Below are 57,362 nucleotides of genomic sequence, written 5' to 3'. Positions count from 1 at the left end.
TGCAACCACAACAGTTTCACCAACTTTTGGCTGGCTGATGTCCAGCAATCCGACGTGAGCTGTGAAGCCCGGCATTCCGAGCGCACCAAGCGCCAGAGACGGACGGACCATGTCACCAATGACCTGCAGGTCGTTCCCATCGCTCAGAGCGTAGTCCTGCCAGCCAGCGTTGGCTAGCACGAGATCACCAACGCGATATTTGGGATGCCTGGAGTCGACGATGCTGCTGACTGTGCCGCCCGGCATGGTGCCGCCCAATGGAACGGGTGGTGCGTATCCAGGCCCGATTTCGTCCATCAGGTTGCGCATGTACGGGTCCAGCGAAAGAAAATGCGTTCGCAGGAGTACCTGGCCTTCGCCTGGGCGCGGCACGGGCTCGGTCACGAGCTTGAAGTCAGACGCAACAGGCAGGCCGCGCGGATGCGCCGCCAAGGTGATGCGCCGATTGATGCTAGGGTCTGGTTTTGACTTTGTCATGACTGCCTCCGTGCTTCAGCTACGGCGGGCGCCGGGCCACGCCGCCATGCCAGCAGGCCGCCCAGCGCCACAGCCACCATGGCAAATGCAGGGGCACCGAGCGCTCCAGTCCAGTCAACGATGAGGCCGCCTGCGATGGCGCCCGTGGCGATGGCGATCTGGAACGCTGCCACCAGCAGGCCGCCCGCGGCCTCTGCCTGGTCGGGCGCGGCGCGCACGATCCAGGTCTGGAAGCCGACCGGAAATGCGCCGAATGCGAACCCCCATAGCGTCACCGCCACAGCGGTGACCACGGTGGAGCTGCCGCCAATGAGCAGCGCAGCCGCAAGCAAGGCGATCATTGCGCTGCCTGCGACGATCGCGTATCGCTCACTGCGCCCCGCCAGCCAGCCCCCTGCAAAGTTCCCGAAGAAGCCGCCGATGCCGTAGCCCAGCAGCACAGCGGAAATCGCCGCCACTGGCAGCTTCGTCACGTCTTCAAGCACGGGCCGGATGTAGGTGAAGCCCGCAAAATGGCCGGATATCACGAGCAGCACTGCCAGCAGAGCGATGCGTACCGGCCCCCGCGTAAGCAGATCGCGCAGGCCCTTCAGACTGGCCTGGTCGCGTGGCGGCAGGGGCGGCAACGCGACCAGCTGCACAACGAAAGCCAGCAGGCCGACGACACCTGCCGCGACAAAAGCACTGCGCCATCCCCAAAGACTACCCATCCACGCGCCGACGGGCGCCGCGCAGACGGTGGCAATGGACACGCCCGTCAACACGAGCGACATTGCGCGCGGGAAAAGCCGTTCCGGCACCAGGCGCATGGCCAGTGCCGCCGCCATCGACCAAAACCCTCCCAGCGCGATGCCGAGCACCACGCGCGCGACCAGCAGCACCGAGAGCGAGGCGGCTGTCGCCGCCAACAGGTTGGATACGAACAAAAGGGCTGTGAGCGTCAGCAGCACCCGCTTGCGGTCAAAGCGTGCCGTCAGCAAGGGGATGGTCGGCGCGGCCACCGCGCCGACAAGCGCGGTGGCCGTGACGGCCTGGCCCGCAGCGCCTGCCGTGACGTGCAGGTCAGCCGCCATGGCGGTCAGCAGGCTGGCCGGCAGGAATTCCGCCGTGACCAGGCCGAACACGCCCAGGGACAGTGAGGCGACCGCCGCCCAGAGCGCGGCGGCCTCACCGGGCGGATCATTGACAGGAGTTACACCGGCGGCCAGCGGATCGAGACAGGCAGAACAGGAAGTTGATGACATGAAATATGAAGCCTTGTTGAGGACAGGGTTGCCAGCTTAGGCCTAGCATCGACACCTTTCCATGGCGAAAGAGCCGAAATGCTTGACGATTCCTCCAGAACTTTCACGCCCGTCGTTCAGCCTCCTCAAGAAGACGGGGGCCTGCCTGCCGCAGGGCCCGATTCCCTCACCAAAGTCCTGCTGGGCCTGCGCCTGGAAGGCGTTGAGTACGGCCGCTGCCTCATGCATGCGCCGTGGGCGATTTCCTTTGCCGCGCAACCGGCCGCACGTTTTCACTTCGTCGCCAGCGGAGACGCCTGGATGCACACGCCGCAGTCCGGGTGGATGGAACTGAAGGCCGGTGACGCGGTGCTGCTGCCGCGCGGCACGGCCCACACCTTGGCCAGTTCGCCCGAAGTGCCGCCGGTAGACCTCGCGACCTTTGATCGCGAGCGGGTCGCGGACGACATCTACCTGCTGCGGGACGGAGCTTCTGTGGCGCAAGTACCCTCCCACGTCATGTTCTGCGGCAGCATGACCTTCAACCTCGACCCGCTGCACCCCTTGCTGGCCATGATGCCGGAGGTGATCCGCGCCGGCGACCTGGCCCAACGCGATCCGGGCGTGCCCATGCTGCTTGACGCGATGGAACGTGAAGCCTCGCTCAACCGCATCGGCGCCTGCGGCATCCTGGCCCGCATGGCCGACGTGCTCGCCGCGAGCATCATCCGCGCCTGGGTGGAATGCGCTTGCAGCAACTCGACAGGCTGGATCGCAGCGCTGCGCTCGCCCGGTGTGGGCAAGGTGCTTGCAGCCATTCACGCGACGCCGGAGCAGGACTGGAGCGTGCCGGAGATGGCGAACATCATGGGCGCATCGCGATCACGTTTTGCCCAGGCCTTCAAGGAATCGGTGGGCGAAAGCCCGGCCAGGTACGTGGCCCGCATTCGCATGTTCCAGGCCCGCAACTGGATCGCGCAGGACGGCATGCGTGTCACAGTGGCCGCTGACCGGCTGGGTTACGACTCGGAGGCCTCGTTCAGCCGGGCGTTCAAGCGTGTTATCGGCCACCCGCCCAGCAAGGCCCGCAGTTCCATGTGACCAAGGCGTGCTGTGGCGCTGGACTGCTCAGTTGGGCTTTGGTGCGCATTTGCAATACGCCCGGCGCACAGAGCAATGAGCGCCGGCAAGGCCCGGGTGAAGCAGGACATGGCTATCGGCAATTCGTGAATCGCCCAGCTAGTCCAGCACGCGAGGCTGCACGCCGACTACTGCGCAATGCCGGTGGTAGTCCGAGATCCGGTCGGCGGCAGTTATCCGCTGCAGTACGCTGTGGTGCGCTCCGAGGTATTCGACACTGCCCTTGACGACGACGTGCACCAGGAGTTCCTCGTCCCCTACAGCTTCCCACCAGTCCACATTGCCGGCAGGCTCATGAATGTAGTCCCCGACGCCCACCATGCGACCGTCGTTCAAGCGACGCTCGCCAACCAAGGTCAGGGCGTGAACCTCGCCAGTGTGTCGGTGTAAACCCAGCCGTGTGCCCGGCTTGAGCCGCATCAATTCGACCCAGCCTGAACCATCTGGCAGGAACTGGATCGGAAGTGACCATTTCCCTTCCCCTTCCGGGATCCAGGTGCTGAGTCCGGCCCGGCGCATAGCCGCGGCGACGATAGTGTTTGCTAGTTCCATGGCTCTGCCTCTTACTGGTCTGGATGTTGATGGCGGTATTCCTGGGTGCGCCCGCCATAGCCGTACGCGCTGCCGCGCACGTCTTGCACGTACACATAGCTTTCTGGGTGCAGGTCTCCTAGGATGCGCCCGAACGCTTCAAATGATTCGGCGACAAACCGGGCCTTTTCGGCCTTGGTGTTGGTTTCGTCCACCACCTTGATGTCGAAGTAGAAGCTGGTCATCTTCAGTTCGGCCAGCGATTTTCCGGCGACAAACCAGTCGCGCGGGTCGACATAGTCGATCACCACTGCGGTGAGGTCACGTCGCTTTCCGAGCAAGCGGCTGGAAAGGTCCAGCAGCGTGTCGGTGACGAGTTGCGAGAGTTCTGGCGTACGGTTCGCCGAGATCTTGACATTGAGGATAGGCATGGTTGTTTCCTTTTTTGGGTTGGTGTCGCCACTTTAGGGCGAGCCACTACAGCCGGAAACCACCATCCCGCATAATCGGTTTTGCTCGAAACGCAAAGGCAACCCCGATGAAACACTTCCTGCCGGACCCTGCGGACTTGCGGTGGCTGGTTCGCTCACTCGACCTCAATTCGTTCTCTGCGGCCGCCCGAGAGCTGGACGTGGCAGTCTCTGTCGTTACCCGGGGAGTCAACCGGCTCGAAACGGGGTATGGGGTCACTTTGTTGCGCCGGTCCACACATGGGCTGTCGGCAACCGCCGAAGGCTTTGAGCTGGCGCAGGAAGCGCGTGAACTGCTGGCGCGGATGGAGGACATCTCTGCCGCGGTGTCGAAACAGCGAAATCGCGTGGCCGGTGCGCTGCGGCTGGCATCAAGCCAGGAGATTTGCGAGGAACTGGTTGTGCCGCAGCTGGGCCCGCTGCGCGCGCGATACCCGGAGTTGCGCATCGAGATGGTGGCCGATGACCGGGTTGCCGATCTCGTGACGGACGGGATCGATGTGGCCCTGCGCACCACAGTGGGCAATAGCGAGGCTGTGGTCGCCCGTGCCCTTGGCTCCTTTGAACGCCGCCTGTACGCCTCGCCTGAATATTTGCGCCAATATGGAGAACCCGCCAACCCGGAGGAGCTTGGCAGGCATCAGACGGTAACCCATACCGCGCAGGGGCCCGTTGTGACATGGGCGTTCCGCAAGGCCGGACGGTCGGTCGAAGTCACTGTCAGGTCACAGCTCGCAACGAATACCACGGCCTTGGTGCATCACGCCCTGGTGGCCGGGGCGGGCATCGGCATGCTGTCGGTTCCATTGGCTGCGGGGGACGTGGCCAAGGGCCTTTTGAAGGAGGTTTTATCACCTTACGCTTCCGGTGTTACCCACACGATGTTCGCAGTGTCCCTGCCCAACCTGCGCAACGCCGCGCGCGTACGGGCTGTGATCGACTTCCTTCAGGCGGCCGCCCGCCGGCAGTGGGCCATGACTTGCACCTAGCGGAAACCGGCCTTGAACTCCAGCACCTGGAATGCTGCGCTTAAGGTTTGTTTTGATTCCTCATAACCTGCCCAAGAGGGGATGCAGACAAAAATTGGACTATCAGGAGGTAGTTCACGTATCCGTGCCAAGACAGGATTCGAGCGGTCGAGCTCTACATCAAGTCCGGAAAACCCGTGAGCCAATCATCCGTCAGCTGGGTTGCATGAATAAAGTCCTTCAGTTGGTGCTTTGAGCAAGCGCCGGCATGCGCATGCCCTCATCCACAATCGTTAGCGGCAGTTCACCGGCACAGTTGCCACGACCCGCCAGCGGGATACACGCAGAAAGCGGCCTGAACTCAGGCGCTGGCAGCGGCGTTTGCGCTTTTGCCTGCTGGTAGGGTGTGCCGCCGGTCGACCCTGCAGCCTGACCAGGCAGCAGTCCGGCCGTGATCAACAAGGTGCCGGGCGTGTAGTTGATCGTGTAGTTGCCATTGGCTGCCAGCAAACCCTGGTTGATCGCGTAATTGCCAGGCTGCTCGCCCGCCACGCGCTGCAACGCACCGCTCAGTACAGAGGCCGCGCTGTCGCCGGCCGCAAACGGCCCGGTGCGGTAAGTCAGCAAAGGGTCGGGCGTATAGACCTGTTTGGCCTGGTTATCGGCGATCACCGAAAGTGACGCTGGCGTAATGACACCGCTGTTGTTCGCGGCATAGCTGACGCTGTAGTTGTTGCCGCCATTACCGTCGTTCATGACCAGTCCGGCGGCAGTCAGCGTCTTGCCGCTGCCGGCATTTTTGTTGTCGAAGGTCTGCGTGGCTGCGCTGGCAACTGTGTCGTACAGCGCGCCGGTGACCACGGGCGCTGCTGCCGACGCGGTGGTGCCGTCGTAAACACGGTTGTCGGCCTGCGCGGTCACAGTCAGCGCGGCCGGGGTGATGCTGGCCGTGGCCGCCGCCTGACCGGTGATGGTGTAGTTACCCACGTCGGCGCCTGTGTAGCTGCTGCTGAGGGCGACGGCTTTCCCGCTGCCCACATGTTTGTCTGCGAAAGCGCCTGTGGCAGTTACCGCGAGATCGTCGTTGGTGATCAGGCCAGCGTAGCTTGCACCAGCAACGTTGACAGTGGCGGTCGTGCTGCCGTCGTAGACCTTGTCGGCAGCCGTAATGCCGCTGACGGTCAATGCTTTCGGTGTGATGTTCGCCGTCGTCGTAGCCTGGCCGGTGATGGTGTAGTTGCCGACGTCGGCGCCCGTGTAGCTGCTGGCGAGCGTGATGGTCTTGCCGTTGGCCACGTTTTTGTTGCCGAAGGCGCCATTGGCAGTGACCGCGAGATCGTCATTGATGATCAGGCCAGCGTAGCTTGCGCCAGCCACATTGACGGTGGCGGCGTTGTTGCCGTCGTAGACCTTGTCGCTGGCCGTGATGCCGCTGACCGTCAAGGCCTTGGGTGTGATGTTGGCGGTGGTGGTGGCCTGGTCCGTGATGGTGTAATTCCCCACGTCGGCACCGGTGTAGCTGCTGGCCAGCGTCACCGTTTTGCCGTTGCCTACGTTTTTGTTGCCGAAGGTGCCGGTGGCGTTGACTTCGAGTACATCGCCGCTCACCAATCCCGCGTAGCTTGCGCTGCTGATGTTGACGGCAGCGGTCGTGTTGCCGTCATAGATCTTGTCGCTGGCCGTGATACCGCTGACCGTCAGCGCCTTGGGCGTGATGTCGGCCACCAGCCCAGCCGGATTGCTGACGCTGTAGTTGCCGGCATCGGCGCCCCCCAGCAGGCCGGTACCGTTCAAGGTCACCCCTTTGGCATTGCCGACCTTTTTATCGGCGAAACTGCCGGTGACACCACTCAGGTTCAGCGTTACGTCCTCAAGGCCGATCACGCCTGACAGCGCCGCCACACCGGTGTTCAGCGTAGCGGTGGCATTGCCGTCGTACATCTTGTTGTCCGCAGTAAGGCCGCTGACCGCCAAGGTTTTAGGTGTGATGCTGGCGACCACCGCAGTCGGGCTGCTAACGCTGTAGTTGCCCGCATCGGTGCCCGACAACAAGCCCACCCCGCTTACTGTTACTGCTTTGGCATTGCCTACATTTTTATCGGCAAAGTTGCCGGTAGCGCTGCTCAAATTGACGGCAACGTTATCGCTGCCCAGCACGCCAGACAACGTTGCCGCGCCGGTATTCAACGCGGCGATAGTGTTGCCGTCGTAGACCTTGTCGCTGGCCGTCACGCCGCTCACGGTGAGCGCGGCCGGCGTAATAGTCAGCAGGCCGCCCACGATGTCCAGCCCCTGCTGATCGGAAAACGCGGTGTAGGTGCCGACGTTGCGGCCACTGGCGGCAGTGCCGGTGCGCGTGCCCGAGGGCGCCGCCACGCTGCCGGCCTGCGTCGCCGCGTTGTAAACCGTGTTCACATTGGCCACGTTTTGCGCCACCAAAAAGTTGCGCAGCAGCGGGCTGGTCATGCCTTCGTAGATGCGCCAGGTGCTGCCCGTGCCGCCCAGCTTGTCGATGCTCCAGCCGGTAAAGGTGTCGACCTGTTTCATCTGGGCGCTGGTCTTGCCGGTGCCGACAGGGCTGGTAGCTTGGCCGCTGGTGGTCACATCCCAGTAGCTGTTCGAGACGCCGCCGACGGTGACGCCGATCAGTCCGCCCGTGGCGCTGGTGCCGGTGACTGCCCCCGTCGCGTAAGTGCGGTTCACCGAACCGACGATGTGTTCGCCGATGAGGCCCCCGACCCGGGCGGCGCCGGTGACGCTGCCGGTGGCATAGGCATCGGTGAGGCTCGCCGCGCCACCGTAACCGATCAGGCCGCCCACCGCGTCGCCCGTGCCCGTCACGTTGCCCGAAGCATAGACGGCGCGGAATCGTTCCTTTGCGACCCATCCCGGGTTCAAGAAGCCCCCCGCCCCCACCAGCCCGCCAACGCTGCCGGCGCCGCTGACGTCGCCCGTGGCGTACAGGTTCTCCATCCAACCCAGGCCGTCCGTCACGCCGTCGATTCTTGAATGCCCGATCAGCCCGCCGACCATGTTGCCGTTTGCCTCGACCCGGCCGGTCGCAGAACTGTTGACCACCAGCGATTCCGAATATCCGATCAGGCCGCCCGCCTCGCTGTCGCCGGTCCCCGTGGCACGCACGGCACCCTCGGCCCGCGCGTTGCGCACGATCATCAGATTGCTGCTGGTTCCGATCAGGCCGCCGACCTTGCTGACGCCCTCTACCCTACCGCGGGCGACGGCATCCGTGACGTCATACACCGTCCTGCCGATCAGCCCCCCTACGTACAGCCCACCGGTGACGTTCCCGGTGGCTTCCGCATTCGAGACAGGCGCGAGGGCGCTGCCAACCAATCCGCCAGTGGCTTGATAGAGGCCAGTCACGTCGCCGGTCGCTTTCGCGTTGTCGATGGTGCCGAACGCCAAACCGACAAGGCCGCCGACCAGGTAGTAGCCCGTTACGGCTCCGCTGGCCTGGCCATCGGTGAGGCTGCCGCCGTTCAGGTGTCCCACCAGACCGCCGACCTGATGCCCGGCCGCCGCCACGCCGGTGCCGGTGTTCGTCACCGATCCGCTGGCGCGGACATTGGTGAGCGCCGCTCCGGTCGAGCGACCGATCAGCCCGCCGGTGTATTGGCCCTGGCTCGTGACCTTGGCGTTGGACCTTGCATTCTGGATATCGCCGCCGCTGTGGTCACCGATCAAGCCGCCGGTGTAGTTGCCGGGGCCCTCCACGGTCGCGGCGATCGCGGCTTCCGAGCGTGCATCCGTCACGGCGCCGATGTTCTTGCCCACCAAACCGCCGGTGTAGTTGCCCCCTGAAGTCACCTTACCGGTGGCGTAGACAGTGGTCAGGGTACCCGTGCTGCTCCCCGCCAGCCCGCCCGTGTAGTCGCCATTGGACTTCACATCGCCGGTGGCGTAAACGGAAGTCATGTCACCCGTGCTGCTCCCCGCCAGGCCGCCGACGTACTGGGCCTTGCCAACCAGGTTCTCAGCGGTGACGGCGCCGGTTGCGTGGGAGTTGCTGATCGACCCGGAATGGTTGACGCCGACCAGCCCGCCAATACCGCTGTAGCTGTACAGATTGAGGCCATCGGCCAGCACCTCGCCATCCGCGCTGGCCTGGCTGATGTTGCCGAAGTTCCAGCCGACCAGGCCGCCCACGTTGCGGTTGGTGCTGGAACCAAAACCGATGCCGCTGACCTTGCCGGCGGCGCTGACGTTGACCAGGTTCCCGCCGGACGTTGCCGCCGTGGGATTGCCATTGGCACCAATCAGGCCGCCCACGTTTGCCGCTCCCTTGACCTCGCCTAAGGCGCGCGCATTCTCCAAGGAGCCTCCCTGCATTCGGCCAATAAGCCCCCCCACATGGTTGTAGCCCGTCGCCGTGACATCGCCGGAAGCCGAGACATCGCGCATAGCCGTGTTGAGAGCAGTGCCAACGAGGCCACCGACATCGCTGAGGCCGGCGCTTGTCATGTTGACCGTGACTTTGGCGTGCGCGTCCTGCAGTGTCCCACCGGTCATTAGGCCGACCAGCCCGCCGACGTCGTGGCCGGGCCCCGTGAGCGTGCCGGACGCTCGCAGGTTGTGCAACGTGGCGCCGTTGGCGGAACCAGCCAGGGTGCCGTACCACTCGTCCACTCCACCGGTCACGCCGGCCAAATCCAGGTTGCGCACCGTGCCGCCGTTGATGCCGGCGAACAGCCCGCCGTTGTTCACTGTCCTGATCTTCAGGTCGGTGATGCTATGGCCCAGCCCGTCCAGGGTGCCGCTCAGCCCTAGCAGCGGCGAGGCTCCCTGGTTGCCGTTCCAGTTTTCGGTGGCGCTGGCGTCGATGTCGGCCCCCAGCGCGTAGCGCAGGCTACCTTCGAGGTTGATGGACTGCAGGCCGTCGGTAGACCCCTCCGTGCCCAAGGCGTTGATGACAATGTAGCCCTCGCCATTGATCGTTAAAAATCCCGTGCCGGCGCGGTCGAAGTTGACGCGCCCGGCAAAACCCGCGTCCGGATCCACCGCCACCTTGACCTTGCCGGCGGCAACACCCGCATCGGCGCCGTTGGCGGTGCCGGTGTTCATCACCAGCGCCGAGCTGCCGGTGGCGTCCATCACGGCGCGGATGTTGATGTCGCGCGCAGCGGTCAGCGTCAGCGTGTTGGCGGCCCAGCTCACGTTGTCGTTGACGTGGATGTCGCCGTTGCCCGCCGCGTTGCTGCCGCTGCTGGACAGGATGGTGACGTCGCTGTTGGCCAGGTTGGCGGAGAGCGTGGCGCCGCTGATGTCGCCGCCGCTGGCGGCGATGGTGAAGTCCGCGGGGTCTATCAACCAGGTGCCGGTTTTGCCCTGCGCGGCGCGCGTGCTGACGCGTGTGCCTTCAGCCACCTTGACATGCGCGCCCGAGGTGTCGACAAAGCCTCCGTCGCCGCCGGTGGGCGCGGAAGCGTCCAGCGTGCCGCCCACCTGTACCGTGCCGCCGTTGAAGCCGCCCAGCAGCTTGATGACACCGCCGCGGTTTTCCAGCGTGCGCGCCTGGATGACGCCGGTGTTGTTGACCACGGTGCCGGCCAGGGCGTCGGCGGCTTTGGCGGTGAGCAGGGCGGTGCCGCCGTCGGCCTGCATCAGCCCGCCGTTGTGCACCAGTGCGTTGACCGCGCCTTCGTCCACTGCAAGCTTGAGCAGCCCGTCGCCTGCGAAGTCGAGCGTGACCTGCTTGCCGGCGGCCAGCGCCACCGTGCCCAGGTTGGCCACCAGCGTGCCGGTGTTGCTGACCTGAGCGCCAATCAGCGCGATGCTGCCGCCGTCGGCCGCGCGTATCGAGCCCTCGTTGCGCACGCTGCCGCCACCACTGCCGCTGGCGCGCAACACATAACGCCCGGCCATGAAGTCGGTATCGCTCATGCCCAGGGTCGAGGCCACCAGCCCGCCCACGCTGACCTGCGCGCTCTGGCCGAACAACACGCCGTTGGGGTTGAGCAGGAAGACCTGGCCGTTGGCATTGAGCCGGCCCAGGATCTGGCTGGCCTCAGTGCCCAGCACGCGATTGAGTGCAACGGCATTCGATCCGGGCTGCACGAAATTGACGGTCTCGTTGCCGGCAACGCCGAAGCCCTGCCAGTTGATGGCCAGCTTGGGTGTGGCCTGAGTGATGGTGGTGGTGGTGCCGCTTTGCGTGATGCCACCCTGGCCCGCGCTGACCTGGCCACCCGTGGGAGCGGCCAGCGCCTGCGCCGCTGCCAAGCCGGCGGCAAGGGCCAACGCGCGGAGCTTGCGTTCACGCTTGCCCAGGCTGCGTTTGCCCTTGCCGCTGGCTGTTTCGGCCACGGCTTCAAAGCAGGCACCGGCTTCGTTCCAGATGACGCGGTAGGTGTGGTTCATGGCGATTTTTCCTTCGGTTGTGAATCAAATCGGGCTTCAGCCCTTTCAGGACGTGCGCAAGCAGCTATCAAATATGTAGCGCGAAATAGGCGGTACGTTGGCCACTCAAAAACTCCTGGACACCTGCAGCCACAGCCGGCTGCTGCGATCCGGCTCGGCGGTGGCCGGGCCGCCGTGCAGCTTGCGTGCGTAAAAGAAGCGTGCGCTCCAGCCGTCGGCATGCGCCCAGTTCAGGCCCAGACCGGCACCCGACAGGCTTCGCCGGTTTGACGCGCCAACGCCGGACAACGGCTGCTCATTGCCGTAGCCAACGGCCGCGTCGTAAAAGCCGACCAGCTGCCAGCCGGCGCCCAGCGGGTATTGCAGTTCCAGCGTCAGCAGGCTGGCGCGGTCTGACGGCGCTTCGCCCTGCGGGTAGGCGCGCACGGCGCCAGCGCCGCCAAGCGGCAGCTTTTCGGACGAGTCCAGGTTCTTGCTGGGCCACTGGCCGGTATAGGAGACCAGCAAGTTGGCCTTGCCGACGCTTTGCTGGCGCATGGCCAGCAGGCCCAGCTTGCCGAAGCTGCCGGCGCTGCGCACGGTAGCCTCGTCGATGGCCAATGCGTCGGCACTGTTAATGGCCAGCTGGCCGCGCGTATAAGCGGCCGAAAACCCCCAGACGCCACCGCCACCCCAGCCGTCGCGTGCGTCACCGGAAAGGCCAAGATTGAGCAGGTTCAGATGCTTGTCATCGGCCGAGCCGACGAGGTCGATGCGGTCACGCAGGCGCTTGTGCTCGGCACTGACTTGCGCGTTCAGGTTGTGCAGGCGTGAGCGCAGCACCGGGTGCGCGGCGAACAGGGTGACTATGGAAGCGTCGCCGTGTGCGTCCAGGTTTGCAAACTCCCCGCCTAGGCGGTACCTCATCACCGAGACGGCAGCGCCCGCGCGCGTGCCGTTGCCGCCCACCGGTAACTGCCACCCCAGGCGCGCGTAGTTCATATCGCTCCCGGCGGTCAATGCGCGCAGGGACACCAGGTCGCCCAGGCCGGCCGGGTTGTTGAAGTACAGGCTGGCGCCTGCCCGTTCGCGGCCGGTGGCGCGGCTGCCGAAATTGTCGGCCTCCAGCAAGCCAGTGACAGCCGGCCCCCGCTCAACGTCCACCACCAGTTCGCTGGTGCCCACCGACGCGCCGGGCTGCAGGGTCGAGCGCACCGCGATGCCGGGCACGTCGGCTGCCAGCAGCAGCGAACGCTCCAGCGCTGCGTCGTTTACCAGCTCACCCGGCACCAGCGCGGCCAGTGGCAGCGGCGCGGGCAATTCGCCCTGCGGCTTCACGGTGATGGCGCTGTAACGGCCCTCCACAATGGCGATTTTCACAACACCATCCCGGATGTCCTGCTGGGGCAGGTAGGCGCGCGCCACCGTATAGCCGTGCTGGCGATAGAAGCGGCTCAGGCGCACCGCCAGTTCCTCGAGCCCGGCGAAGTCAAGCTCACGGCCGATGGCGTCCTGCACCACCGTGAACAGCTCTGCTTCGGAAAAAGCGGTGGCACCCGAAATTTTTATCTGCGCCACCCGCACCTGGATTGCAGCATCCCCCGGTGATGCCTGTGGCATCGGGGATGCCGCGGCCGGTGCTGCAGGCAGCACAGCCGGTGCGTCATCGCGGGGCACGGGAGCCGCAGGCCTGAGTTGCTGCAACACATTGCCGGCATCGGGAGGGCTGACCGCCGCTGCAGGCTCCAGTCCGGCCAGGCACGCGGCTCCGCACAACAGCACCGCGGCGCGGCGCACGGGCCAGGAAGAGGCGTAGACGCCCTGACGCAGCGGCAGCGAAGCGCCTGTCGTGGATCGGGTAGTGGTTTGCATGCCGCGTATGGTGTCGGGCCGGGAAGGCAATCGCCTCCCCTGATTCGGGGAGACGGTCCGAATTTTTTTGCGGTCAAATAGGCGCACCCGCTAAGATTCACGGCGGCGTCAGCCCCAACAACAACTGAAGGAATCAAGCGCATCCATGTCCATCCTGACCGTGACCCTGGTGGAAGACGACACACCAATCCGCGAGGAATTCGCGCGCATGGTGCGTGAAGATGTTGGCCTCAGGCTGCTGGAGGCGGTGGGTTCCTGCGCTGAGGCACGGCGCAGCTTTTCATTTGCCCAGCCGGACGTTGCACTGATTGATTTGGGCCTGCCCGACGGCGACGGTACCGAACTGATCGCGGACCTGGCCCGCCGCTCGCGCCACACCAGCATCCTGGTGGTGACCATCTTCGGTGACGAGGCCCACGTGGTGCGCGCCCTGCAGGCGGGTGCCCACGGCTACCTGCTCAAAGACACACCGACCGCGGAATTCGGCCGTGCGATCCGCGCCGTGAGCGAGGGCGCAGCCCCGCTTTCGCCGCAGGTGGCGCGCTATCTCCTGCGCAGCTTCGCCGCACCACGGGCAGAGGCACTGCGCTGGCTGATGGAGCCGCTGACGCCTCGCGAAAAAGACGTGCTGACGGCCATCTCGCAAGGCCTTTCGGTGCCCGAAACAGCGCGGCACCTCGACGTCGCGCCGTCTACCGTAGCCGCCCATATCAAGAGCATTTACGGCAAGCTGGCCGTGCACTCGCGCGTCGAAGCCGTGAACCAGGCGCGTGCCCGGGGACTGATCTGAATGCGATTGCAGGGCATATGGGCCGCGCTATGCGCCTGCGCCACGCTGATGCTGGCGGCGCCGTCCTGGAGCGCCACGGCGGCCACCCTGGAACGGGCGGTGGTCGTCACTGAAGACGCAGGGCGCCCCGCCGAAGTCGATTTCAGCAAGGCTTCGCCCGTCACGCTGCCCGACAACTGGCGCCGCAGCCGCCCTGGTTTTGACGGCGTCGCCTGGTATTCGATCGCGCTCGACGCTCCCCTGAAGGCCGCCGGCGCTACCGGCCCGGAGCATGAACTTGTGCTCGTCGTGCCGCGTGTGGCTGACCTGGGCGAGTTCTGGCTCAACGGCGAACGGCTGGACCTTGGCACGGGCAACGGATTTACCCGCAACCGCGCGCTGTGGGTGCCCCTGGGAGGCCACGTACTCAAGCCCTCGGGCAACCTGCTGCAGGTGCGCGTCAGCGGCAGCGCCGACACCCGCGGCGGACTTTCGCGCATGAGCCTGGGAACCACTGCGGCCGTGGGGCCGGCCTTCCAGGTGCGCCGTTTCCTGCAAAGCATTGCCCCCACAATGCTGATGTTCGCGGTGCCGATCTGCCTGTTCGGCGCCATCCCGCTGTGGTTCAAGACGCGCCGCTACATCCACCTGCTGTTCGTGCTGCTGTGCGTGAGCTGGATGCCGCGGGCACTGGTGATGCTCGCGCCTGAAGCCGGGCCGCCCGGCCCCGAATCCCTGCTGTTCGCGCTGGCCAGCACCCTGGTGTCCAACACGCTCATGATCATGCTGCTGCTGGAGTACAGCCACTGGACCAGCCCGCCCTGGAAGCGCTACCTCAAAGTGCTCTACGGGGTCATCGCGCTGTCTTTCGCAGCGGGCGTCGCCGCCTACCTGAAGGGCGACATGCGGCCCAACGTCGCGGCCGTGCTGCACTGGCCTTATTTCGCCCTGACCATCGCCGTGGTGCTGGCCCAGGTTCACAGGGCCTGGCGCACACGCCGGCGCAACGAGGTGTTCCTGGCAGTGACGCTGGTCCTCTGGTGGGCCGCGGTGCTGCAGGACCTGGCCATTCCCGCCGACCTGAACGCCTTCGACAGCTTCTTCATGGCCCCAGTGGCCGCACTACTGGTGCTGGCCACCCTGGTCGCGCGCACGCTCGAGGGCCTGGCGCTGCACAGGGCCAGCGCCGAAGAAGAGATCAACCTTGCGGTCGCCGGCGTCAGCACAGCGCACGGGCAGGCCCTGGAAGAAATGCGCGCGGAATTCGACCGCCGCAAGGCCGAGGAGCGCCAGGCCGTGATCGCCGCCGAGCGTACCCGGCTGCTGCACGACCTGCACGACGGCATGGGCAGCCAGCTGATCACCGCGCTGCGGATGACCCGCCGCGACGAAGTGCCGCGAGAGGAGGTCGCGCGCGTGATCGAAGACTCCCTGGAAGACATGCGGCTCATCATCGATTCGCTGGACCTTGAGGAAAGCGACCTGCTGCCCCTGCTGGCCAACTTGCGTTATCGGCTGGAGCCGCGGCTCAACGCCATCGGGGTTGGTTTGCAGTGGCAAGTGGGGCCGTTGCCGGAGATGGACTACCTGACACCCGAGACAGGTCTTTCCATCCTGCGCACGCTCCAGGAGGCCATCAACAATGCAGTGCGCCATGGCGCGGCCAGGACCATCACAGTTCGCGCGCGTGATACCGCCAGCACACTGGAACTGTCCGTCACAGATGACGGCTGCGGCTTCGACACGCACGCCGTTCCCGCCCCCGGCAAGACCCAACGCGGCCTGGCCGCGATGCGAATGCGCGCACAAAAATTGGGGGGCCAGGTCCGCATTTCCAGTGGCACACATGGAACCTGCGTGACGCTGGAGCTTCCGTTAAGACGTTGAGACGGTACCCTTCAACCGCATACACAAAACTTTGGTCCGAAGCTTGAGCCGCCCTCTTTTTACGACACTCTTGTGGGCTGCGAGTCCGGCACCTTGACCGACGCGAGCACGCGGTCGACCATCACGCCTGCCTGGCCCAGGTTATTCATCGGATCGCAGAACGAGGCCAGCTGCTCCCGTGTCACGTGCTTCTTGATTTCGGGATGCTCCGCCAGCAGATCGATCAGCGGCCGCTTTTGCTGGAGCGCGTCGCGGCAGATGTCGTAGACAAGGTCATGAGCGTATTCACGCCCGATGTAGGGGCCCAGGCCCATCATCACGGCCTCCGACATCACGAGGCCGTGGGTCATGTCGATGTTGCGGCGCATCTGCGCGGCATCGACTTCCAGACCCGCGAGGATGAACTTCGTCTGCTTGAGCGCGCCCGAGATCAGGCAGAAAATCTCGGGCATCGCCACCCATTCGATTTCCCACGGGCCGGTGGAGCGTTCATGGTCGGCGACCATCGCGTCCATCAGCGACGCGGCCAGCTGGCGTACCACGGAGATGTTGGCATGGATGTAGAGGCAGGAGATCGGGTTGCGCTTTTGCGGCATGGTTGACGAGGAGCCGCGCCCTGGCGCGAAAGGCTCAAACACTTCGGCGACCTCGGTCTGCATCAACAGCTTCACATCCATCGCGATCTTTCCGAGCGATCCACCGACGATGCCGAGGAAGGCACCAACTTCAGCGAAGTTGTCGCGCACGGTGTGCCACGAAATCAGTGGCTGCCCGAGGCCGAGTTCCTTCATGAGGTCGGCCTGGGTTTCCATTGCGCCTTTTTCAAGCGAGGACAGCGTGCCCGACGCGCCGCCGAACTCGCCGACCAGCACCCGCGGCTTGAGCTGCGTGAGGCGCTCGCGGTGGCGCTCGATGCCCGCAAGGATGCTGGCCATCTTGTAGCCGAAGGTGATGGGCGTCGCCTGCTGCAGATTGCTGCGGCCGATGATCGGCGTGTCGCGGTGGTCGCGCGCCAGTTTGGCGAGCGAGGCCGAGATGTCCGCGAGGTCGGCCTCGACCAGTGCGAGGCCCTCGCGTATCTGCAGCACGGCGGCCGTGTCGGTGATGTCCTGCGTGGTGGCGCCCCAGTGGCAGTATTCGCCCAGGCCATCCTTGCAATGCGCGTTGATCTGGTTGACCACGGCGATGATCGGGTAGCCGATCTGCTCGGTCTTGGCCTTGAGCTTGACCCAGTCGATCTGGCTGGGCTCGCAGTTCTTCACGATCTCTTTAGCCGCCTCTTTGGGAATGATGCCGAGGGCGCCCTGAACCTTGGCGAGCGCACGCTCGATGTCCAGGTATTTGGCGGTGCGATTCTCGTCCGACCAGACATGCCGCATGGCGGCATCGCTGAACATGTCGCCGAAAATTTTTGAGTCGATGATGGTTGCGGACATAGGTTCTCCGTTGGGTTATGTATCTTGTGAAAAATCAGGGAGTGCGTGCAGCCAGGGCCACGATGCGCTCGGCTTTGAGGACAACCGGGCGATCGACCATCTTCCCGTCGAGCTGGATGGCGCCGCCGCCGGCTGCGCGCGAGGCGCTCAGGATGCGTTGCGCCCAAGCCAGCTCTTCGGCGTCAGGCCGCAGCGCACGATGCACCGCGGCGACCTGCACGGGATGAATGCACATCTTGGCGCCAAAGCCAAGGCAGCGTGCCTGCGCCATGTCGGCGGCAACCCGGTCCGCATCGACGTCGGGCGTGACGCCAGCCACGGGCGAGGGCAAACCCGCGGCGCGTGAGGCAATGGCAAGCTGGATCGCGGCGTGCTGCAACGACGGGCTGTCGGCGGGAATGTCAAGGTCGGCCATGTAGTCGAGCGAACCGAAGGCCAGGCGTGCGATGCCGGGTGCAGTGGCAAGGTCGAAGGCGGCCAGCAGGCCACGCGCTGTTTCGACCAGCGGCAACACGGTGGTACCCGCATCGAGCGAACCAAGAACGTCAGCCACCTGCCGTCTGCTTTCGCATTTCGGAAGCATGACGCAGGCTGCCCGAACCCGCCGCAGGAGCTGCAGATCGTCTGCGTACCAGTCCGTGCTCGCGTCGTTGATACGGATCAACAGCTTGCCGCGAATCTCCTCGTTGGCGGAGGGCATCCACGCCGCGATGGCTTCGCGCGCGGCAGCCTTGTCAGAGGGCGAGACCGCGTCTTCCAGGTCGATGATGACGCGGTCCGCGCCCGAGGCCAGCGCCTTCGCGAATCGCTCGGGCCGGTGGCCCGGCACGAACAGGTAGCTCAGCGGCACGGCGGGCGGCCTACTCATACCGCACCTTCCGCGCGCAACTGGGCAATCTGTTCGACGCCATAGCCAAAGTGGCTCAGGATCGCGTCGGTGTGTTGGCCCAGCGCGGGCACGGCGCCCATGCGCGGGGCGCCATGTTGCCAGGAACCGGGCGGCAGCATGGCGGGCACGGCGCCGGCCGGGGTATCGATTTCACGCCAGCGCGCGCGCGCTTCGAGTTGCGGATGTTTCCACAGCTCACTCATGGTGTTGACTTGCGCGTTAGCCACACCAGCGGTTTCCAGCCGCTCGACGACTTGGGCGGCGGTCAAGGTGCTGAAGGCTTCAACGATGATTGACGAGAGTTCGCCCCGGGCGGCGCTGCGCTGTGCGTTGCCGGCGAAACGCGGGTCGCTGGCAAGCGCGGGCTGCAGCAGCACTTTTTCGCAAAACACCTTCCACTCGCGTTCGTTCTGCAGGCCCATCATCACGGTCTTGCCGTCACCGGCCAGAAACGGGCCGTATGGATAGATGGTCGCGTGGCTGGCACCCGTGCGCTGGGGCGGCGCCGCGCCTTCGAAGGCGTAGTAGAGCGGGTAGCTCATCCACTCCGACAGCGATTCGAGCATCGAGATGTCGATGCGCTGACCCTCACCGGTCTGCCGACGGTGCATGAGCGCGCCCAGGATGTTGGTGTACGCATACATGCCGGCAGCGATGTCGGCGATGGATGGACCGGCCTTGGACGGTGTGTCGGGCGTACCGGTTACCGAGACGAAGCCAGCCTCGCTCTGGATCAGCAGGTCATAGGCTTTTTTGTCGCGGTAAGGACCGTCACCGCCGTACCCCGAGATGTCGCACACGATGATGCCGGGCTTGCGCTTGGCCAACGCTTCGTACGACAGGCCGAGCCGTGCTGCAGCGCCCGGCGCGAGGTTTTGCACCACGACGTCGGCCTCTTCAATGATCAGGCGCATGAGGATTTTCTGCGCCTCCTCGTGCTTGACGTCCAGCGTCAGGCTTTCCTTGGAGCGGTTGGTCCAGACGAAATGCGATGCAAGGCCCCGCACGCGACTGTCGTAGGCCCGTGCGAAATCGCCCACACCGGGGCGTTCAACCTTGATGACCCGCGCACCCATGTCGGCCAGCTGCCGTGTGGCGAAAGGCGCCGCGATGGCGTGTTCGAGCGTGACGACGGTGATTCCCTTGAGTGGCTGCATGGCGTCTCCTCAGCCCAGCGTGGCGATGGCGTCCATCGTGAGCCAGCCTTCATGGTCACGCCCCCACAGCCGCACGCTCTTGCCGTCGGCCGAAGGCTGCCCGTGGATCGAGAACGGGTTGACGTCGAACGTGGGCCGGACCGCCTTGAACTCAAATTTGCGCACCATGGCCTCAGGCATATGCCGACGCAACAGGTCCATGAGCAGCGTGGCGATCAAGGGGCCGTGCACGATGAGGCCGGGGTAACCCTCGACCTCCGTGACGTACTTGCGGTCGTAGTGAATGCGGTGCCCGTTGAACGTGAGGGCCGAGTAGCGGAACAGCAGCACGTCGTCGGCGACGATGCGGCGCACCCACGCGAATTCGGCGGGCGCTGCCAGCGGCGGAGGGGTCACGTCGCCGGGCGTCGGCGCCGCACGGTAGACGATGTTGTGGTGCTCGGTCAACGCCACGCCTGCAGAACCGTTGCGGCGCAGTTCATGGCGCACCTTCACGAAAACCAGGCTGCCGGTGCGGCCGCTCTTTTCCGTCACATCGACGATGGTTGAGGTGCGCGAGAGCGCGTCGCCGACACACAGCGGCTCGTGGAACTCGAAATCGCTGCCGGCCCACATGCGGCGCGGCAGGGGAACGGGCGGCAGGAAGCCGCCTCGCCGCGCATGGCCGTCCGGGCCGATCTCCGATTGCGCGTGGATCGGCAGGAAATACAGCCAGTGCCAGAGGCAGGGCAACGGCGTGCCGGGCGCGGGACGCGAGGTGTCGGCGCGGTCGAGCGTGGCCGACAACGCTGCGTACGGCGTGGCAGTGGCGGTGTCCTCCACTGTTTCGCTGCGGCCTGTCCAGTCTTGCAAGTTCATGCGCGTACCCTCCTTTCAGTGAAACTTGCGCGACTCAGTCGAGCTTGATTTTTGCGGTCGCCACAACGCCCTTCCAGCGCGTGACTTCCTTTTGCACCAGGGTTTTGAGTTGCGCAGGCGTGCTGGTTTCAACCTCGGCCCCCTGGTCTTCAATGAATTTCTGTACGGTTTTTTCGGCCAATACGCGGTTGATCTCCTGGTTCAACCGGTCAACCACCACCTTGGGGGTTTTAGCGGGGGCGAACATGGCGTACCACTGCGACATGCTGACGTTGGGAATTCCCTGCTCGGCCAGCGTCGGAACGTCCGGCAAGACGGGAGATCGCTTGTCACCGGCGATGCCGAGCGCCTTGAGCTTGCCGCCCTTGATTTGCGGGTACGCGGTAAACAAGCTGGGAAACATGTATTGCGTAATGCCGGAGATGGTGCTCATCACGGCGGGCGCTGAGCCTTTGTGGGGAATTCCAATCACGTCCACCCCCGCGGACAGCTTGAACAGCTCGCCTGCGATATGCGGTGCGGTGCCGTTCCCCGCCGTCGCGAAGCTGAAGCTGTCGGGTTTGGCCTTGATGAGCTGCACCAGTTCTTTGGCGGTCTTGGCCGGCACTTCCGGGCTGACGACCAGCACCGTCGGAGATGCCGCCACCATGCCGATGGGTTCAAAATCGGCGACCGGGTCGTAGCGCAGCTTTTGCAAGGCCGGGTTGATGCCGTGGGTAGCGATGTAGCCGAACATCAAGGTGTAGCCGTCCGGCGCGGCGCGGGCCACGAACTCACTGGCAATCGCGCCGTTCGCCCCGGCCCGGTTGTCCACGATGACCGGTTTGCCAAGCCGTGCGCTGAGTCCCTGCGCCAGGACGCGCGCCATCGCGTCATTGGCGCCGCCGGCGGAGGTCGGCACCACGATGGTGATCGCTTTTTCGGGCCAGTTCTTGGGCGTCGCCGGACTGGTCGCCGCCATGGAGAAACCAGCCGCCAGTGGCAGCAAGCTCAGCATCAGCAAAGTCCGGACGTGGTGTTTCGGCAGCATGGTTTGTCTCCTGTGGATGTTCTGGTTGCCGGATCTTCGGCGAATGCAGGGAATCCGTGAAGTGCAACTTTTGTTAGTATTGGTGCATGGCGCGCATCAATTTCGATTTGCAGCAACTCGAAGCCTTCGTGGCGGTGGCCGAGCGCGGGAGCTTTCGCGCAGCAGCCGACCACATCCATCTTTCGCCACCCGCTTTAAGCCGGCGCATCGACAAGCTCGAGACCATCCTGGGTGCGCGGCTTTTCAACCGCACCACACGAGAGGTCGAACTGACGGCCCTCGGGCACGTTTTTCTTGATCGCGCACGCGCCGCGCTGGACGACCTTGAGTCCGCCATGCTCGGCATCACCGACATCGCCGGCAGCCGGACCGGCCGGGTCACGGTGGCCTGCGTGCCTTCCGCGGCCATCCATTTCCTGCCTACGGTCGTGAGCTCGTTCTCGGAACGCTACCCACTGATCCGCGTCCGTGTGATTGACGAAGCCGCCGGCGCGGTGATGGCCAGCGTGGTGTCGGGCGAGTCGGACTTCGGCATCAGCTTCATGGGCAACCAGGTACCCGGCGTGGACTTCGAGCCGATCCATACCGATCCCTTTGTGGTGGCCATGCCGCGCCGCCATGCACTCGCCGGGCGCAAGACGCTGTCCTGGAAGAACCTGGAAACCGAGCGCCTGATCGCGGTATCGCGTACCAGCGGAAACCGGCAATTACTGGACGACGCGCTGGCCAAGGCTGGCATCAACCCCTCATACCGCCTCGAGGTGAGCCACATCGCGACGCTGCTCGGCATGGTCGAAGCGGGGCTCGGGCTTGGGGCCGTACCGCGCCTGGCCTTGCCGAAACAGCATCCGTCGATCATTGGCGTTGCGCTCGTGGCGCCGGCGGTGTCGCGTGTACTGGGCCTCACCACCTTGCGTGGCACGACGCTGCGCGCACCGGCAAAGATGTTCTACGACTACCTGCACACGGCGCTGAAAGAACGTCGCTAAGGGAAATGCCAAAGGTCGGCACCGGTGCAAGCCAGGCACCAATGCGTGGCGGTGTTTTCCCTGTTCGGTCGTGATGAAACTTCGAGCGCCCGAACGATGGGTAGTGGAGCAACCACCGCGACCACCTCTGCCTTCCACCCGGACCAGAGGCAGCCCAGCCCTGACGGACGCGCGCCGAAAGGATCGGCTGCGCCTGTTGCCATTCGCGCGCCGATTTGATTATTATTGATAACTATTCTTGTGGCTCCGTGACAACCAGTAGAAAGGGCGTATGACCTATCAACCCGCTGTGCAAGATTCGCAATTCATTCTTTTCGACGTGCTGGACGCGGGCGGCCAGTTGCGGCCGATCGAGCGCTTCGCCGATGCCGACAACGACCTGCAGCGGCAGGTTCTGGAGGAAGCGGCAAAGTTCGTCGCCGAGGTTGTGGCGCCGCTGAATGCGGCGGGTGACAACCCCGGCTGCCGCTTCGATGCGGGCGTGGTCATAACGCCTCCGGGATTCGCATCGACCTACAAGGCCTTCTGGCAGGCCGGTTGGCCCGCGCTTTCCTGCGCGCCTGAACACGGCGGGCAAGGCCTGCCCTGGGTGCTGGAAGGTGCGCTATACGAATGGCTCAGCGCCGCCAACCATGGCTGGACCATGGCCCCCGGCCTACTGCACGGAGCCTGTGAGTGCCTGGCCCATCATGGCAGCGATGAATTGAAGGCGACTTACCTGGAGAAGCTTGTCTCCGGCGAATGGCTGGCCACGATGTGCCTTACCGAAGCGCACGCCGGCAGCGATCTCGGACTGGTGCGCACCCGCGCAACGCCGAAGCCGGACGGCAGCTACCGTGTTAACGGCAGCAAGATCTTCATTTCCGGTGGTGATCACGATCTCACCAGCAACATCCTGCATCTCGTCCTCGCGCGCCTGCCGGATGCACCTGCCGGCCCCAAAGGCCTGTCGCTGTTGCTCGCCCCCAAGCTGCTGGCGGACGGCAGCCGCAACCATGTCTACTGCGACCGCATCGAAGAAAAGATGGGCCTGCACGGCAGCCCCACCTGCGCCATGCGCTTCGATGATGCGACAGCCTGGCTGATCGGCCAGCCGGGCGAGGGCCTGAACGCAATGTTCGTGATGATGAATGCGGCGCGTTTGCACGTGGCGCTGCAGGGCATCGGCCTGCTCGACGCCGCATGGCAAAAGGCCGATGCCTATGCGCGCGAGCGCAGGCAGATGCGCGTGCCCGGACCACGCACCAGCACCGAGCCCGCCGACTTCATCATCGGCCACCCGGCGATGCGCCGCCTGCTGGACACGCAGCGGGCCTGGATCGACGGAGGGCGCGTGCTGGCTTACCAGACAGGACTCGAGCTCGACATCGCCAGGCACCACCCCGACCCCGCCCGTCGTGAAAGGGCACAGCAGTGGTGCAGCCTGCTCACACCCGTGTTGAAAGCTGCCTTCACCGATCAGGCTTTCCACGGCGCCAGCGAATGCCTGCAGGTTTTCGGTGGCCATGGCTACATCCGCGAATGGGGAATCGAGCAGACTGTGCGCGATTCACGCGTGACCATGATCTATGAGGGCACCAACGAGATCCAGGCCATCGACTTGCTGGTCCGCAAGGTGATACCGGACGGCGGCAAGACGTTGCGGCAGATGTTCCAGGTCCTGCAGGAGGGCCTGGACGACGGGCGCGCGAACGAGAAGGCTGTATTGAGCTGTTTCGCCCGCCTGGAGATGACGACCGCAGCATTGATCAAGGCCGCGGGTGCGGCGCCCCAGTTGCCCTATTGGGTCGCTGGCGACTACCTGCGCGCGGTGGCGCTGGCGCTGCTCGGTTGGGCTTGGGTGCGAATCTGCAACACGCCTGACGCGCAGGGCCATGAGCGCTGGCAAGGCCCAGGTGAAGCGTTACGGCGCTGGGTGATGCCAGAGTTCGATATGCTGCTGGGCATCATCGAAGATGAAATCGGACGGCAGGACTGACCCGCTTTTCATGTGAACGGGACGGCACTGAATCGACAGTCAACCCCAGCAAGCCGTGGCATGCCTTCTAGCTTTGAACTCCGCGACTGCCCAAGGCTCGCTGCGCGTCGTTTTCAAGCGCGATGGCCTCGTCGAAATGGCGAAGACCGATGTCGTTGAGGACCCGTTTGAAGCTGGCTGCCACCACCGGCTGAAGCGACGCCAGCCTGGCGCCGATTTGCCGGGAAGCCGATTCGAGTTCCTGGTCGGGGACCACTTTCCAGACAAAACCCCAGGCCATCGCCTGCGCGGGTGAGAACTCCTCGCCCAGTAGCATCAGCGCCTTGGCGCGCGCCACGCCTGCATAGGCAGATAAGGTGGCGGTCAATCCACCCGTCACAAAAACCCCGAGGGAGGCCTCCGGCAACTTGAAGCGGGTGCTTTCCCCCGCGACCACAATGTCCGCATTCAGCATCCACTCGAAGCCGGCGCCGACAGTCCAGCCATGGACCGAAGCAACCACCGGCTTGGACAGAGACAGGAGCGCCTTGGCCACAGCCTGCACCAATACCAGATCGTCTTCCGTGGGTGGGCTGCTGACGTCCCTCCCCGCACAGAATGCCCGGCCGTTACCGCACAAAAGGAGCACCCGGACGGCATCGTCGCGCGAAGCCAGCTCTATAGCAGCAAGAAGTGCACGCGCAAGCTCGTTGTCAATGGCGTTGAGTTTGTCGGGCCGGTTCAGGGACACGGTCATGATGCCGTCCACGGACTCGATCAGCAGCTTGGGAGTTGTCATGGGTGTGATTCTGAACCGGGAAGCCATCAGCGAACGTATAAATTTCCGGTCCAATGTTTTTTTTGATCAGACTGTATGCGTATCGACCCGAGGGAGCGGCGGCTTCGCTGCCTGGCTTGCACTTGTATCTCGACGCCAACACCAAAGGACAACTAGGAGTAGGCCGTCGTGGTGCCGATGACGCCGGCACCGAGGACCAGCACCTTCATGCAAGATTTCCCTGGCAGAGGTACTTGGTGTGCAGGTATTCGTCCAAGCCCCAGTGCGAGCCTTCGCGGCCGTAGCCCGATTCCTTGACGCCGCCGAAGGGCGCGGCCTGCGCCGCAATGGCGCCCTCGTTGATGCCGACCAGGCCGGTCTCGAGTGCGGAGGCCACGCGCCACACGCGCTTGATGTTGTTGGAGAAGAAGTAGCCGGCCAGGCCGAAGGGCGTGTCGTTCGCCTGCGCGATCACCTCGTCTTCAGTGCTGAAGCGGAATATGGGCACCACTGGGCCGAAAGTTTCCTCGCAGGACAGCTCCATGTCGGGCGTCGCGCCGGTCAGCACCGTGGGCGCGTAGTAGTTCGGGCCATTGGCGACTTCCGTGCGCACGCGGCTTCCGCCCACGACCGCCTTCGCGCCTTTGGCCACGGCGTCGTTCACGTGGCGCTCGATCTTGTCGACCGCCCGCCCGTTGATCATTGGGCCGATCTCGGCCTCCGCCCAGCTAGCCGGGCCGACCCGCAAGGCGCCCACGCGGGCCGCCAGCTTGTCGACGAAGCGGTCATGCACGGCCTCGTGCGCGAACACGCGGTTGGGGCTCACGCAGGTCTGGCCGCCGTTGCGAAACTTGGCGGCCATCAGGCCTTCGACAGCGGCGTCCAGGTCGGCATCCTCAAACACGATAAAGGGTGCGTTGCCGCCGAGTTCGAGCGAAAGCTTCTTGACCGTGCCGGCCGACTCGCGCGCCAGTATCTTGCCCACAGCCGTGCTGCCGGTAAAGCTGACCTTGCGCACACGGCCGTCACGCAGCCACTCGCCCACCACCTCCGGCGTGCGTTCGCGCGAGGCGGGCACGATGTTCAGCACGCCAGGGGGAACGCCCGCTTCCTCGGCCAGCTTCACGAGGGCCAGGGACGTGAGGGGCGTGTCTTCTGCGGGCTTGGCCACCACCGTGCAACCTGCCGCCAGCGCGGGGGCGATCTTGCGTGCGATCATCGCCGCGGGAAAATTCCAGGGCGTGACCACGGCGACGACGCCAACGGCTTCCCTCAGCACCAGGTAGCGCTTGCTCGACACCGGCGCGGCGATGATCTCGCCGTGGGCGCGCACGCCCTCTTCGGCGAACCACTCCACATAGCCGGCGCTGTAGGCGATTTCGCCGCGTGACTCCGCGAGCGGCTTGCCCTGCTCGCGCGAAATCAGTTCAGCCAGCGGCTCCACGTCGCGCTCGATCAGCGCCTGCCATTTCTTGAGGATCAAGCAGCGATCACGCGGCGAGCGTGCTTTCCAGGCGGGCAGCGCTTCTGCCGCCGCGTCGGCGGCCAGCCGCGCGTCCGCCGCACCGCCGTCGGCCGCCAGGGTGATCAGGCTGTCGTCGGCGGGATTGCGCACCTCGAATTGGCGGCCGTCCTGGGCTGCCTGCCAGCGGCCTGCGATGTAGTTCAGTGTTTGCATGTCAGTTCAATCTGTTCAGTTCAGTTCAGTTCAACGAAAAAATTCCCGATGGCACCCAAGGACGCCGATCTCGATATGCACGCGGCGCTCTCAAGGTCGGCAGTGCGGATCAGGCCGTGCATTCACGCGGCAGCGCCTGGGTCTGCTGCAGTTGCAGCAATTCGTCGGCGCTGCGGTGGCAGAAGACCTCCACGCCGCCTTCGAGTTCGTGCCGCGGCGGCGTCTTGCTGTCGCACACGCCGGCCACGCGCAGGGGGCAACGGTCCAGGAAGCTGCAGATGCCCGCGCGGTCGACAGGCGCCTGCACCAGCGGCAGGGCCGCGCGCTGCGCCGCTCCGACTTCATCGAGCCATCCCGGGCGCAACTCAGGGACGGAATTGGCCAGCAAATGGAAATACGGATGACGCGGCGCATGCGCGAAAGCCGACCGGGTCAGCGACTCCACCTTTTGGCCGGCGTACAGCACCACGATCTCGTCGCACACCGCGCGCACGGTGTTCATGTCGTGGCTGATGAACATGTACGAGACCCCGAGCTCCTTGCGCAGCTGAGCCAGCAGGTCCAGGATGGCGGCGCCCACGACCGTGTCCAGCGCCGAGGTGACTTCGTCGCACAAGATCAGGTCGGGGTCGGCGGCCAGCGCGCGCGCCAGGTTGACGCGCTGCTTCTGCCCGCCGGAAAGCCCCGCAGGCAGGCGCCGGGCACAGGCCTGCGGCAGTTGCACGAGGTCGAGCAGCTGCGCGATGCGTTTGTTCAGGGCCTCGCCCTTCAAGCCGCGGTACAGCTGCAGCGGCCGCGCGAGGATGTCGGAAATGGTGTGCGCAGGATTGAGCGCCGTATCCGCCATCTGGAACACGATCTGGATGCGGCGCAGCTCCTCGGGCGAGCGCTGCGACACCAGGCGTGGCAGCGGCTTGCCGTCGAACATGATCTGGCCGCGGGCGGGGCCGATCAGGCCAGCGACGGCACGGGCCAGCGTGGTCTTGCCGGAGCCGGACTCGCCGATGACGCCGATCGCCTGGCCGCGGTACAGGGTCAGGCTCACATCGTCGAGCACCGGTGAGGCGGGCCGGCCGTGCTTGTCCAGGGGCCCATAGCCGGCGACCAGATTGCGCACCTGCAGCAGCGGCGTAGCGCCTTCGGCCACCGTCTCGCCGCTGCGCGCCTTGGGATTGGCCGCGGCGATCAGGCTGCGCGTGTAGTCGTCCTTCGGCGTGTTGATGATCTGCGCCGTGGTGCCGATCTCGCGCTCGGCGCCGTCGCGCAGCACCAGGATGCGGCCGGCCATCTGGGCCACCACCGCCAGGTCGTGCGTGACGTAGACCGCCGTGGTCTGACGCTCGCGCACCACGCGGCGGAAGGCGTGCAACACCTCGATCTGGGTGGTGACGTCCAGCGCCGTGGTGGGCTCGTCGAAGATCACCAGGTCCGGGTCGCTCATCAGCGCCATCGCGGCCATCAGGCGCTGCAACTGCCCGCCCGAAACCTGGTGCGGGTAACGCTGGCCGATGCTGTCGGGCTGCGGTAGTGCCAGCTCGCGGAACAGCGTCACGGCTTTTTTCTCGGCCTCGGAGCGCGGCATCAGGGAATGGATGTGGGCGGTTTCGACCACCTGGTCCATGATGGTGCGCGACGGATTGAAGGAAGCGGCCGCGCTCTGCGCGATGTAAGAGACACGGCGGCCGCGCAGGCGGCGCCGTTCTGATTCAGACAGGCCCAGCACATCGGTATCGCCGATACGCACGCTGCCTCCGGAGATGCGGCAGCCGTGCCGCGCATAGCCCATGAGCGCCAGGCCTATGGTGGTCTTGCCCGAGCCGGACTCACCGATCAGCGCCAGCACCTCGCCGGGCTCGATGCTGAAGGAAACGCCTTTGACGATCTCTGTATCGCCGCCGGCGGCTTGCGCCACGACGCGCAAGTCATTCACGAGGACAGTGGCACCCATTAATGTTTCTCCCGGTCAGCGTCGGTATGGCCCGGCAGGTTGTCGATCACCAGGTTGACCGCGATGGTCAGCGCGGCGATCGCGAAGGCTGGGGCGAGCACGGACACGCCACCCAGCGGCAAGGCACCGAGGTTCTCGCGCACCAGGGAGCCCCAGTCAGCCATCGGCGGCTGCACGCCCAGGCCCAGGAAGCTCAGGCTCGCCAGCAAGCGCAGGGCGTAGACAAAGCGCAGGCCCATGTCGGCCAGCAACGGGCCGGTGATGTTGGGCAGGATCTCGCGGCGCATGATGTAGGCCCGGCGTTCGCCGCGGGCACGCGCCACCAGCACGTAGTCCATGGCGTTGATGTTCACGGCCAGCGAACGGATGATGCGGTAGGCGCCCGGCGCGTAGACGACGGCCGTCACCGCAATCAGCAGCGGAACCGAAGAGCCGAAACCGGCGATCACCACCAGCGCGAACATCTTGCTCGGGATGGACACCAGCGTGTCCAGCACGCGGCTGAGCACAGCATCGACCGCGCCACCCGCCACGGCGGCCAGCAGCCCGAGAACCGCGCCCACGCCGCAGGCAATCAGCGTTGCGACAAAGGCCACACCGATGGTGTACGGTGTGCCGACAACGATGCGCGTGAGCATGTCGCGGCCCAGGTAGTCAGTGCCGAGCCAATGCTGCGCGCTCATGTCCTGGAACACGCCGGCGTCGGACATCTCGCCAAGCGCGCTGTCAGGCACGAAGCAGGCGAAGATCCCCACGGCCACCCAGAAGGCCAGTACGGCCAGCCCGAGTTTGCCGGCGCGCGACCAGCCTACGAGCCAGGCGCGGCGCCGGGTAACGGCCGTCGAAGAAGCAAGTGTTGCAATAGTCATAGGAAAATCTCCGCGCGGCGCGCTGCGGTGCTCATTGATGCCTCAATCGGGGATTGGCGACGATGCCGCACACGTCGGCGAGCATCACCAGGACAAGGTAGGCCGAGCAGAAGATCATGGCGCAGGCCTGCACCAGTGGCATGTCCCGCTGCGCGACGGCGTCCACCATGAGCTTGGCGATGCCCGGGTAATTGAAGATCACCTCGACGATGATCACGCCGCCAAGCAGGTAAGAAAGGCTCAGCGCCACTGCGTTGGCGATCGGGCCGATGGCATTCGGCAGCGCGTGGAACAGCACGGTGCGCGCGGCGCTGGCGCCTTTGAGCCGCACCATCTCGATATAGGCCGCGGCCAGTTGGTCGATGACGGCCGCGCGCGTCATGCGCAGCATCTGGGCCACGATCACGCTGCCCAGGCTGAGCACCGGCAACGCGAAAGAGCGCAGCATCTCGCCTGGCGACGAAACGTCGACCGCGTACGACAGCGCTGGCAGCCATTTCAGTTGCACCGCGAACACCAGCACTGCCAGCGTGGCCACCAGGAATTCCGGCACCGACACGACGGCCACTGTCGCCATGCTGGTGAAACGGTCGAAAGCCGAGCCGCGCCGCAAGGCGCACAAAATGCCCAGGCCGAGGGCAAGCGGGACGGAAAACACCGTCGTCACCGCGGCCAGCTGCAGCGAAGCGGGCAGGCGGCTGGCGATGGCCTCACCCACCGGCATGCCGGTGACCACGGACTTGCCCGCGTCGCCCTTGGCCATGCCGCCCAGCCAGTCGAAGTAGCGCAGCACCGGGCTTCGGTCCAGGCCCATCTCGGTGCGCAAGGCCTTCACCGCCTCGGGCGTAGCGTCCTGCCCCAGCTTCTCTTCGGCCGCGTCGCCCGGCAGCACGGAGGTGATGGCGAACACCACCACCGACACCGCCAGCAGTGAGCCGAGCCCGGCGAGTATGCGGCCGCCGACCAGTTTCAGGATAGTGAGATTCATACGAGGCTCTTCCATTCAAGTGCCGGCGCGGAACCGGCTTTGCCGGGCCGCAGAGGGCGCCCCCCTAGGGGGGAGGCGCCGAAGGCGCTTCGGGGGGGAGTCATCCTTCCAGCCACACGTGTTCGGCAAAGCCGTAGCCCATCATCCCACCCAGCGGGTTCACCTGCAGGCCTTTGAGCTTCTTGTTGTGGCCGTCCAGGCTGGAGAGGAACATCGGGATACCGATGCCGCCGTCCTGGTTGATCAGCGTCTGCATGTCGGCGTACATCTGGGTCCGCTTGGCCGTGTCGGTTTCGGCGCGCGCGCCCACCAGCAGCTGGTCAAACTTCTCGCTCTTCCAGCCCGCTTCGTTCCAGGGCGCATCGGACTTGAAGAACAGCGTCAGGGCCAGGTCGGCCGTGGGGCGCGTATTGACGTTGCCGAAATTGATCGGGTGTTTCATCCAGTGCTGCGACCAGTAACCGTCGGCCGGCATATTGCGCACATCCAGGTTCAGGCCGGCTTGCCGCGCCGCATGCTGCAGCACCAGCGCCATCTCCACCGAGCTGGTGGCCGCGGACGAGGCCACCATCGGGATGGCGGCGCTGCCCAGGTTGGCCTTCTTCAGGTGCCACTTGGCCTTGTCGGCGTCGTAGGGGCGCTGCGGCAGGCCCTTGAAGAAGAAGCGGTTGCCCGGCGCGATGGGCTGGTCGTTGGCCACAACGCCGCGGCCCAGCTGGATGGACTTGAGCATCTGTTCGCGGTTGAACAGCAGCTTCATGGCCATCACGAAGTCCGGGTTGGCGCCCGGGCCGCTGTCGCGCCGCATGATCAGGTCGGTATACGAAACGCCCTTGGTCTCGAAGATGGCGGCCTTGCCGCTGGCGTTGACGCGGTCGATCGAGCGCGGGTTGACCGTGCCGATCAGGTCCAGCTCACCCGCCAGCAGCGCGTTGACGCGCGCCGACTCGTCGCTGATGCCCACGTACTCGATCTCGTCCAGGTAGGGGCGGCCGGGCTTCCAGTAGCTCTCGTTGCGCACGCCGATGGAACGCACGCCGGGCTTGAACTCCTTGACCTTGTAGGGGCCCGTGCCGATACCGGCGTTGAAGTCGGTCGTGCCGTCCTTGATGATGTGGAAGTGGTAGGTGCCCAGGATGGCCGGCAGGTCGGCGTTGGGGGCCACCAGGCGGATGGTGACTTCATTGGGGCCGGAGGCCGTCACGTCTTCGATCTGGTCGGCCAGCACCTTGGCTTTGGAGCCGGTGGCCGGGTTCTTGTGGCGCATCATGGAGAACACCACGTCGGCCGGCGCGAGCGGTTTGCCGTCGTGGAAGGTCACGCCCTTGCGCAGCTTGAAGATCCAGGTCTTGGCATCCTTGGTGGTGAACTCCTCGGCCAGCGAGGGCTGGGGCGTGAGGCTGCTGTCCAGCCAGGTCAGCCCGTTGTAGAAAGTGAAGCCGCGGGCGTAGTCGGCCTGGTTGGCCTGCTTGGCCGGGTCCAGCGTGTCGCTCACGGAGGAGACCGCGCCCGCCACCTTGATGCGGCCGCCCTTGCGCGGCGTTGGCGTTTGCGCCTGTGCATTCGCGGCAAGGCCCGCAATGCTGCCGGCCAGGGCCGCCTGCATGCCGCCGGCCGTCAACATGGCCAATACATCGCGCCGGCTCGCGCCGCGCTGCAACGCACCCAGGATGCGTGTGCTCTCTTCGGGGCCGATGAGGCCGTTCAGCTGCTTGTTATCTGCCATGGTTTTCTCCTAGTCATCTCGTGGGTGGGGTAAAGGCATTGGAGCACCTGCCGACCGGGGATATACCTCGATCACGCCGGGGCGCTTGGTTAAAACTGCGGTTTTGCGGATAGCCGGCGGCATGGTGTGCGGCGCGCCCCCGATGGCTTGCTGTCCGGCTCAGGCAGCCCGCCCTTGCGATGCCGCGGCGCGTGCGGGCTACCCGGCGCATGGCAAAACCAGTCAGCGTGCCGCGGCAATCGAAGCCGGTGGACTTGGGACGAGAGCTCATGAAAGCGTCCTCCTGGAGGGGGTGGTGCAAAGCCTGTGCCGGTTCGCCGGCGCCATGCAATGAATGCTATTGAAGCACCGCCGCAGATGCTGCGGTTGTGCGCCGCTTGCGCACCGTTCATGCCGAATGCCCACGCTTAAACGGCAGATCAATTCCGGTCAAGGGCGTACCATGACTTCGATTCTTTTGAGAGGGAAAGCATGGAATATGACGACACAATGCGGGGGTTCCGCAAGGGCAATTTCCCCGCGGTGCAGCGCGGAATCAACCGCGCCGCGGCAAAGGATATGCGCCCATGAACGTCTCCCTTGTTGAGCAGCTCAAAGCCGCCGGCCGGCTGGATCGCCTGTTCATAGACGGCGAGTGGGTCCTGCCCGCAGGGCAAGCCCGGGCTAGCGTCATCAACCCGTCGACCGAGGAGCCCATCGCACAGATCGCCTTGGGAACCTCTGAAGACGTCGCGACGGCTGTGGCCGCTGCCCGCAGCGCCTTCGCCAGCTGGTCCGTCAGTTCCACCGAAAGCCGGGCCTTGCTGCTCGGCCGCGTCCACGCCCTGATCCTTGAGCGGGCGGAACTGTTCGCCCAGGCGATCTCACTGGAGATGGGCGCCGCCATCGGCTTTGCGCGCAGCACACAGGTGCCGGTCGCAGCCGAGCACATCCGCGTGGCCCGTGACAACCTGGCCAGCTATCCCTTCCTCTCCCACCGGGAGGGCGTGACTATCCAGCGCGAGGCCATTGGCGTGTGCGGCCTGATCACGCCCTGGAACTGGCCGCTCTACCAGATCACCGCCAAGGTCGGCCCCGCCCTGGCCGCCGGATGCACCGTGGTCCTCAAACCCAGCGAGCTGTCGCCGCTGAGCGCCTTGCTGTTTGCCGAGGTGGTGCACGACGCCGGCATCCCGCCGGGTGTGTTCAACCTGGTGAGCGGCAATGGGCCCGAGGTCGGCGCCGCGCTGTCGGCGCATCCAGACGTGGACATGATCTCGATCACCGGCTCGACCCGGGCCGGCGTGCTGGTGGCCCAGGCGGCGGCCCCGACGGTCAAACGTGTGGCCCAGGAGCTCGGCGGCAAATCGCCCAACGTGATCCTGCCGGACGCGGACCTGGCTCGCGCCGTACCGGCGGGCGTGGCGGCCGCCTTTCGCAACGTCGGCCAGTCTTGCAGCGCGCCGACCCGCATGATCGTGCCACGCGAGCGCCTGCAGGAGGTTGAGCGGATCGTGCTCGAAGCGGCCTTGAGCTTTGTCGTGGGCGATCCGCTCTCGCCGCAGACCACGCACGGCCCGGTGGCCAACCGCGCGCAGTTCAACCGGGTGCAGGAAATGATTGCCACCGGGATTGCCGAGGGTGCGCGCCTCATTTGCGGCGGCCCCGGCCGGCCTGAGGGCCTGGAACGCGGCTTCTATTGCCGCCCGACCATCTTCTCCGGCGTGAACTCCCAAATGCAGATCGCGCAGGAAGAAATCTTCGGGCCGGTGCTTGTGATCATCGCCTACGACAGCGTGGATGAGGCGGTAGAGATCGCCAACGACACGGTCTACGGCCTGGGCGCGCACGTGCAGGGCCAGGACCTCCCCGCGGCGCGTGCGGTTGCGGCGCGCATCCGCTCGGGGCAGGTGCACATCAACTACCCGGCCTGGAGCCCCCATGCCCCCTTTGGCGGCTACAAGCGCTCGGGCAATGGCCGCGAATACGGCATCGAAGGCCTTGAGGAGTACCTGGAAACCAAGGCAATTCTTGGTTTCGGGCAGGAGCAGCCGGCATGAGCGCGGCCTTGGTGCAAAAAATGCAGACATCCAACAACGACCAGAATCCATCCATGTCCCAGCCCCTGCGCCTCCTCGAGACTTCCAGCACCCCGCCAGCCAGCGCCGATGTCGTCGTGATCGGCGGCGGGATCATCGGTGTCTTTACCGCCTACTACCTGGCCAAGCGCGGCATGTCGGTCGCACTGGTCGAAAAAGGCCACATCGGCGCCGAACAATCGAGCCGCAACTGGGGCTGGTGCCGCCAGCAGAACCGCGATGCGCGCGAGCTGCCCATGGCCACCAAAAGCCTCGAACTCTGGGACCAGTTTGCCGCCGACAGCGGCGAAGACACCGGCTTCACGCGCTGCGGCTTGTTGTACCTCAGCGATGACGAAGCCCAGATTGCAGGCTGGGCCAAGTGGCGCGAATTCGCCACGACCGCCGGCGTGACCACACACATGCTGAGCGGCCGCGAAGCTTCGGAGCGGGGCCAGGCGACCGGCCGCGCGTGGAAGGGCGGCGTCTTCTCACCCAGCGACGGGACGGCCGACCCGGCCAAGGCGGCGCCTGCCGTGGCGGCCGCGCTCATGAAGCTCGGCGGCACCGTCCACCAGAACTGCGCCGCGCGCGGCATCGAGATGGAGGGCGGCCGGCTCAGCGGCGTCGTCACCGAAGCAGGGACCATCAAGACCCGCACCGCGGTTCTCGCGGGCGGTGCGTGGGCGTCTTCGTTCTGCAACCAGCTCGGCGTGCAGTTTCCGCTCGCCACGATACGCCAGTCCATCGTGCGCCTGTCGCCGGTGGCGCAGCAACTGCCGGCAGCGCTGACCAGCCCGCGCGTCGCCATCACCCGGCGCCCCGACGGCCATTACGTGCTGGCCATCAGCGGCCGTGGGCGCGCCGACCCCACGCCGCAGCTGCTGCGCTTCGCGCCGCAGTTCATCCCGATGTTCGCCAAGCGCTGGCGCAACGTGTTTCCCGGCGGCCTGGAAGGCATACGCTGGGGCCACGAAACCCGCGCGCGATGGAAGCTGGACGCCCCCACCCCCATGGAACGGGCGCGCATCCTCAACCCCAAGCCCGACCCCGCGGGTGTCCGCGAAATCCACCGCCGTGCCGTCGACTTGCTGCCCGCGCTGCGCGAAGCCCGCATCGCCAACACCTGGGCGGGCTATATCGACAGCACGCCCGACGGCGTGCCGGGTATCGGGGAACTGCCGCAGGTGCCCGGCCTCATCCTGGCCGCGGGTTTTTCGGGACACGGTTTCGGCATTGGCCCCGGCGCCGGCCACCTGATTGCCGACATCGTGTCGGGGGCCGAGCCGATCTTCGATCCGAAACCTTTCGACCCCGCCCGGTTCAAGGAGTCGATGTGGGGCAAGGTGGCCGATTTCTAAAGGGCATTTGCAAACCGGGGCCAAGCAAAATTCCGGCAAGCCCCCGGATTGAAACGGATTCCACTTGCACCGCATGTGAATGCGGCATTTCGGAAGGCGGGGAATTCATAGACTTATATCCATCCCAACAGCGTGGATCCTTCTATGACATTCAAACCCAAATTCATCAGCTTCGACTGCTACGGCACGCTCATCAACTTCGAGATGGGCCCGACCGCCAAAAGCCTGTTCAAAGACCGCGTTCCGGCCGGCCGGATGCCGGCCTTCCTGGACAGCTTTCGCGCCTATCGACTCGACGAGGTCCTGGGCGAGTGGAAGCCCTTCTTCGAGGTTGTGGAGAATTCGATCCGCCGTGCCTGCAAGGCGCACGGCATAGCCTGCCAGCCATCGGATGCCATCGCGCTGTACGACGCCATTCCCGCCTGGCAACCGCACCCGAACGTCGTCGAGGTTCTGGAGGCGATCGCGCCGCACGTGCCGCTGGTGATCCTCTCGAACTCTATGGTCGACCTGATCCCGGCCAGCGTCGCCCACCTGAAGGCGAAGTTCCACGCGGTCTACACCGCCGAGGAAGCGCGCGCCTACAAACCGCGCTTCCAGGCCTTCGAGTACATGTTCGACCAGCTCGGATGCGCGCCCGACCAGATGATGCACGTCTCGTCGAGCTTTCGCTACGACCTGATGACGGCCTCCGACCTGGGCTTCATGGCCAAGGCCTTCATAGACCGCGGGCATGAACCGACTTCCGACGCCTACGGTGTCAGCCGTTTGACCGACGTCCGCCAGCTTCCCGGCCTGCTCGGCCTATGACGGCGCTGAGCACCACCGCGCCCGACCTCGCGCCGGCGGCAGTGGAGGCCCTGGTCCGCCGCCTCTACGGCATCGAGGGTTCCACCCGGCCATTGGCGGGCGAGCGCGACCAGAACTGCCTGGTAGAGGCGGCCGACGGCTCTCGCTACGTCCTGAAGATCAGCAACCCGTCGGAGTCCCCCGCGGTCGTCGACTTCCAGATCGCGGCGCTAGACCACATCGCCCGCATGTCACCGGACCAGCCGGTGCCGCGCGTCGTGCGAACACTCCAAGGACACACGCACGACACGGTCGCGCTAGCCGGGGGCGTCCAGACACGCGTGCGCATGCTGAGCTACCTGGACGGCATCCAGATTCGCGAGACCGTGCGCACCGCCGAACAGCGGTGCGCCATGGGCGCCGGGCTTGCCGGCTTGAACCGCGCGCTGCAAGGCTTCGCGCATCCGGGCGCGGCGCATGACCTGCTGTGGAACGTCGCCACGGCGCATCGCCTGGGCGAACAGCTGGGCAGCCTCGTGGACGGCAAGCAGCGCGCGCTGGCCCAGGCCTTCATGACGCGCTTCACCACGCACGTGCTGCCGCGCCTGTCATCGCTGCGGTCCCAGGTGATCCACAACGACTACCACCTCTACAACGTGCTGGTCGCACCCGACGACCCGGCGCGCATCGTGGGCATCATCGACTTCGGCGACATGGTGCACGCACCGCTGGTCGGCGAGGTGGCGACGGCCGCCGCCTTCCACATGGCCGGCAACCCCGACCCTTTCGAGGGACCGGCCCAGTTCGTGGCCGCCTATCACGCGGTGCTGCCGCTGACCGGCGCCGAACAGGAGGTCCTTGCCGATCTCCTGGCCACGCGACACCTCATCACGGCGTTGATTTCGGAATGGCGCGCCGCGCGTTATCCCGAGAACCGCGCCTACATCATGCGGCACAACCCCGCGGCATGGGAAGGTTTGTCCCAGATGGCCGATCTTTCCCGCGACACCGCACGCGACCGGCTGCTGGCCGGCGTACACGTACAAACAGGAGCCCATCAATGAAAAGCACCACCGACCTGAACATGGTCAATGCCTATATCCCCGGCCGCGCCGACGTGGACCCGGCCACCGCGCAAATGATCGCGCGCCGCGACGCCCTGCTCGGCCCGGCCTACCGCCTGATGTATGAGCGGCCGCTGCACATCGTGCGCGGCGAAGGTGCCTGGCTGATCGACCCCGAGGGACGCCGCTACCTCGACGCCTACAACAACGTCACCTCGCTCGGGCATTGCCACCCGGCGGTGACCGAGGCGATCTGCCGGCAGGTGCAGACGCTGGCGACCAACACGCGCTATCTGCACGACACGATCCTCGAACTGGCCGAACGCCTGCTCGCCAGCGTGCCGGGGACCGACCTGGCCCACCTGATGCTGACCTGCACGGGCAGCGAGGCCAACGACCTCGCCTATCGCATCGCCAAGGTCCGCACCGGCGGCACCGGCATGATCGTGACCGACACCGCCTACCACGGCATCACCGATGCGGTGGCCAAGTTCTCGCCCTCGCTGGGCGTGAGCGTCGATCTCGGCGTGCATGTGCGCCTGGTGCCGGCGCCGCGCCAGTACCACGCCGGGGGCGCCGACCTGTCCGATCGCTTCACACGCGACGTCGAGGCGGCCATCGCCGACCTGCGGCGCCACGGCATCCAGCCGGCCGCGCTGATTGTCGATTCACTGTTCACCAGCGACGGCATACTCCCCGGACCGCAAGGCTTCCTGAAGGGTGCAGTCGACGCGATCAAGCGGGCGGGCGGCCTCTTCATTGCCGACGAAGTGCAGCCCGGCTTCGGCCGGACCGGCGAACACCTTTGGGGTTTCCAGCGCCATGGCGTGGTGCCCGACATCGTCACCATGGGCAAACCGATGGGCAACGGCCAACCCATCGCGGGATTGCTGGCGACCGCCGACGTGCTGGCCGAATTCGGCAAGAGCTCGCGCTACTTCAACACCTTCGCGGGCAACACCGTTTCCTGCGCGGCGGCACTGGCGGTACTGGACACGATAGAGCGGGACGGTCTGGTGCAGCATGCCGCCAAGGTGGGCAAGATTCTTCACGACGGCATCGCCACCCTGGCAGCCCGCCACGAGGCTATCGGTGACGTGCGCGGTGCCGGCATGTTTGTCGGGGTCGAACTGGTCTCAGACCGGGCATCGCGCGCGCCGGACCGCGGCCTGACGAGTCAGGTGGTCAACCGGATGCGCGACAAGGGCGTGCTGATCAGCGCCTGCGCGATGGGGCACAACGTGCTCAAGATTCGCCCGCCGCTGGTGCTGTCGGCGGACCAGGCCGGCCTCGTCATCCAGGCGCTCGACGAATCCCTGGCCGAAGCGCGGGCGGCCGGTACTCACTAGCCGCATTCGGTATCCGGCGCTACCATCCGGCCATGACCCCAGCCACGTCCCTCGACCGCTTCGACCTCAAGATCCTCGCACACCTCGAGCGCGAGGGGCGCTGCTCGAACGTCGAGCTGGCCGACGCCGTCGGCCTCAGCCAGAGCCCGTGCCTGGTACGGACAAAACGACTGCAGGAAATCGGCGTGATTCGCGGTTATGGCGCCCACATCGCGCTGGAGAAGCTGGGCAATTGTGTGGTGGTTTTTTCCGAGGTGACGATCAGCAGCCATCGGCCTCCGGACTTCCGCAAGTTCGAGCAGGCCGTGGACCGGCACGACGAAATCGTCGAGTGGTACAACCTCAGCGGCGGTTACGACTACCTGTTGAAAATCGTAGCGCCGAACGTCGCCCATTTCCAGGCGTTGATGGAGAGCCTGCTGCAGGAAGATATCGGAATCGGAAAGTTCACGAGCCGGATTGTTTTGCGCCAGTCATCGGGCAAGCGGACGCACCCGCTCCATCTCATCGCGGCGCAGCTGGACCGGGCCTGAAGGCCACGATCCTCAACGGTCTTCAGGACAGCTTGTCCTTGAGGCGGTAGTAGGCGCCGACCAGCGGCAGGAACCAGGGAGGGCCGAAGTGGCCCGGGATGGCCGGCCAGGTGAAGTCTTTCCAGGGGTTCAGGTCGGTGCGCCCGTCCATGACCTCCGCCATGATGCTTCCCATCAGTGTCGACATCTGGGTGCCGTGGCCGCTGTAACCCATGGAGTAATAGATGCCGTTGCGCTCGCCAGCGCGTGGCAGCCGGTCACGGGTCATGTCGACCATGCCGCCCCAGCAATAGTCGATGCGCGCATCGCGGAGTTCGGGAAACACCTCGTGCAGTGCAGTGCGCAGGATGGCGCCGCTTTTTTCGTCCGAGGCCGGATCGGAGACGGCAAAGCGAGCGCGTCCCCCGAAGAGCAGCCGGTTATCGGGTGTAGTGCGGAAGTAGTTGACCAGGTTCTTGGTATCGACCGCCATCCTGCGTTTTGGCAGCAGCCGGTCCAGCGTCTCTTTCGGTAGGGATTCGGTGACGATCAGGAAGGCGCCGACCGGCACGATCCTGCGCCGGATCCATCCCAGCGGCCCGGTCTGCGAGGTTCCGCTCGCCAGGAAAACCTGCTTGGCATGGAGTCGGCCCGTTGGCGTTTCGACGATGTGGCCGCCGCCAGACGCAGGCCGCAGGGCCGTCATCGGCGAGTGCTCGTGGATTTCGGCGCCGCGCCGCGCCGCCGCTTCCGCCAGGCCGCGCACAAAGCGCCCCACATGCATGCCAGCACCCTTGCGGTAGACCAGCCCACCGTAGTAGCGGTCCGAACCGACTTCACCTGCCAGATCCGCGCGGCTCACCATATGCGTATCGGGATCCACCGTGGCGGCCAGCAACTCCTGGCTGCGCATCAGCTTGTCGTAGTGCTCGGGCTTGGCCGCCAGCTTGATCTTGCCGACGCGCGCGAAGCTGCAGTCGATGTTCTCTTCAACCACCAGGCGTTCGACCAAATCGACCCCGGCATCAAAAGCCCGGTAGAGCCGGTTGGCGACGTCCTTGCCGAGTTTGGCCGACATCATGCCGTAGTCCTGGGCGAAGCCGTTGTTGCACATGCCGCCGTTGCGGCCGGATGCCGCGTTGCCTATCGTGTCCGCTTCCAGCAGCAAGACACGCGCGCCCTTCCTGGCAAGCGCCAGCGCGGCCGAAGCACCGGTCAGGCCGCCACCGATCACCGCCACGTCGCAGCTGCCCTGCACCGGCCCCGGGGTGGCGCCCTTGAAGGGCTCCGATGTGTCCAGCCAATAGGATGTCAGTTTCATATCACCTCCGGGGTCATTGTTGTCTGCTTGAATAAGGACTGGTTCGCGAGCCCGAACATGGCTGACTCACTCATGCCGTGACCCAGACCTTGCGCACGGTTTCAAGCGTGCGCCAGGTGCCGGTGTAGCCGGGCTTCATGATGAAACAATCGCCGGCCCGGTAGGTCACCGGGGCCTGCCCGTCCTCGGTGATCTCCGCCACGCCGGAGAGGATCAGGCAGAACTCCCAGGTGTCGCCCTTGATGGAGCGGTTGACGCCCGGGGTCGATTCGAACACGCCGGCGCGGACCTTGCCGTCCTTGGCGCTGTCGACGTCCCAGCTGCGGCACACGATGTCGCCTTCGATGACACGATCGGCCGGCGGCCGGTATTCGCGCGGCTCGCCCAATTGGTCGAGCTTGAAGGTGACGAGGAGATTGTTGGGCATGGAAGTTTGGGCCGCGCTCATGCGCTGCCGTAGATGATCCAGATCTTGCGCGTGGTCTCGATGCAGCGCCACTTGCCGACGTAGTCCGGCTTCATGACAAAGTTGTCGCCGGCCTGGATGCGGATGGGTTCCTTGCCGTCTTCGATCAGCTCCGACACACCGGAGAGGATGTGGCAGTACTCCCAGACACCGCCCTTGATTGAGCGGATCGTGCCCGGCGTGATTTCCCACACGCCGGTGCGCAGCTTGCCGTCGGCCGTCTGTTCCACGTCCCAGTTCGCGAAGCGTGGATTGCCCTCGAGCAGGCGCTCGGGCAAGGGGCCGCTCTCGCGGCCGGGACCCAGGTTGTCGAGTTTGAAGAAAGTGAGGTTGCTCATGGGTATCGGGTACTTTGCGATTGAATGAAGACGGCAGGCTGAAAGTCAGGCGTGTGCCGGATTACAGGCCGACCAGCGCCGGCAGCCCGTTGATGTCGCGGATTTCCACATGGCTGTAGAACTCGCTCGGCTTGGGCTCGTGGCCGCGGTTGACGAACACCTTGTTCTTGATGCCCATGTCGTGGGCCGACATCAGGTCGTAGCGTGGGCTGGAGGACACGTGCAGGATGTCGTCCGGCGAGCAGCCCAGCTGGTCGAACATGTACTCGAAGGCCTGCAGGCGCGGCTTGTAGGCGCCGGCGTCCTGCGCGGTGTACACCTTGTGGAAGGGCGCTTCGAGCTTGCGGACGTTGGCGTCGATCTGCTCGTTCATGGCGTTGGACAGGATCACCAGCGGGATCTTGTTGCCCACGCGGGTGAGCGAAAACGGCACGTCGGTGTGCGGGCCCCAGGTGGGCACCGCGTCGTAGAACTTCTGGCCGTCCTCGTCGCGGTAAGCGACCCCGTGGCGCTTGCAGGTGCGCGCCCATGCCGACTTGAGCACCTGGTCGTAAGGCTTCCAGTCGCCCATGGCCTCATCCAGCCGCAGGGCGCTGAAGTCCTTGATGAACTGCTGCATGCGCTCGGGCGGAAGCTGGTCTCCCACAATGCCGTAGGCCACCTCGTGCATGCGAAAGTAGATGAGCGTGCCGTAGCAATCGAAGGAGATGTACTTGGGTCGGAAAATCATGGTTGGCCTCGTGGATGGTGGGATGGAGAAGTAATTCAGGCGGTGCGGTGGTTCGGATAGGAGCAATCCTAGGCAGCATCCGCCGCAGTTGTTGCGGTTCTGCGCGGCGCGAACGCAGCATTCCTTCGCAGTACCGCGGCCTCCAGGCGCTTTGTGCCGTTCTTCCAGCGGCCGCGGCCGGCGCCAAGATCGTACAAGCCGCCGGCCCTTGCGCCGAGCATCATCTTCCCCAAACCGCCCTTGACGTTTTTGAAGGAAAGCCCCATGCCCGACCACGTTTCCATTCCACAGGCCGCGCTTGCGGCAGTGGGCCGTCCATTGCCCGACGGCGTAACGCTTCGCCGGCTGAAGGAGGACGACCTGGAGGCGGCGCAGGGGCTGTCACGCGAGTTCGGGTGGCCGCATCGCCTGGAAGACTGGCGCTTCAGCCTGGCGCATGGAGAGGGCGTGGCGGCGCTGCGCGACGGTGAACTGATAGGTACCGCGCTGCATTGGCCCTGGGGCAAACAGCACGCGACGGTAGGCCACGTGATGGTGTCGCCGCGCATGCAGGGCCAGCGTGTGGGCCAGCATCTCATGCATGCGGTGATGTCGGGCCTGCAAGACCGCACGGTGCTGCTGCACGCCACGGCCGAAGGTCGCGGCCTGTATGAACGCATGGGCTTCGAGATCACAGGCGAGGTCCGGCAGCACCAGGGTTCGGCCGCGCCGGCGCAACTGGTGGCCCTTGCGCCCGGCGAGCGGCTGCGCCCGCTGGGCCGCAACGACGCAAAGACACTCGTTGCCCTGGATGCCATTGCCGCCGGCATGCCGCGCGATGCGATGCTGCGCCAGCTGCTGGGCGACGGCGAGACGGTGGTGCTGGCACGCGGCGGTGAAGCCGTGGGTTTTTCCGTCGTGCGGCGCTTCGGGCGCGGCCATGCCATCGGTCCTGTCGTGGCACCCGACCTCACCAGCGCGCAGGCGCTCATCGGCCACTGGTGCAGCCGCTTTGCCGGCAAGTTCCTGCGCATCGACGTGGACGCCGCCAGCGGCCTGCCCGAATGGCTTGAAGCGCAGGGCCTGCCCCGGGTAGACACGGTCACAACCATGGTGCGCAACGGCCCGCTGGCACGAGGCCCGGCCGTCGGCGGCTGGGCGCTGGTTACCCAAGCTATGGGCTGATGGGCCACCCCCGTTCAGGCTCACTTCGTGTAGCCTGCTCCCCCCTCAGGGGGCTCACTCTGCGGCCCGGCGAAGCCGGTTCCGCGCGTGCACTTGCACAGACAGTGGCTATAACGTATCGCGGGCCGTTGCGGCTTCTGGAGAACTGAGATGACTTTCCTTTATAAAGGGCCGGCGCAGCGCGGGGCCGTGTGGGCTGAGCAGTTCGCGCGCAGGATGCCGCAGTTGCCGTTCCAGACCTGGCCCGAGATCGGGGACCCGGCGCAAGTGCGCTTTCTTGCGGCCTGGGAGCCGCCGCCGCGCATCGCCGAAGCCTTACCCAACCTGGAGGTGTTGTTCTCGGTGGGGGCCGGCGTGGACCAGTTTGATTTCGCGTCGCTGCCACCCGGGCTTACCGTGGTCAGGATGGTGGAGCCGGGACTGACGGCCTGCATGTGTGAATACGTCAGCTGGGCCGTGTTGTCGCTGCATCGGGAGATGCCGATGTACCTGCGGCAGCAAAGCCTGGGCCAATGGAAGGAGCACCCTGTGCGGCCCGCCTCCACACGGCGCGTAGGCGTGATGGGCATGGGCATGCTGGGGCGCGCGGCGCTTGTGCAGCTGCGGCTGCTCGGCTTTGACTGCACGGGCTGGAACCGCTCGCGGCGCGACGAGCCGGGCGTGCGCTGCTATAGCGGTGAAGCGGAGCTGGACGAATTCCTGGCCCGCGCCGACATCCTGGTATGCATGCTGCCGCTCACCCCCGAAACACGCGGCATTTTCGGCCGGCGCGTGTTTGACGCGCTGCCGGAAGGCGCCTGCGTGGTCAACGCGGCGCGCGGCGGCCATCTGGTGGAAGCGGACCTGCTCGCCGCGCTGGAAAGCGGGCGGCTCTCGGCCGCGGTTTTGGATGTCTGCGAGCCGGAGCCGCCCGCGCAGGGACACCCGTTCTGGAGCCATCCGCGTATCTGGCTGACACCCCACATCGCGAGCGCCACCCAGGCTGGAACCGCGGGCGAAGCGCTGCTGGACAACCTGCGGCGATATGAGGCCGGCCTGCCGCTTGAAGGCGTGGTGGACCGCTCGCGCGGGTACTGAGCCCGCCATCCCAGGCCTGGCCGAGGCCGCGAATCACGCGAATCACCCAGCCTGACCGCAGAATCTTCTACCGTACGCGTACGAACAACAGCATGGTCGTGCGCGCGCAAGGGGGGAAGCCGCAGCACCCGCTGCGCACTCGCGCCTAAGCTTGTAACCATGATGTCCACCAAAACCCTTTCCCTCGATTCGCTTGTGGCGCTTGACCGCGCGCACCTGATCCACCCTGTGGCCAACTGGCGCGGCCATGAGCGGCGCGGCGCCACGGTGTTGCGCTCCGGCAAGGGCGCCTGGCTGCGCGACGCCGACGGCCGCGAACTGCTGGATGCTTTCGCCGGCCTGTGGTGCGTCAATATCGGCTACGGCCACGAAAGCGTCGTGGAAGCCGCCGCGCACCAGATGCGCGAGCTGCCCTACGCCACGGGTTATTTCAGCTACGCCAGCGAACCGGCCATCCGCCTGGCCGCCAAGCTTGTGGAGATTTCTCCGCCCGGGCTGGAGCACGTGTACCTGACGCTGGGCGGCTCCGAGGCGGTTGATGCGGCCGTGCGCCTCATCGTGCAGTACTACAACGCCACGGGCCGGCCGAGCAAGAAGCATTTCATCGCGCTGCAGCGCGGCTACCACGGCTCTTCTTCCACCGGCGCCGGCCTGACGGCCCTGCCCGCCTTCCACCGCGGCTTCGACCTGCCGCGCCCCGACCAACACTACATTCCCTCGCCTTATCCCTACCGCAGCCCCGTGGGCGGCGATGCGCAAGCGGTGATCGCGGCTTCTGTGGCCGCGCTGCGCGAGAAGGTCAACGCGCTGGGCGCGGAGAACGTCGCAGCCTTCTTCTGCGAACCAATCCAGGGCTCGGGCGGCGTGATCGTGCCGCCCGCGGGCTGGCTCAAGGCCATGCACCAGGCCTGCCATGAGCTGGACATCCTGTTCGTGACCGACGAGGTGATCACCGGCTTCGGCCGCACCGGCCCGATGTTCGCCTGCGACGCCGAGGGCGTGTCGCCGGACCTGATGACGGTCGCCAAGGGGCTGACCTCAGGCTATGCGCCCATGGGTGCGCTGCTGATGTCCAAACGTGTGTACGCCGGCATTGCCGACGGCACGCCGGCCGGCGCCCTGGTGGGCCATGGCGCGACCTACTCGGCGCACCCGGTGAGCGCCGCCGTGGCGCTGGAAGTGATACGGCTTTACGAAGAGGGCGGCATCCTCGCCAACGGCCAGCGCGTCGCGCCCCACTTCGAGGCGGGATTGCGCTCCATGCTGCGCCATCCGCTGGTGGGCGACGCGCGTTCACGCGGGCTGCTGGGCGCGCTGGAACTGGTGAGCGACAAATACACCAAAGCCAGCTTCGACCCCGCGCTGCAGCTGCCCGACCGCATCGCCAAAGCGGCCTACGAGAACGGCCTCATCTTCCGCGCTTTCGGTGACGGTATCCTGGGCTTCGCGCCGGCTTTGTGCTTCACACCCTCGGAGTTCGAGCAGATGTTCGAGCGGCTGAACCGCACGCTGGACAGCGTGCTCGACCAGCCCGACGTGCGGCGTGCGCTGGCTTGACCTGATTGACTTGGGCTTGGAACTTGCTTAAAAGGATTAACGATGAACACCTCCACCGGCAATCCCAAGCTAGACCGCCTCGACCTGCGAATCCTGTGCCATCTGCAAAAAAACGGGCGTGCCTCTAACGTCGAGATCGCCGATGCCGTCGGCCTGTCCCCCAGCCCCTGCCTGGTGCGTGTGAAGCGGCTGGAACAAGCCGGCTATATCGGTGGCTACGGCGCGCAGATCCGCCTGGAGAAGCTGGGTGACACGCTGCTGGTGTTCACGGAGGTTACGCTGCAGGACCACAAGCGCGAGGACTTCGTCAAGTTCGAGATGAGCATCCGGCCGATCGACGAGATCGTCGAGTGCCACCTGGTCAGCGGCGGCTACGATTACCTGCTGAAGTTCGTCACACGCGGCGTGAACCACTACCAGGAGATCGTCGAAGGCTTGCTGGAGGCCAACATCGGTATCGAAAAATACTTCAGCTACATCGTGATCAAGACGCCCTTCGTCAAGAACTACTACCCGATCGAGCAGCTGATGCAATCCCACGTTTAAGCGGCGCTTAGAACGTGTTCACGGTCTAAGGGCCGCAGCTTTTGCTGCAGCCCGACCCGATTCAACATTTGCTGCTGCCCCGGCGCCCGTATGCGGTGCCATCTCCGGCGGGGCTGGCCTACGCTAACAGCATGAACCCTCCTCCCCGCATTCCGGCGCCTGCCCGCTCGGCCGCAGCGATCCAGCGTGTGCAGCGGCACATCAACGAGAACCTCAATCAGGCGCTGTCGTTGTCGGAACTGGCCGATCTCGCCGGGCTCAGCATCTGGCGTTTCGCCACCGTGTTTCGCCAGCAGGTGGGGGTTTCGCCGCATCGCTACATCTGCCGGCTCCGCCTGGCACGCGCCCAAGCCCTGATCCGGCAGGGGATGCCGGTCGCCAGTGCGGCCAGCGAGGCGGGCTTTTATGACCAAAGCCATCTCTCGCGGCATTTCAAGAACGTGTTCGGCATGACACCGGGGCAGTACCTGACGACCGCCGGCCAGCCGCGAACGGCATGCTGAGCCCCACCATGACGCAGGAAATCGCGGACCTGGTGCCCGACCTGGTCTTGCTGCGGCGCGACCTGCATGCGCACCCCGAGCTTGCCTTCAAGGAACACCGCACGGCCGGCATCGTCGCCAAGGCCTTGCTCGACCTGGGGCTGGAGGTGCATGAAGGTATCGGCGGCACGGGTGTCGTCGGTGTGCTCCGCTCCGGCAGCGGACAGCGCAGCGTGGGACTGCGTGCCGACATGGACGCGCTGCCCATTCTTGAACAAGGCGAACGGCCCTACGTCAGCCGGTTCCCCGGCGTGCACCACGGCTGCGGGCACGACGGGCACACCGCCATGCTGCTGGGCGCGGCACGCCAGCTGGCTCGCACGCGCCGCTTCGACGGCACCGTCAACTTCATCTTCCAGCCCGCCGAAGAAGGCCGGGGCGGCGCACGCGTGATGGTCCAGGAAGGGCTTTTTGAGCGCTTCCCCTGCGACACGGTCTACGCCCTGCACAACTGGCCGGAGCTGCCCGCCGGCACCGCCCAGACGCGGCAGGGCGCCATCATGGCGGCGGCGGATCGCTTTGACATCGTGGTACGGGGCCGGGGCGGCCACGCGGCCCAGCCGCATCGCACGCCCGACGCGGTGCTTGCCGCGAGCGAGCTGGTCAGCCAGCTGCACACCATCACGTCGCGCCGCATTCCGCCCACCGAGAATGCGGTGCTCTCGGTCACGCGCATCAGCGGCGGCCAGTCGCACAACGTGCTGCCCTCCGCGGTCGAGCTGACGGGTACGGTGCGCAGCTTCGACGCCGGCGTCCAGGACACCATCGAAGCGGCCATCCGGCAGATCGCGCAGGGCGTGGCCCAGGCCACGGGCACCACGATCGAAGTGGAGTACGTGCGCTACTACCCGGCCACCATCAACACGCCGCAAGAGGCATCGCTGGCCCTGCGCGCCGCAGAAGCCGCGGGCCTGCGGGCTTCGGTGGCGCCCTCGGCGGCGTTCACGTCAGAGGATTTCGCATTCATGCTGAAAGCCAGGCCCGGCGCCTACCTGTGGCTGGGCCAGGGCGCCGGCCCAGGGCGCGAAGACACCCCCTCATTGCACCATCCCAGCTACGACTTCAACGACGAGGTATTGCCATTGGGCGTCAGCTGGTTTGTTCAGGTGGCGAGCCTCGTGCTCGCAGGCTGACTCGGTGTTGAGTTGCGTTGCTACTTGACCCAATGTAATGGCGATTAGCGCTCACAAGCACTGTGACTGTCATTCGACGGTCACGCTCTTTGCAAGATTTCGAGGTTTATCAACATCCGTCCCGCGCGCCACAGCCGTGTGATACGCCAGCAGCTGCAGCGGCACCACGTGCAGCAGTGGGCTCAACGCGCCGTAGTGTTCGGGCATGCGGATGACGTGCAGGCCTTCGCCGCTCTCGATGTGGCTGTCTGCGTCTGCCAATACATAGAGAACGCCGCCGCGGGCGCGGACTTCCTGCATGTTGCTTTTGAGTTTTTCGAGCAGCGTGTCGTTGGGCGCGACGCAGACGACTGGCATTTCGCTGGTGACCAACGCCAGGGGGCCGTGTTTGAGTTCACCTGCGGGGTAGGCCTCGGCGTGGATGTAGCTGATTTCCTTGAGCTTGAGTGCGCCTTCAAGTGCGATGGGGTAATGCAGCCCGCGGCCGAGGAAGAGCGCGTTTTCCATCTTGGCGAAGTCTTCGGCCCAGCTGATGACTTGCGGCTCCAGCGCCAGCACGGCCTGCAGGGCGGCGGGCAGGTGGCGCATGGCTTTGAGGTGGCCGGCCTCTTCTTCGTCGCTGAGCTTGCCTTTGCTTTGGGCCAGGGCCAGCGTGAGCAGGAAGAGACCTGCCAGTTGCGTGGTGAAGGCCTTGGTGGAAGCCACTCCAATTTCCACACCCGCACGGGTGATGTAGGCGAGCTTGCACTCGCGCACCATGGCGGACGTTGACACATTGCAGATGGTGAGGGTTTGCGTCATGCCCAGGCTTTGCGCGTGGCGCAGTGCGGCCAGCGTGTCGGCTGTTTCGCCGCTCTGGGTGATGGTGACGACGAGTGATTTCGGGTTGGGTACCGATGTGCGGTAGCGGTATTCGCTGGCCACTTCGACTTGTGTGGGGATGCCGGCTATCGACTCGAGCCAGTACTTGGCCGCACAGCCGCTGTAGTAGCTGGTGCCGCACGCCAGGATGAGCACCGAGTCGATGTCCTTGAACACGCGGTAAGCCTCGTCGCCGAACAGCTCAGGCACGATGCCTTCCACACCTTCGAGCGTGTCGGCAATGGCGCGCGGCTGCTCAAAAATTTCTTTTTGCATGTAGTGGCGATACGGGCCCAGCTCTGCGGCACCGCTGTGGGCGTGCACGGTTTTGACTTCGCGCTGGACCGCCTTGCCTTCTTTGTTGAGCACCCAGTATTTGCCGAGCTGGATGTCGACCATGTCGCCTTCTTCGAGGTAGACGATCTGGTCCGTCACGCCGGCCAGGGCCATGGCGTCGCTGGCCAGGAAGTTTTCGGTCTTGTCCTTGCCCACGCCCAGGATCAGCGGCGAGCCGGCGCGCGCGCCGACGACGCGGTGCGGCTCGTCCTTGCAGAAGGCCGCAATCGCATACGCGCCGTGCAGTTGCGCGACGGTGGCCTTGAGGGCTTCGAACAAATCGCCGTCGTACAGGCTGTCCATCAAATGCACGATGACTTCGGTGTCGGTCTGGCTGTCGAAGACATAGCCCTTGGCCTTGAGGCCGGTGCGCAGCTCTTCGTAGTTTTCGATGATGCCGTTGTGCACCAACGCGACCTTGCCTGCGCGCGCCGTGGCGCCCGCGCCGCTGCCGTGGCTGAAATGGGGGTGGGCGTTGTGCACTGCGGGCGCGCCGTGGGTGGCCCAGCGGGTGTGCGCAATGCCGGTGCCACCTTCGAGTTTGTCAGCGCTCACCTGCTCCTGCAGTTCGGCCACACGCGAGGTGCTGCGAGCGCGCTTCAGGCCGCCGGCGTACACGGCGACGCCGCAGGAGTCATAACCGCGGTATTCGAGGCGCTGCAAACCCTGCACCAGGATGGGAACGATATTTCGGGTCGAAACGGAAGCAACAATGCCGCACATGAAGGTCTCCTGAAGATCAATGCGGTGATGCTACGTACTTACAGTTTTCCAATGTGATCTATTTTTTCATTTCAATGAAATTAAATTTCATTCATTACAATGAATAGAATTAAATTTCATTTATATTACATTAATGGAACAAATACTCGTTGATGACATCGACGTAAAGCTACTGAACAGCCTGCAAACCGATGCATCGCTGAGCAATCAGGCGCTGGCCGAACGCGTCCATATCTCGCCGCCGACCTGCTTGCGCCGCGTGAAACGCCTGCGCGATGCCGGGCTGGTGGAACGTGAAATCGCGCTGCTCAGCCCCGACAAACTGGCCGCCCTCACCGGCCACGGGCTGACGGCCCTGGTCGAAATCACGCTGGATCGTCAAGGCACCGAGCAGCAGGAGGCGTTTGAGGCGCGGGTGGTGCAGGACGAAGCAGTGCAGCAGTGCTACCGCGTCTCACCGGGGCCGGACTTCATGCTGGTGGTGCATGTGGCCGACATGCCGCGCTACCTGGCGCTGGCGCAACGGCTTTTCACCAGCGACGCGAATGTGCGCAACGTGAAGGCTTTTTTCAGCACCAAACGCGCAAAATTTGAACCAAAAGTGCTTCTGACCCAATAAGAATCAGCGCGAGCAGCTATCAAAACAATAGCACATCAGCGACTCCGTCAGCACCCACCACCCGCCGCAAGACCTTATGGGGCCGGTCCGGGGCCTTGCCGGGTTTGCCTGAGCAGCACCCACGCCATCAGCCCCAGCGCCAGCGCGCCCGCCAGCAAGACGCCCCACAACACCAGGCTGCGTGTGGGCATGCCCTGGCTGGGGGGCTGCGCCGCCACCAGCGGGCCGGCCGCACCGGCACTGCCACCGGTGACGTCTGCTTTGGACACGTCGGCCTGGGCGACAGGCAAGGCGTTTTCCTGTTGCGCCTTATAGCCAGGAATCAGGCTGGCCATGGGCAGAAAAGCGCCTGCTGCGCCCGTTGCGCTGGCCAGGCCCGCAGCCAGGGTGAAAGGGCCCTGCCCGCTGGCCAGAAAGATGAGTTGCGCCGGTTCAAACTGCAGGACGATTTCAGGCGCGGCGGCAAACCCCGGCGTTTTGAGGTCGGCTTCGATCTTCATTTCGCGCACTGATGAGCCCTGCAATTCGACCGGCCCGCTGGTTTGCTCTTTACCTGCGGTTGTCATCCGGTAGACCACGGCGCTGGCCAGCAAAGCCCAGGGCTGGTTGCGGTCATTACGGCCCAGCACGCGGATGGGCACCAGCACATTGCTGCCTTGCGGCGTGATCTTTAAAGCGGCAACAGGCGTGGCAAAGGGCAACGCAAAAGTCAGCTCATGGGGATTCGTCAGCACCGGCGTGGTCATGGTGGCGCCCACACGCTGGCGCAGGGCCGTGCTGCGGGACGTGACCAGCGTGGCGCCGCGCAGGGTGACGGCGGCGTCGCCCCAGGTGATGCGCAGGTACTGGTCTTTCAAATCCGCCATGGAAAGCGCAAGGCTGTTGTCGCCCAGGCTCGCGGCTTTGGCAGAAGCATCGGCGCGGTACAGCACGGTGTCGGCCAGGGGCCGCCAGTTCTTCAGGTCCTTGCTGGCCTGCACATTAAAGCTGACGGGCTGGCCGACCGGCAGGTCGGCGTCCAGCGTCATGCGGGCGGCAGGCGCATTGACGCTGCGTGTGTCGAGCAGCGCGCCCAGCACTTTTTGCGATGAAGCTGCACCCGCGGTGTTTGCGCCGCTGCCCGTGTTGAGCTGCACCACGCGCCGGCCCTGCCGCTCTTCAATGCGCAGCGACAGGCCTTCCAGGCCGGCAGCGCCTGCGGCACCCAGAATGGGGTACGCCGTGAGCTTGACCTGCTGCTCCTGCGTCGCCGTTTCCGCGGCAACATTGGCCAGCGCCATGGGCACCGGCTGACCCGCCGCGTTGAAGAGGCGCAGGTCGCCATAACCGGCACTTTGCAGCCGCACCAGGGCCTCGGCAGGCACCAGCAGCCGCTGCAGCGGCGCGTCGGGCGCCAGCGTGACGGGTATGCGAACGGCATACGATTTGGCGCTGCCGGCATCCGCGGCGTCGGCGGCCTGCACCAGCAGCGGGGTTGCGAGTCCGGCGGACAGCGCCAGCGTTAAAAAGCGTTGGTTGATTTTCATGACTGGGCTTCTTTCAGGTCACCCGCACCCGCGGGCAAGAGATCTTCCGAAGTGGCAGCAACAGCGGCCTTGGGCGGCAGCGGCGCAAAGTAGCCCACCACCAGCATCAGCACACCCACCACGATGAACGCGATGATGCGCTCCGCACCGCCGGCGTTCGACAGGTCAATCAACAGCAGCTTGACGACCACCAGGCCCAGCAGGCCTGCGCCCACCAGCCACAGCGGCCGCTGCACGCGCCGGTGCGCCAGCACCATCAGGCTCAGGGCCAGCAGCGTCCACAAAATGGCGTAACCGGTTTGCACCACGAAGCTGCCGAACAGCGCGTCGGCATCCCAGCGCACGCCGAAGAAATGGTGGGCGATGCGCAGCCACACGGTATTGACGGCGACAAACACCAGCAAGGCCAAAGCCACCAGCGCATTGCGGCCGGTGACCCACCCCGCATTGCCCGGCGGCGGCGCGGCCGTCACCAGCACGCGGCGCCAGAACACCAGGCTGCCCAGCGCAAGCGCGAGCGTCAGGTCGGTCGGGTTGAGCAGCGGGATGTAAGGCAGGGGCGCGGTACGGCCCGAGGAAGTGACGGCGGCAGCGAGAGCCCCCCAGAACACCAGCACCGCCAGCGGCAAGGCTGCATACCAGTAGTAAGCCTGGGCATGCGGATTGAGAGGCCACTTCGCGCCCTGTCGCAGGGCCGCGCTGTTGGCCCGCCCCGCCCAGACCGCCAGCAGCATCAGCACCGCGATGGCGCTGACCAGCAAGACCACGCCGGCCCACGAAGTGCGCCAAAGCTCGGCCTTGCCGATACCCGACCACAGGCAGTCTGCAAGGAGGAAGGTCACCAGCCATGCGCTTGCGGCGTGCAGGAAACCATAGGGCGACTGAGAGGCGCCAGTGGACGTAGCCTGCGCCAACGCCTGGCGGTCCGTCTGCCGCAGCATCCAGTAATGCAGCACCAGCACCGCCGGCCACACGGCCCACGCCGGCGTAGCGAGCACGCGGTAGCCTTGACCGGCCTGCGCCACATAACCCAGCGCCAGCACACCCACGGTGATGCGCGCGGGCCAGGTCGCCACCGCCCATTGCTTCTTCAGGCCCAGCACCATCGACAAGGCCGCGCTGGCCACCACTGCCAGCATCATCAGCAGGCCGGTGGTGCGGTCGCTAAAGGCCTGCCGGGGAAAGGCATCGGCCTCCAGCGCCGGCACACGGCGGTTGATTTCCAGCAACCAGGCCAGGCACCAAAAGAAAAAACCGTAGAGGTAAACAGGAACACTGAGCTGCGACTCCACACCGGCATAGGCCTTGGCCCACGAAGACTCGCTGTGCGGCAGGGGCCGGCGCAGCCACCAGGCCAGCTGCAGCGCCGGCAGCGCGATCAGCATGGCGCCGATAAAGGCCGGGTTGCCGAACGGAATGGCCGATACGGGGTTGCCCAACGCGCCTGCGTCATCAAGCCCACCCAAAAACGCCATGGCGGCCACGCCCTGCAGCAGCAAGCCGAAAGCGCGCGGCATCCAGCGCGCCTGCCGCATGCCGACCCAGAACGCGCCCGCGCCTTCGAGCGCCCAGACAGCCGAGGTCCACTTTGCATCAAGCGCCAGCGGCACCGCCAGCGTGGCAAAACCCACACCCACTGCAATAAAGCATTCAATCAGCAGGCGGTAGCTGGACAGCGCCCGGCCCACCAGCACCATCGCCGTCACCAGGTACAGCGCGGCAAAGCCCAGCGCCGAAAAGGCCGTGCCCAGTTCCATGGTGCGCACCAGCCCGGCCTGAAGGCCGAAACCCACCAGCGGCGTGCCGAACACCAGCATGGTGTCGACGGCGTTGCCGAGCTCCGTGGGCGTGTTGCGCGCATAGAGGATGGCGGCGAAAAGATAGATCAGTACAAAGCCGATAAGGAAGGGCTGGGTGCTGGCGTAATGCTCTGGCGTGTACTTGAGCACGCCCCAGGCAGTGGCCACGCCGAAGGTGGCGATAAAGCCCACCACGTTCAGGATGCGCCATGAGCGCTTCCAGGCAATGAACAGGATGGCCAGGTTCAGCACTGAGTAATAGCTGAAGAGACCCACATGGCTGCCCTGCCCTGTCGACAGCAGAATCGGCACGGCAAAACCGCCGGCGAAGGCCGCCACCGCCAGCGCACGCGAGTTTTGCAGCAATGCCAGCGCGCAGCTGAGCGCGCACACCACGATCATCAAACCAAAGGCCGGCAGCGGCTCCAGCAAGCCGTACATGCGGAAGGCCGCAAACACCGTGAGGTACATCACCGCCACGCCGGCGCCCTGCAGAGCGAGTGCAAAGCCGGGCTTTTCCGTGCGCTTGCGAAAACCCACGGCCAGCAGCGCGATCGCCGCGGCAGCGATGGCCGTCAGGCGAAACTCCACCGGGAAGAGCCCGGCCGATGCCGCGTAGCGCGCCAGGAACGACAGGCCGATGAACAAAATGACCAGCCCGACCCGCACGATGGTGTTGCCGCCCAGGAACCAGTTTTTGCCGGCAATCAGGGCCAGCTCGATGGCATTGGGCTGGGCCGGTGTGTATGTCGGCCGGCTGGCGGGGGCGGCCTGACCGCGCGGCAGGCCGTTCGGGGCCAGGTCTTCTTGCAGGGATGCCTCTTCATTGCTGACGGCACTGAGAGCGCTGGCGGCCGCTGGCGCCATGGTTTGCGGCGCAGCAGGTGCACGTGCAGGAAGCTGGGCAACGGGCGAAGGAGCGGCGTTTTCAAACTCCCTGAAACCGCCGTCATCCTCCGTGGCCTGGATGCTGCCGCGCGGCATGGCAGGCGGATGCTGTGCCGATGCGGTCGCCGCCCTCACCTGCGGCGCATGCTTTTTGTGTGCAGCCTCGACTTCGGCTCGCACGGCCCAACGCAAGGAGAGGCCGGCGAACAAACCGAGGAAGCCCCCCAGAAAAACACCGAAATCGCCATAGCCCGGCCAGAACCAGCCCAGCACGGCACCCCAAACAATGCTCCAGATAATCATGACCCCGGCCTCCCTGTTGTTTTCCGTGCTGCGATGTCGCGCGCCAGCCTGCGGAATGGGCTGATGGTACTTGATGGACCCACTCGTGAGCACCGGCGGCGCGGTGCCGGGTAAGCCGGCAGAAAAGCCCCTATGCAACCCTCATTGATTTAGAAAGAAACCGGCTGAAATCCAATCAGGACAAGCGCAAGCAGCTATCAAATAAGTAGCAAACTGACTCAGTGCACTCTGGCCCCTTCACGGGCGGTGTTCCAGAAGGCGCGTGCCAGCGGCGAGAGTTTGGCCACATCCAGGCAGGCCAGGCCGACCGTGCGCGGCTGCGGCGGTGACAGGGGCCGGTACACCACGCCCCTGGGTGCGTCGGGCAGCGCGAGGCGGGCAGCTACCGATACCGCCAAACCCTGTTGCACAAATTGCAGGATGGAAATGATCTGCGTGAAGTGATACAGCACCTTGGGCAGCGCGATGTTTTTCTGCAGGATGGGCACAATGACCGGGCCGCAGCCGGCCTCCGTCAGCACAAAGTCCAGCCCCGTCAGAGCGGTAACCGGCACGGCCTTGTGTTTGGCCAGTGGGTGTTTGGCCGGCAGGATGGCGACAAACTCGTCCTGCACCAGCGGCAGCACCTCAAAGCGCTCGTCGGGCACAACGACAAAACCGAGTTCCACCCGCTTTTGCAGCAGCCAGTCGTCCACCACTTCGTCGCTTTCCTCTTCAATGCGCACCTGCGCGCCCGGATGGCGCTTTTTAAAGGCAGCCAGCAATGGCGGCAGCAGGTTGACGGTGGATGTGGGCCCAAACGAGCCGATGCGCAGCGTGCCGGTTTTCAGCTCACGGGCGTCGCCGAGCTCCTGCGTCATGGTGGCGGCCAGGGCGGTCATTTCGCGGGCGCGCAACAGCAGGCGCTCACCGGCATCCGTCATGGCCACGCCGGACGCGTCGCGCTGTGCGAGCTTGACGCCGAACTGCGTTTCGAGCGCGCGCAGCGCATGGCTGACGGCCGATTGCGTCGTGCCCAGCCGCATGGCCGCGCGTGAAAAGCTGCGGCATTCATCGAGGGTGATCAGGACTTCAAGTTGGGCGAGTGTCATGGCCGGCTTGGAAAAGCGGTAAAACGGTAAAGCGGTGCATGGGCAATGATGAGTAAACACTCATTTGATGGTGAACTAAATAGCAGTTAATCTCATGCATCAATCTAACCGATGCCAGTCTTTTTTCCAATAAAAACCGCATGACAGCCACAGCCACATCTTCCACCGCAGCGCCCTTGCCCGGCATTGTGCCCACGACTCCGCCGGCTGGTAAAAGCCTTCTGGGCCTGTACCTGCGCCTGACCTGCGTGCCATTTCTCTGGGGCGGCACCTTCATTGCCGGGCGCGTCATCTCAGCCCACCTGCCGCCCGCCACGGCGGGTTTCATACGCTTTGTGTTTGCCACGCTGGCCCTGCTGGTGGCGCTGAATTTCACCGAAGGCCTGCGCGCACTCACGACACTGTCGCGCCGCCAGCTGCTGGGCACGATGGCGCTGGGCGCCACCGGTATCTTTATTTACAACCTGCTGTTCTTCACGGCGCTTTCCGTGCTGCCGGCAGGCCGCACCTCGCTCATCATTGCCCTGAACCCGGTGGTCACACTGCTGCTGGCCGCCGCATTCCTGGGCGACCGGCTTTCGCCAGTGCGCTGGCTGGGTGTGGCCCTGGCGTTGCTGGGCGTGTGGATCGTCGTCACGCGAGGCGACCTTTCGCAAATCGCGCAGTCACTTGGCAAGGGGGAGCTGTCGATGTTTGGCGCGGTGTGCGCCTGGGCGGTGTACACGCTGCTGGGACGCAAGCTGTTGCAGGGCCTGTCACCCGTGCTGGCCACGCTCTGGGCCGCCATCTGGGGCACGCTGTTCCTGGGCCTGCTGGCCCTGCGCGACATCGCCAGCGTATATGCCGAATCATTCACCCCTGAGGTGTGGGCCGGCCTGGCGTTTCTCGGCGTGCTCGGCACCGCGGTGGCTTTTGTCTGGTACTACGAAGGCCTGCGCCAGCTGGGCGCGGCACGCACCGTGGTGTTCAACAACCTGGTGCCGGTGTTTGGCGTGTTGCTGGGGTGGCTGATTCTGGGGGAACCCTTGAGCGTCAGTTTGCTGGCGGGTGGGGCGTTGGCGATTTTTGGGGTGTTTTTGGTGAATCGGGTGAAGGGGTGAGGCCGGGTTTGTTCTGTCGTTGCGTTTTTTGCTGAGGGTTGTTGGCCGGGGGTTGCCCGGCATGCAACTCACTTTTCTTTGCTTCGCCAAAGAAAAGTAAGCAAAAGAAAGGC

General features: G+C 65.4%; 46 protein-coding genes (1 of these 46 only partly in view). 20 read left to right on the top strand and 26 right to left on the bottom strand.

Translation table 11 applies throughout. From position 1 onward, the window contains the following. Together AC1DVV_RS18375 and AC1DVV_RS18370 are read right to left on the bottom strand one after the other, a co-directional pair. Positions 1-477, bottom strand: the 5' portion of a protein-coding gene (locus AC1DVV_RS18375) for an NADP-dependent oxidoreductase (protein ID WP_477667401.1). The gene continues 564 nt to the left of window position 1, outside the view; the window shows 477 of its 1,041 coding nt (coding positions 1-477); the start codon lies at positions 475-477; its stop codon lies off the left edge, out of view. Next, positions 474-1,721, bottom strand: a complete 1,248-nt coding sequence (locus tag AC1DVV_RS18370) for an MFS transporter (RefSeq protein ID WP_477667402.1) — start codon at positions 1,719-1,721, stop codon at positions 474-476. The genes AC1DVV_RS18375 and AC1DVV_RS18370 overlap by 4 nt, the downstream gene beginning before the upstream one ends. A gap of 78 nt (positions 1,722-1,799) precedes the next feature. Here AC1DVV_RS18370 and AC1DVV_RS18365 point away from each other — a divergent pair, with 78 nt between their 5' ends. After that, complete coding sequence (locus AC1DVV_RS18365; RefSeq protein WP_477667403.1) at positions 1,800-2,801, top strand: AraC family transcriptional regulator; 1,002 nt, start codon at positions 1,800-1,802, stop codon at positions 2,799-2,801. A 138-nt stretch (positions 2,802-2,939) separates the two neighbouring features. Here the strand turns inward: AC1DVV_RS18365 and AC1DVV_RS18360 are convergent, their stop codons facing one another. Together AC1DVV_RS18360 and AC1DVV_RS18355 are read right to left on the bottom strand one after the other, a co-directional pair. Continuing rightward, positions 2,940-3,359, bottom strand: a complete 420-nt coding sequence (locus tag AC1DVV_RS18360) for a cupin domain-containing protein (RefSeq protein WP_477689945.1) — start codon at positions 3,357-3,359, stop codon at positions 2,940-2,942. A gap of 44 nt (positions 3,360-3,403) precedes the next feature. Next, positions 3,404-3,802: a tautomerase family protein gene (locus AC1DVV_RS18355; protein ID WP_477667405.1), complete on the bottom strand. Its 399-nt coding sequence runs from the start codon at positions 3,800-3,802 to the stop codon at positions 3,404-3,406. Between the two features lie 107 nt (positions 3,803-3,909). Here AC1DVV_RS18355 and AC1DVV_RS18350 point away from each other — a divergent pair, with 107 nt between their 5' ends. Continuing rightward, the gene (locus AC1DVV_RS18350; RefSeq protein WP_477701627.1) at positions 3,910-4,830 is read left to right on the top strand and encodes a LysR family transcriptional regulator; all 921 of its coding nucleotides are present in this window, start codon (positions 3,910-3,912) and stop codon (positions 4,828-4,830) included. A gap of 219 nt (positions 4,831-5,049) precedes the next feature. On the opposite strand, the gene AC1DVV_RS18345 is transcribed toward AC1DVV_RS18350, so the two are convergent. After that, positions 5,050-11,187 (bottom strand): YDG domain-containing protein, encoded by a 6,138-nt coding sequence (locus AC1DVV_RS18345; RefSeq protein ID WP_477701626.1) that lies wholly within the window; start codon positions 11,185-11,187, stop codon positions 5,050-5,052. A gap of 105 nt (positions 11,188-11,292) precedes the next feature. Beyond that, positions 11,293-13,038, bottom strand: coding sequence for a ShlB/FhaC/HecB family hemolysin secretion/activation protein (locus tag AC1DVV_RS18340; RefSeq protein ID WP_477667408.1), 1,746 nt, complete (start codon positions 13,036-13,038; stop codon positions 11,293-11,295). A 145-nt stretch (positions 13,039-13,183) separates the two neighbouring features. On the opposite strand from AC1DVV_RS18340, the gene AC1DVV_RS18335 reads away from it, so the two are divergent. Both AC1DVV_RS18335 and AC1DVV_RS18330 read left to right on the top strand, forming a co-directional pair. Beyond that, positions 13,184-13,828: a response regulator gene (locus AC1DVV_RS18335; RefSeq protein ID WP_477667409.1), complete on the top strand. Its 645-nt coding sequence runs from the start codon at positions 13,184-13,186 to the stop codon at positions 13,826-13,828. Further along, entirely contained in the window at positions 13,829-15,694 is a 1,866-nt protein-coding gene (locus AC1DVV_RS18330; RefSeq protein ID WP_477667410.1) for a sensor histidine kinase, read from the top strand. Between the two features lie 59 nt (positions 15,695-15,753). Here the strand turns inward: AC1DVV_RS18330 and AC1DVV_RS18325 are convergent, their stop codons facing one another. Genes AC1DVV_RS18325 through AC1DVV_RS18305 form a run of 5 tightly spaced genes read right to left on the bottom strand, consistent with a single transcriptional unit; the run spans position 15,754 to position 21,064 of the window. Beyond that, entirely contained in the window at positions 15,754-17,130 is a 1,377-nt protein-coding gene (locus AC1DVV_RS18325) for a class-II fumarase/aspartase family protein (protein WP_477667411.1), read from the bottom strand. Positions 17,131-17,164: 34 nt separating this feature from the next. Beyond that, positions 17,165-17,998 carry an HpcH/HpaI aldolase/citrate lyase family protein gene (locus AC1DVV_RS18320; RefSeq protein WP_457282518.1) on the bottom strand — a complete coding sequence of 278 codons (834 nt, stop codon included), beginning with the start codon at positions 17,996-17,998 and terminating at the stop codon, positions 17,165-17,167. Next, positions 17,995-19,176 (bottom strand): CaiB/BaiF CoA transferase family protein, encoded by a 1,182-nt coding sequence (locus AC1DVV_RS18315; RefSeq protein ID WP_457282517.1) that lies wholly within the window; start codon positions 19,174-19,176, stop codon positions 17,995-17,997. Before AC1DVV_RS18315 ends, AC1DVV_RS18320 begins: the two co-directional genes overlap by 4 nt. 9 nt (positions 19,177-19,185) lie before the next feature. Continuing rightward, complete coding sequence (locus AC1DVV_RS18310) at positions 19,186-20,034, bottom strand: HTD2 family dehydratase (protein WP_457282516.1); 849 nt, start codon at positions 20,032-20,034, stop codon at positions 19,186-19,188. Between the two features lie 34 nt (positions 20,035-20,068). Continuing rightward, positions 20,069-21,064, bottom strand: a complete 996-nt coding sequence (locus AC1DVV_RS18305; protein WP_457282515.1) for a Bug family tripartite tricarboxylate transporter substrate binding protein — start codon at positions 21,062-21,064, stop codon at positions 20,069-20,071. An 86-nt stretch (positions 21,065-21,150) separates the two neighbouring features. Between AC1DVV_RS18305 and AC1DVV_RS18300 the strand changes: the two genes are divergently transcribed. Together AC1DVV_RS18300 and AC1DVV_RS18295 are read left to right on the top strand one after the other, a co-directional pair. Further along, entirely contained in the window at positions 21,151-22,053 is a 903-nt protein-coding gene (locus AC1DVV_RS18300) for a LysR family transcriptional regulator (protein ID WP_457282514.1), read from the top strand. Between the two features lie 271 nt (positions 22,054-22,324). Then, entirely contained in the window at positions 22,325-24,031 is a 1,707-nt protein-coding gene (locus tag AC1DVV_RS18295; RefSeq protein WP_477667412.1) for an acyl-CoA dehydrogenase family protein, read from the top strand. A gap of 67 nt (positions 24,032-24,098) precedes the next feature. Here AC1DVV_RS18295 and AC1DVV_RS18290 read toward each other — a convergent pair whose 3' ends face one another. The 6 genes from AC1DVV_RS18290 to AC1DVV_RS18265 form a co-directional block, all read right to left on the bottom strand. Continuing rightward, positions 24,099-24,809, bottom strand: a complete 711-nt coding sequence (locus tag AC1DVV_RS18290; RefSeq protein ID WP_477667413.1) for an enoyl-CoA hydratase/isomerase family protein — start codon at positions 24,807-24,809, stop codon at positions 24,099-24,101. 205 nt (positions 24,810-25,014) lie between these two features. After that, on the bottom strand, positions 25,015-26,466 hold the full coding sequence (locus AC1DVV_RS18285) for an NAD-dependent succinate-semialdehyde dehydrogenase (protein WP_457282511.1): 1,452 nt from the start codon (positions 26,464-26,466) through the stop codon (positions 25,015-25,017). 109 nt (positions 26,467-26,575) lie between these two features. Further along, positions 26,576-28,414 carry an ABC transporter ATP-binding protein gene (locus tag AC1DVV_RS18280; protein ID WP_457282510.1) on the bottom strand — a complete coding sequence of 613 codons (1,839 nt, stop codon included), beginning with the start codon at positions 28,412-28,414 and terminating at the stop codon, positions 26,576-26,578. Beyond that, a complete protein-coding gene (locus AC1DVV_RS18275) occupies positions 28,414-29,283 on the bottom strand; it encodes an ABC transporter permease (RefSeq protein WP_457282509.1) in 870 nt (289 codons plus the stop codon). The genes AC1DVV_RS18280 and AC1DVV_RS18275 overlap by 1 nt, the downstream gene beginning before the upstream one ends. A 31-nt stretch (positions 29,284-29,314) precedes the next feature. Next, entirely contained in the window at positions 29,315-30,271 is a 957-nt protein-coding gene (locus AC1DVV_RS18270) for an ABC transporter permease (protein ID WP_457282508.1), read from the bottom strand. Between the two features lie 100 nt (positions 30,272-30,371). After that, positions 30,372-31,997 (bottom strand): ABC transporter substrate-binding protein, encoded by a 1,626-nt coding sequence (locus AC1DVV_RS18265; protein ID WP_457282507.1) that lies wholly within the window; start codon positions 31,995-31,997, stop codon positions 30,372-30,374. Between the two features lie 566 nt (positions 31,998-32,563). Between AC1DVV_RS18265 and AC1DVV_RS18260 the strand changes: the two genes are divergently transcribed. The 6 genes from AC1DVV_RS18260 (at position 32,564) to AC1DVV_RS18235 (ending at position 39,150) form a co-directional block, all read left to right on the top strand. After that, positions 32,564-34,036 carry an aldehyde dehydrogenase family protein gene (locus AC1DVV_RS18260; protein WP_477667414.1) on the top strand — a complete coding sequence of 491 codons (1,473 nt, stop codon included), beginning with the start codon at positions 32,564-32,566 and terminating at the stop codon, positions 34,034-34,036. 53 nt (positions 34,037-34,089) lie between these two features. Next, positions 34,090-35,415 carry an NAD(P)/FAD-dependent oxidoreductase gene (locus AC1DVV_RS18255; RefSeq protein WP_477667415.1) on the top strand — a complete coding sequence of 442 codons (1,326 nt, stop codon included), beginning with the start codon at positions 34,090-34,092 and terminating at the stop codon, positions 35,413-35,415. A gap of 144 nt (positions 35,416-35,559) precedes the next feature. Further along, entirely contained in the window at positions 35,560-36,225 is a 666-nt protein-coding gene (locus tag AC1DVV_RS18250) for a haloacid dehalogenase type II (protein ID WP_477667416.1), read from the top strand. Further along, entirely contained in the window at positions 36,222-37,268 is a 1,047-nt protein-coding gene (locus AC1DVV_RS18245) for a phosphotransferase (protein ID WP_477667417.1), read from the top strand. The genes AC1DVV_RS18250 and AC1DVV_RS18245 overlap by 4 nt, the downstream gene beginning before the upstream one ends. After that, positions 37,265-38,617 (top strand): aspartate aminotransferase family protein, encoded by a 1,353-nt coding sequence (locus tag AC1DVV_RS18240; protein WP_477707229.1) that lies wholly within the window; start codon positions 37,265-37,267, stop codon positions 38,615-38,617. Before AC1DVV_RS18245 ends, AC1DVV_RS18240 begins: the two co-directional genes overlap by 4 nt. 32 nt (positions 38,618-38,649) lie before the next feature. Continuing rightward, complete coding sequence (locus tag AC1DVV_RS18235) at positions 38,650-39,150, top strand: Lrp/AsnC family transcriptional regulator (RefSeq protein ID WP_477667419.1); 501 nt, start codon at positions 38,650-38,652, stop codon at positions 39,148-39,150. Between the two features lie 22 nt (positions 39,151-39,172). Here AC1DVV_RS18235 and AC1DVV_RS18230 read toward each other — a convergent pair whose 3' ends face one another. The 5 genes from AC1DVV_RS18230 to AC1DVV_RS18210 form a co-directional block, all read right to left on the bottom strand. Next, positions 39,173-40,450, bottom strand: a complete 1,278-nt coding sequence (locus tag AC1DVV_RS18230) for an NAD(P)/FAD-dependent oxidoreductase (RefSeq protein ID WP_457282501.1) — start codon at positions 40,448-40,450, stop codon at positions 39,173-39,175. A 70-nt stretch (positions 40,451-40,520) separates the two neighbouring features. Beyond that, positions 40,521-40,877, bottom strand: a complete 357-nt coding sequence (locus AC1DVV_RS18225; protein WP_457306422.1) for a cupin domain-containing protein — start codon at positions 40,875-40,877, stop codon at positions 40,521-40,523. Between the two features lie 17 nt (positions 40,878-40,894). After that, positions 40,895-41,254, bottom strand: coding sequence for a cupin domain-containing protein (locus tag AC1DVV_RS18220; protein ID WP_457282499.1), 360 nt, complete (start codon positions 41,252-41,254; stop codon positions 40,895-40,897). A gap of 61 nt (positions 41,255-41,315) precedes the next feature. After that, the gene (locus tag AC1DVV_RS18215) at positions 41,316-41,984 is read right to left on the bottom strand and encodes a haloacid dehalogenase type II (RefSeq protein WP_431095011.1); all 669 of its coding nucleotides are present in this window, start codon (positions 41,982-41,984) and stop codon (positions 41,316-41,318) included. Between the two features lie 68 nt (positions 41,985-42,052). Continuing rightward, positions 42,053-42,250 carry a hypothetical protein gene (locus tag AC1DVV_RS18210; RefSeq protein WP_457282498.1) on the bottom strand — a complete coding sequence of 66 codons (198 nt, stop codon included), beginning with the start codon at positions 42,248-42,250 and terminating at the stop codon, positions 42,053-42,055. Here AC1DVV_RS18210 and AC1DVV_RS18205 point away from each other — a divergent pair. The 6 genes from AC1DVV_RS18205 to AC1DVV_RS18180 all read left to right on the top strand — a co-directional run bounded on the left by AC1DVV_RS18205 (position 42,249) and on the right by AC1DVV_RS18180 (position 48,003). Then, entirely contained in the window at positions 42,249-43,148 is a 900-nt protein-coding gene (locus AC1DVV_RS18205; RefSeq protein ID WP_457282497.1) for a GNAT family N-acetyltransferase, read from the top strand. The genes AC1DVV_RS18210 and AC1DVV_RS18205 overlap by 2 nt on opposite strands. A gap of 150 nt (positions 43,149-43,298) precedes the next feature. Beyond that, positions 43,299-44,225 carry a 2-hydroxyacid dehydrogenase gene (locus AC1DVV_RS18200; RefSeq protein WP_477667420.1) on the top strand — a complete coding sequence of 309 codons (927 nt, stop codon included), beginning with the start codon at positions 43,299-43,301 and terminating at the stop codon, positions 44,223-44,225. A gap of 159 nt (positions 44,226-44,384) precedes the next feature. Then, positions 44,385-45,782 carry an aminotransferase class III-fold pyridoxal phosphate-dependent enzyme gene (locus AC1DVV_RS18195; protein ID WP_477667421.1) on the top strand — a complete coding sequence of 466 codons (1,398 nt, stop codon included), beginning with the start codon at positions 44,385-44,387 and terminating at the stop codon, positions 45,780-45,782. Positions 45,783-45,824: 42 nt separating this feature from the next. After that, complete coding sequence (locus AC1DVV_RS18190) at positions 45,825-46,328, top strand: Lrp/AsnC family transcriptional regulator (RefSeq protein ID WP_477667422.1); 504 nt, start codon at positions 45,825-45,827, stop codon at positions 46,326-46,328. Between the two features lie 131 nt (positions 46,329-46,459). After that, positions 46,460-46,831 (top strand): helix-turn-helix domain-containing protein, encoded by a 372-nt coding sequence (locus AC1DVV_RS18185; RefSeq protein WP_477667423.1) that lies wholly within the window; start codon positions 46,460-46,462, stop codon positions 46,829-46,831. 8 nt (positions 46,832-46,839) lie between these two features. Further along, a complete protein-coding gene (locus tag AC1DVV_RS18180) occupies positions 46,840-48,003 on the top strand; it encodes a M20 aminoacylase family protein (protein WP_477701625.1) in 1,164 nt (387 codons plus the stop codon). Between the two features lie 69 nt (positions 48,004-48,072). Here AC1DVV_RS18180 and glmS read toward each other — a convergent pair whose 3' ends face one another. Further along, a complete protein-coding gene (gene glmS / locus AC1DVV_RS18175; protein WP_477667425.1) occupies positions 48,073-49,923 on the bottom strand; it encodes a glutamine--fructose-6-phosphate transaminase (isomerizing) in 1,851 nt (616 codons plus the stop codon). A gap of 133 nt (positions 49,924-50,056) precedes the next feature. On the opposite strand from glmS, the gene AC1DVV_RS18170 reads away from it, so the two are divergent. Next, a complete protein-coding gene (locus AC1DVV_RS18170; protein WP_457282490.1) occupies positions 50,057-50,542 on the top strand; it encodes an Lrp/AsnC family transcriptional regulator in 486 nt (161 codons plus the stop codon). Between the two features lie 74 nt (positions 50,543-50,616). On the opposite strand, the gene AC1DVV_RS18165 is transcribed toward AC1DVV_RS18170, so the two are convergent. The 3 genes from AC1DVV_RS18165 to AC1DVV_RS18155 all read right to left on the bottom strand — a co-directional run bounded on the left by AC1DVV_RS18165 (position 50,617) and on the right by AC1DVV_RS18155 (position 56,149). Then, the gene (locus tag AC1DVV_RS18165) at positions 50,617-52,068 is read right to left on the bottom strand and encodes a DUF3999 domain-containing protein (protein ID WP_457282489.1); all 1,452 of its coding nucleotides are present in this window, start codon (positions 52,066-52,068) and stop codon (positions 50,617-50,619) included. Then, entirely contained in the window at positions 52,065-55,058 is a 2,994-nt protein-coding gene (locus AC1DVV_RS18160) for a DUF2339 domain-containing protein (RefSeq protein WP_477701624.1), read from the bottom strand. The genes AC1DVV_RS18165 and AC1DVV_RS18160 overlap by 4 nt, the downstream gene beginning before the upstream one ends. 218 nt (positions 55,059-55,276) lie before the next feature. Continuing rightward, on the bottom strand, positions 55,277-56,149 hold the full coding sequence (locus AC1DVV_RS18155; RefSeq protein ID WP_477701623.1) for a LysR family transcriptional regulator: 873 nt from the start codon (positions 56,147-56,149) through the stop codon (positions 55,277-55,279). Positions 56,150-56,289: 140 nt separating this feature from the next. Between AC1DVV_RS18155 and AC1DVV_RS18150 the strand changes: the two genes are divergently transcribed. After that, positions 56,290-57,249 (top strand): DMT family transporter, encoded by a 960-nt coding sequence (locus AC1DVV_RS18150; RefSeq protein WP_477701622.1) that lies wholly within the window; start codon positions 56,290-56,292, stop codon positions 57,247-57,249. Positions 57,250-57,362: the final 113 nt, after the last annotated feature.

This window comes from Polaromonas sp. P3_B4, assembly GCF_056402835.1.
Note: the sequence above shows the minus strand (reverse complement) of the source record. Positions and strands in the feature narration are given on the sequence as shown.

Coding starts and splice junctions, on each gene's coding strand:
- AC1DVV_RS18275 (WP_457282509.1), bottom strand. CDS start 29,283: ATGACTATTGCAACACTTGCTTCTTCGACGGCCGTTACCCGGCGCCGC.
- AC1DVV_RS18330 (WP_477667410.1), top strand. CDS start 13,829: ATGCGATTGCAGGGCATATGGGCCGCGCTATGCGCCTGCGCCACGCTG.
- AC1DVV_RS18350 (WP_477701627.1), top strand. CDS start 3,910: ATGAAACACTTCCTGCCGGACCCTGCGGACTTGCGGTGGCTGGTTCGC.
- AC1DVV_RS18305 (WP_457282515.1), bottom strand. CDS start 21,064: ATGCTGCCGAAACACCACGTCCGGACTTTGCTGATGCTGAGCTTGCTG.
- AC1DVV_RS18360 (WP_477689945.1), bottom strand. CDS start 3,359: ATGCGCCGGGCCGGACTCAGCACCTGGATCCCGGAAGGGGAAGGGAAA.
- AC1DVV_RS18335 (WP_477667409.1), top strand. CDS start 13,184: ATGTCCATCCTGACCGTGACCCTGGTGGAAGACGACACACCAATCCGC.
- AC1DVV_RS18310 (WP_457282516.1), bottom strand. CDS start 20,034: ATGAACTTGCAAGACTGGACAGGCCGCAGCGAAACAGTGGAGGACACC.
- AC1DVV_RS18225 (WP_457306422.1), bottom strand. CDS start 40,877: ATGCCCAACAATCTCCTCGTCACCTTCAAGCTCGACCAATTGGGCGAG.
- AC1DVV_RS18200 (WP_477667420.1), top strand. CDS start 43,299: ATGACTTTCCTTTATAAAGGGCCGGCGCAGCGCGGGGCCGTGTGGGCT.
- AC1DVV_RS18265 (WP_457282507.1), bottom strand. CDS start 31,997: ATGGCAGATAACAAGCAGCTGAACGGCCTCATCGGCCCCGAAGAGAGC.
- AC1DVV_RS18215 (WP_431095011.1), bottom strand. CDS start 41,984: ATGATTTTCCGACCCAAGTACATCTCCTTCGATTGCTACGGCACGCTC.
- AC1DVV_RS18300 (WP_457282514.1), top strand. CDS start 21,151: ATGGCGCGCATCAATTTCGATTTGCAGCAACTCGAAGCCTTCGTGGCG.
- AC1DVV_RS18290 (WP_477667413.1), bottom strand. CDS start 24,809: ATGACAACTCCCAAGCTGCTGATCGAGTCCGTGGACGGCATCATGACC.
- AC1DVV_RS18160 (WP_477701624.1), bottom strand. CDS start 55,058: ATGATTATCTGGAGCATTGTTTGGGGTGCCGTGCTGGGCTGGTTCTGG.
- AC1DVV_RS18220 (WP_457282499.1), bottom strand. CDS start 41,254: ATGAGCAACCTCACTTTCTTCAAACTCGACAACCTGGGTCCCGGCCGC.
- AC1DVV_RS18365 (WP_477667403.1), top strand. CDS start 1,800: ATGCTTGACGATTCCTCCAGAACTTTCACGCCCGTCGTTCAGCCTCCT.
- AC1DVV_RS18285 (WP_457282511.1), bottom strand. CDS start 26,466: ATGCAAACACTGAACTACATCGCAGGCCGCTGGCAGGCAGCCCAGGAC.
- AC1DVV_RS18320 (WP_457282518.1), bottom strand. CDS start 17,998: ATGAGTAGGCCGCCCGCCGTGCCGCTGAGCTACCTGTTCGTGCCGGGC.
- AC1DVV_RS18190 (WP_477667422.1), top strand. CDS start 45,825: ATGAACACCTCCACCGGCAATCCCAAGCTAGACCGCCTCGACCTGCGA.
- AC1DVV_RS18255 (WP_477667415.1), top strand. CDS start 34,090: ATGTCCCAGCCCCTGCGCCTCCTCGAGACTTCCAGCACCCCGCCAGCC.
- AC1DVV_RS18210 (WP_457282498.1), bottom strand. CDS start 42,250: ATGGGGCTTTCCTTCAAAAACGTCAAGGGCGGTTTGGGGAAGATGATG.
- AC1DVV_RS18270 (WP_457282508.1), bottom strand. CDS start 30,271: ATGAATCTCACTATCCTGAAACTGGTCGGCGGCCGCATACTCGCCGGG.
- AC1DVV_RS18260 (WP_477667414.1), top strand. CDS start 32,564: ATGAACGTCTCCCTTGTTGAGCAGCTCAAAGCCGCCGGCCGGCTGGAT.
- AC1DVV_RS18195 (WP_477667421.1), top strand. CDS start 44,385: ATGATGTCCACCAAAACCCTTTCCCTCGATTCGCTTGTGGCGCTTGAC.
- glmS (WP_477667425.1), bottom strand. CDS start 49,923: ATGTGCGGCATTGTTGCTTCCGTTTCGACCCGAAATATCGTTCCCATC.
- AC1DVV_RS18295 (WP_477667412.1), top strand. CDS start 22,325: ATGACCTATCAACCCGCTGTGCAAGATTCGCAATTCATTCTTTTCGAC.
- AC1DVV_RS18325 (WP_477667411.1), bottom strand. CDS start 17,130: ATGTCCGCAACCATCATCGACTCAAAAATTTTCGGCGACATGTTCAGC.
- AC1DVV_RS18150 (WP_477701622.1), top strand. CDS start 56,290: ATGACAGCCACAGCCACATCTTCCACCGCAGCGCCCTTGCCCGGCATT.
- AC1DVV_RS18240 (WP_477707229.1), top strand. CDS start 37,265: ATGAAAAGCACCACCGACCTGAACATGGTCAATGCCTATATCCCCGGC.
- AC1DVV_RS18245 (WP_477667417.1), top strand. CDS start 36,222: ATGACGGCGCTGAGCACCACCGCGCCCGACCTCGCGCCGGCGGCAGTG.
- AC1DVV_RS18340 (WP_477667408.1), bottom strand. CDS start 13,038: ATGCAAACCACTACCCGATCCACGACAGGCGCTTCGCTGCCGCTGCGT.
- AC1DVV_RS18280 (WP_457282510.1), bottom strand. CDS start 28,414: ATGGGTGCCACTGTCCTCGTGAATGACTTGCGCGTCGTGGCGCAAGCC.
- AC1DVV_RS18370 (WP_477667402.1), bottom strand. CDS start 1,721: ATGTCATCAACTTCCTGTTCTGCCTGTCTCGATCCGCTGGCCGCCGGT.
- AC1DVV_RS18235 (WP_477667419.1), top strand. CDS start 38,650: ATGACCCCAGCCACGTCCCTCGACCGCTTCGACCTCAAGATCCTCGCA.
- AC1DVV_RS18355 (WP_477667405.1), bottom strand. CDS start 3,802: ATGCCTATCCTCAATGTCAAGATCTCGGCGAACCGTACGCCAGAACTC.
- AC1DVV_RS18250 (WP_477667416.1), top strand. CDS start 35,560: ATGACATTCAAACCCAAATTCATCAGCTTCGACTGCTACGGCACGCTC.
- AC1DVV_RS18185 (WP_477667423.1), top strand. CDS start 46,460: ATGAACCCTCCTCCCCGCATTCCGGCGCCTGCCCGCTCGGCCGCAGCG.
- AC1DVV_RS18170 (WP_457282490.1), top strand. CDS start 50,057: ATGGAACAAATACTCGTTGATGACATCGACGTAAAGCTACTGAACAGC.
- AC1DVV_RS18230 (WP_457282501.1), bottom strand. CDS start 40,450: ATGAAACTGACATCCTATTGGCTGGACACATCGGAGCCCTTCAAGGGC.
- AC1DVV_RS18315 (WP_457282517.1), bottom strand. CDS start 19,176: ATGCAGCCACTCAAGGGAATCACCGTCGTCACGCTCGAACACGCCATC.
- AC1DVV_RS18205 (WP_457282497.1), top strand. CDS start 42,249: ATGCCCGACCACGTTTCCATTCCACAGGCCGCGCTTGCGGCAGTGGGC.
- AC1DVV_RS18180 (WP_477701625.1), top strand. CDS start 46,840: ATGACGCAGGAAATCGCGGACCTGGTGCCCGACCTGGTCTTGCTGCGG.
- AC1DVV_RS18165 (WP_457282489.1), bottom strand. CDS start 52,068: ATGAAAATCAACCAACGCTTTTTAACGCTGGCGCTGTCCGCCGGACTC.
- AC1DVV_RS18155 (WP_477701623.1), bottom strand. CDS start 56,149: ATGACACTCGCCCAACTTGAAGTCCTGATCACCCTCGATGAATGCCGC.
- AC1DVV_RS18345 (WP_477701626.1), bottom strand. CDS start 11,187: ATGAACCACACCTACCGCGTCATCTGGAACGAAGCCGGTGCCTGCTTT.